The sequence below is a fragment of the Desulfovibrio sp. genome (assembly GCA_016208105.1).
GTDB lineage: Bacteria > Desulfobacterota > Desulfovibrionia > Desulfovibrionales > Desulfovibrionaceae > Fundidesulfovibrio.
Genome location: JACQYS010000019.1, coordinates 171678 through 228459 on the forward strand (window position 1 = coordinate 171678; position 56782 = coordinate 228459).

At 59.4% G+C, this 56782-nt stretch carries 55 protein-coding genes and 1 pseudogene (2 of these 56 only partly in view); 26 read left to right on the plus strand and 30 right to left on the minus strand.

Annotated features, from left to right (window positions below; genetic code table 11):
* The 5 genes and pseudogenes from HY795_10660 to mraZ form a co-directional block, all read right to left on the minus strand.
* Positions 1-1062: the 5' portion of a UDP-N-acetylmuramoyl-L-alanyl-D-glutamate--2,6-diaminopimelate ligase gene (locus tag HY795_10660; protein MBI4805682.1), read on the minus strand. It extends 387 nt beyond the left edge of the window; only the first 1062 of its 1449 coding nucleotides appear in the window; the start codon lies at positions 1060-1062; its stop codon lies off the left edge, out of view.
* An 11-nt stretch (positions 1063-1073) separates the two neighbouring features.
* A complete protein-coding gene (locus tag HY795_10665; protein MBI4805683.1) occupies positions 1074-3050 on the minus strand; it encodes a PASTA domain-containing protein in 1977 nt (658 codons plus the stop codon).
* A 197-nt stretch (positions 3051-3247) separates the two neighbouring features.
* A pseudogene (locus HY795_10670) lies at positions 3248-3517 on the minus strand (hypothetical protein).
* The gene (gene rsmH / locus HY795_10675; GenBank protein MBI4805684.1) at positions 3514-4476 is read right to left on the minus strand and encodes a 16S rRNA (cytosine(1402)-N(4))-methyltransferase RsmH; all 963 of its coding nucleotides are present in this window, start codon (positions 4474-4476) and stop codon (positions 3514-3516) included. The pseudogene HY795_10670 and the gene rsmH overlap by 4 nt, the downstream one beginning before the upstream one ends.
* A 9-nt stretch (positions 4477-4485) precedes the next feature.
* Positions 4486-4941 carry a division/cell wall cluster transcriptional repressor MraZ gene (mraZ, locus tag HY795_10680; protein ID MBI4805685.1) on the minus strand — a complete coding sequence of 152 codons (456 nt, stop codon included), beginning with the start codon at positions 4939-4941 and terminating at the stop codon, positions 4486-4488.
* Positions 4942-5260: 319 nt separating this feature from the next.
* Here mraZ and HY795_10685 point away from each other — a divergent pair, with 319 nt between their 5' ends.
* The gene (locus HY795_10685; GenBank protein MBI4805686.1) at positions 5261-6277 is read left to right on the plus strand and encodes an HD domain-containing protein; all 1017 of its coding nucleotides are present in this window, start codon (positions 5261-5263) and stop codon (positions 6275-6277) included.
* Positions 6278-6401: 124 nt separating this feature from the next.
* On the opposite strand, the gene HY795_10690 is transcribed toward HY795_10685, so the two are convergent.
* Complete coding sequence (locus HY795_10690) at positions 6402-6851, minus strand: CBS domain-containing protein (protein MBI4805687.1); 450 nt, start codon at positions 6849-6851, stop codon at positions 6402-6404.
* A 159-nt stretch (positions 6852-7010) separates the two neighbouring features.
* Here HY795_10690 and HY795_10695 point away from each other — a divergent pair, with 159 nt between their 5' ends.
* Positions 7011-7469, plus strand: a complete 459-nt coding sequence (locus HY795_10695) for a chemotaxis protein CheD (GenBank protein MBI4805688.1) — start codon at positions 7011-7013, stop codon at positions 7467-7469.
* Entirely contained in the window at positions 7448-8296 is an 849-nt protein-coding gene (locus tag HY795_10700) for an HDOD domain-containing protein (GenBank protein ID MBI4805689.1), read from the plus strand. Before HY795_10695 ends, HY795_10700 begins: the two co-directional genes overlap by 22 nt.
* A gap of 6 nt (positions 8297-8302) precedes the next feature.
* Here HY795_10700 and HY795_10705 read toward each other — a convergent pair whose 3' ends face one another.
* On the minus strand, positions 8303-9559 hold the full coding sequence (locus HY795_10705; GenBank protein ID MBI4805690.1) for an HD domain-containing protein: 1257 nt from the start codon (positions 9557-9559) through the stop codon (positions 8303-8305).
* A 123-nt stretch (positions 9560-9682) separates the two neighbouring features.
* Here HY795_10705 and rplM point away from each other — a divergent pair, with 123 nt between their 5' ends.
* The 3 genes from rplM (at position 9683) to HY795_10720 (ending at position 12118) form a co-directional block, all read left to right on the plus strand.
* On the plus strand, positions 9683-10108 hold the full coding sequence (gene rplM, locus HY795_10710; protein ID MBI4805691.1) for a 50S ribosomal protein L13: 426 nt from the start codon (positions 9683-9685) through the stop codon (positions 10106-10108).
* 15 nt (positions 10109-10123) lie between these two features.
* Positions 10124-10516 carry a 30S ribosomal protein S9 gene (gene rpsI / locus HY795_10715; protein ID MBI4805692.1) on the plus strand — a complete coding sequence of 131 codons (393 nt, stop codon included), beginning with the start codon at positions 10124-10126 and terminating at the stop codon, positions 10514-10516.
* Positions 10517-10837: 321 nt separating this feature from the next.
* Complete coding sequence (locus HY795_10720) at positions 10838-12118, plus strand: radical SAM protein (GenBank protein ID MBI4805693.1); 1281 nt, start codon at positions 10838-10840, stop codon at positions 12116-12118.
* Between the two features lie 13 nt (positions 12119-12131).
* On the opposite strand, the gene HY795_10725 is transcribed toward HY795_10720, so the two are convergent.
* From HY795_10725 to HY795_10735, 3 genes are all read right to left on the minus strand, one after another.
* Positions 12132-12422: a hypothetical protein gene (locus HY795_10725; protein ID MBI4805694.1), complete on the minus strand. Its 291-nt coding sequence runs from the start codon at positions 12420-12422 to the stop codon at positions 12132-12134.
* Between the two features lie 39 nt (positions 12423-12461).
* Positions 12462-13256, minus strand: coding sequence for a hypothetical protein (locus HY795_10730; protein MBI4805695.1), 795 nt, complete (start codon positions 13254-13256; stop codon positions 12462-12464).
* A 137-nt stretch (positions 13257-13393) separates the two neighbouring features.
* Positions 13394-14455 carry a phosphoribosylformylglycinamidine cyclo-ligase gene (locus tag HY795_10735; GenBank protein MBI4805696.1) on the minus strand — a complete coding sequence of 354 codons (1062 nt, stop codon included), beginning with the start codon at positions 14453-14455 and terminating at the stop codon, positions 13394-13396.
* Positions 14456-14530: 75 nt separating this feature from the next.
* Here HY795_10735 and HY795_10740 point away from each other — a divergent pair, with 75 nt between their 5' ends.
* The 5 genes from HY795_10740 (at position 14531) to HY795_10760 (ending at position 19071) form a co-directional block, all read left to right on the plus strand.
* Complete coding sequence (locus HY795_10740; protein ID MBI4805697.1) at positions 14531-14854, plus strand: hypothetical protein; 324 nt, start codon at positions 14531-14533, stop codon at positions 14852-14854.
* 34 nt (positions 14855-14888) lie between these two features.
* Entirely contained in the window at positions 14889-15905 is a 1017-nt protein-coding gene (gene amrS, locus HY795_10745) for an AmmeMemoRadiSam system radical SAM enzyme (GenBank protein ID MBI4805698.1), read from the plus strand.
* A 140-nt stretch (positions 15906-16045) separates the two neighbouring features.
* A complete protein-coding gene (locus HY795_10750; protein ID MBI4805699.1) occupies positions 16046-16567 on the plus strand; it encodes a 3D domain-containing protein in 522 nt (173 codons plus the stop codon).
* Positions 16568-16989: 422 nt separating this feature from the next.
* Positions 16990-18222: an HD-GYP domain-containing protein gene (locus HY795_10755; protein ID MBI4805700.1), complete on the plus strand. Its 1233-nt coding sequence runs from the start codon at positions 16990-16992 to the stop codon at positions 18220-18222.
* A 159-nt stretch (positions 18223-18381) separates the two neighbouring features.
* Entirely contained in the window at positions 18382-19071 is a 690-nt protein-coding gene (locus HY795_10760) for a hypothetical protein (GenBank protein ID MBI4805701.1), read from the plus strand.
* Positions 19072-19075: 4 nt separating this feature from the next.
* Here HY795_10760 and HY795_10765 read toward each other — a convergent pair whose 3' ends face one another.
* Complete coding sequence (locus HY795_10765; GenBank protein MBI4805702.1) at positions 19076-20299, minus strand: ABC transporter permease; 1224 nt, start codon at positions 20297-20299, stop codon at positions 19076-19078.
* Positions 20300-20614: 315 nt separating this feature from the next.
* Here HY795_10765 and HY795_10770 point away from each other — a divergent pair, with 315 nt between their 5' ends.
* Positions 20615-21235, plus strand: coding sequence for a transporter substrate-binding domain-containing protein (locus HY795_10770; protein MBI4805703.1), 621 nt, complete (start codon positions 20615-20617; stop codon positions 21233-21235).
* Between the two features lie 71 nt (positions 21236-21306).
* Here the strand turns inward: HY795_10770 and HY795_10775 are convergent, their stop codons facing one another.
* Both HY795_10775 and HY795_10780 read right to left on the minus strand, forming a co-directional pair.
* Positions 21307-22923, minus strand: coding sequence for a trehalose-binding protein (locus tag HY795_10775; protein MBI4805704.1), 1617 nt, complete (start codon positions 22921-22923; stop codon positions 21307-21309).
* Entirely contained in the window at positions 22898-23305 is a 408-nt protein-coding gene (locus HY795_10780) for a LysR family transcriptional regulator (GenBank protein ID MBI4805705.1), read from the minus strand. Before HY795_10780 ends, HY795_10775 begins: the two co-directional genes overlap by 26 nt.
* A 112-nt stretch (positions 23306-23417) precedes the next feature.
* On the opposite strand from HY795_10780, the gene HY795_10785 reads away from it, so the two are divergent.
* The 4 genes from HY795_10785 (at position 23418) to HY795_10800 (ending at position 27281) form a co-directional block, all read left to right on the plus strand.
* Positions 23418-24791: an MATE family efflux transporter gene (locus tag HY795_10785; GenBank protein ID MBI4805706.1), complete on the plus strand. Its 1374-nt coding sequence runs from the start codon at positions 23418-23420 to the stop codon at positions 24789-24791.
* The gene (locus HY795_10790; protein ID MBI4805707.1) at positions 24781-25659 is read left to right on the plus strand and encodes a DUF2156 domain-containing protein; all 879 of its coding nucleotides are present in this window, start codon (positions 24781-24783) and stop codon (positions 25657-25659) included. Before HY795_10785 ends, HY795_10790 begins: the two co-directional genes overlap by 11 nt.
* Positions 25660-25757: 98 nt before the next feature.
* Positions 25758-26237: a glycine zipper 2TM domain-containing protein gene (locus tag HY795_10795; protein MBI4805708.1), complete on the plus strand. Its 480-nt coding sequence runs from the start codon at positions 25758-25760 to the stop codon at positions 26235-26237.
* Between the two features lie 108 nt (positions 26238-26345).
* Positions 26346-27281, plus strand: coding sequence for a hypothetical protein (locus HY795_10800; protein ID MBI4805709.1), 936 nt, complete (start codon positions 26346-26348; stop codon positions 27279-27281).
* A 124-nt stretch (positions 27282-27405) separates the two neighbouring features.
* On the opposite strand, the gene HY795_10805 is transcribed toward HY795_10800, so the two are convergent.
* Positions 27406-27591: a hypothetical protein gene (locus tag HY795_10805; GenBank protein MBI4805710.1), complete on the minus strand. Its 186-nt coding sequence runs from the start codon at positions 27589-27591 to the stop codon at positions 27406-27408.
* A 144-nt stretch (positions 27592-27735) separates the two neighbouring features.
* Here HY795_10805 and HY795_10810 point away from each other — a divergent pair, with 144 nt between their 5' ends.
* Positions 27736-28380 (plus strand): PilZ domain-containing protein, encoded by a 645-nt coding sequence (locus HY795_10810; protein MBI4805711.1) that lies wholly within the window; start codon positions 27736-27738, stop codon positions 28378-28380.
* Between the two features lie 36 nt (positions 28381-28416).
* On the opposite strand, the gene HY795_10815 is transcribed toward HY795_10810, so the two are convergent.
* The 3 genes from HY795_10815 to HY795_10825 form a co-directional block, all read right to left on the minus strand.
* Entirely contained in the window at positions 28417-28632 is a 216-nt protein-coding gene (locus HY795_10815) for a hypothetical protein (protein ID MBI4805712.1), read from the minus strand.
* A 167-nt stretch (positions 28633-28799) separates the two neighbouring features.
* On the minus strand, positions 28800-30356 hold the full coding sequence (locus HY795_10820) for a sigma 54-interacting transcriptional regulator (protein ID MBI4805713.1): 1557 nt from the start codon (positions 30354-30356) through the stop codon (positions 28800-28802).
* Between the two features lie 201 nt (positions 30357-30557).
* Positions 30558-32381 (minus strand): lysophospholipid acyltransferase family protein, encoded by a 1824-nt coding sequence (locus HY795_10825; GenBank protein ID MBI4805714.1) that lies wholly within the window; start codon positions 32379-32381, stop codon positions 30558-30560.
* 167 nt (positions 32382-32548) lie between these two features.
* On the opposite strand from HY795_10825, the gene HY795_10830 reads away from it, so the two are divergent.
* Positions 32549-33163, plus strand: a complete 615-nt coding sequence (locus tag HY795_10830) for a MerR family transcriptional regulator (protein MBI4805715.1) — start codon at positions 32549-32551, stop codon at positions 33161-33163.
* 56 nt (positions 33164-33219) lie between these two features.
* Here the strand turns inward: HY795_10830 and HY795_10835 are convergent, their stop codons facing one another.
* The 12 genes from HY795_10835 to HY795_10890 form a co-directional block, all read right to left on the minus strand.
* On the minus strand, positions 33220-33546 hold the full coding sequence (locus tag HY795_10835) for a hypothetical protein (protein ID MBI4805716.1): 327 nt from the start codon (positions 33544-33546) through the stop codon (positions 33220-33222).
* Complete coding sequence (locus HY795_10840) at positions 33546-34031, minus strand: DoxX family membrane protein (GenBank protein MBI4805717.1); 486 nt, start codon at positions 34029-34031, stop codon at positions 33546-33548. The genes HY795_10835 and HY795_10840 overlap by 1 nt, the downstream gene beginning before the upstream one ends.
* Positions 34028-35713: a rhodanese-like domain-containing protein gene (locus HY795_10845; protein ID MBI4805718.1), complete on the minus strand. Its 1686-nt coding sequence runs from the start codon at positions 35711-35713 to the stop codon at positions 34028-34030. The genes HY795_10840 and HY795_10845 overlap by 4 nt, the downstream gene beginning before the upstream one ends.
* A 17-nt stretch (positions 35714-35730) precedes the next feature.
* The gene (locus HY795_10850) at positions 35731-36294 is read right to left on the minus strand and encodes a TlpA family protein disulfide reductase (GenBank protein MBI4805719.1); all 564 of its coding nucleotides are present in this window, start codon (positions 36292-36294) and stop codon (positions 35731-35733) included.
* 13 nt (positions 36295-36307) lie between these two features.
* Positions 36308-37033 carry a response regulator gene (locus tag HY795_10855; GenBank protein MBI4805720.1) on the minus strand — a complete coding sequence of 242 codons (726 nt, stop codon included), beginning with the start codon at positions 37031-37033 and terminating at the stop codon, positions 36308-36310.
* A 241-nt stretch (positions 37034-37274) separates the two neighbouring features.
* Positions 37275-38111, minus strand: coding sequence for a DUF4124 domain-containing protein (locus HY795_10860; protein MBI4805721.1), 837 nt, complete (start codon positions 38109-38111; stop codon positions 37275-37277).
* A 169-nt stretch (positions 38112-38280) separates the two neighbouring features.
* On the minus strand, positions 38281-38631 hold the full coding sequence (locus HY795_10865; GenBank protein ID MBI4805722.1) for a hypothetical protein: 351 nt from the start codon (positions 38629-38631) through the stop codon (positions 38281-38283).
* Positions 38632-38738: 107 nt separating this feature from the next.
* The gene (locus HY795_10870) at positions 38739-40163 is read right to left on the minus strand and encodes an N-acetylmuramoyl-L-alanine amidase (GenBank protein ID MBI4805723.1); all 1425 of its coding nucleotides are present in this window, start codon (positions 40161-40163) and stop codon (positions 38739-38741) included.
* Positions 40164-40169: 6 nt separating this feature from the next.
* Positions 40170-41993, minus strand: a complete 1824-nt coding sequence (glmS, locus tag HY795_10875) for a glutamine--fructose-6-phosphate transaminase (isomerizing) (protein ID MBI4805724.1) — start codon at positions 41991-41993, stop codon at positions 40170-40172.
* 151 nt (positions 41994-42144) lie between these two features.
* Positions 42145-43248, minus strand: coding sequence for an XTP/dITP diphosphatase (locus tag HY795_10880; GenBank protein MBI4805725.1), 1104 nt, complete (start codon positions 43246-43248; stop codon positions 42145-42147).
* Positions 43245-44441 (minus strand): PAS domain-containing protein, encoded by a 1197-nt coding sequence (locus HY795_10885; GenBank protein ID MBI4805726.1) that lies wholly within the window; start codon positions 44439-44441, stop codon positions 43245-43247. The genes HY795_10880 and HY795_10885 overlap by 4 nt, the downstream gene beginning before the upstream one ends.
* On the minus strand, positions 44438-46783 hold the full coding sequence (locus tag HY795_10890; GenBank protein ID MBI4805727.1) for a mechanosensitive ion channel: 2346 nt from the start codon (positions 46781-46783) through the stop codon (positions 44438-44440). Before HY795_10890 ends, HY795_10885 begins: the two co-directional genes overlap by 4 nt.
* A 57-nt stretch (positions 46784-46840) precedes the next feature.
* Here HY795_10890 and rimO point away from each other — a divergent pair, with 57 nt between their 5' ends.
* From rimO to HY795_10920, 6 genes are all read left to right on the plus strand, one after another.
* Positions 46841-48151 (plus strand): 30S ribosomal protein S12 methylthiotransferase RimO, encoded by a 1311-nt coding sequence (gene rimO / locus HY795_10895; protein MBI4805728.1) that lies wholly within the window; start codon positions 46841-46843, stop codon positions 48149-48151.
* Positions 48152-48379: 228 nt separating this feature from the next.
* Positions 48380-49084, plus strand: coding sequence for a bifunctional demethylmenaquinone methyltransferase/2-methoxy-6-polyprenyl-1,4-benzoquinol methylase UbiE (gene ubiE, locus HY795_10900; protein MBI4805729.1), 705 nt, complete (start codon positions 48380-48382; stop codon positions 49082-49084).
* Positions 49085-49219: 135 nt separating this feature from the next.
* Positions 49220-49813 carry a class I SAM-dependent methyltransferase gene (locus HY795_10905; protein ID MBI4805730.1) on the plus strand — a complete coding sequence of 198 codons (594 nt, stop codon included), beginning with the start codon at positions 49220-49222 and terminating at the stop codon, positions 49811-49813.
* Positions 49813-51192 (plus strand): cytochrome ubiquinol oxidase subunit I, encoded by a 1380-nt coding sequence (locus HY795_10910; GenBank protein ID MBI4805731.1) that lies wholly within the window; start codon positions 49813-49815, stop codon positions 51190-51192. Before HY795_10905 ends, HY795_10910 begins: the two co-directional genes overlap by 1 nt.
* A 2-nt stretch (positions 51193-51194) precedes the next feature.
* Positions 51195-52148, plus strand: coding sequence for a cytochrome d ubiquinol oxidase subunit II (locus tag HY795_10915; GenBank protein MBI4805732.1), 954 nt, complete (start codon positions 51195-51197; stop codon positions 52146-52148).
* Positions 52149-52164: 16 nt separating this feature from the next.
* A complete protein-coding gene (locus HY795_10920) occupies positions 52165-53103 on the plus strand; it encodes a UbiA family prenyltransferase (protein MBI4805733.1) in 939 nt (312 codons plus the stop codon).
* Between the two features lie 130 nt (positions 53104-53233).
* Here HY795_10920 and HY795_10925 read toward each other — a convergent pair whose 3' ends face one another.
* Positions 53234-53965 carry a cytochrome b5 gene (locus HY795_10925; GenBank protein MBI4805734.1) on the minus strand — a complete coding sequence of 244 codons (732 nt, stop codon included), beginning with the start codon at positions 53963-53965 and terminating at the stop codon, positions 53234-53236.
* Positions 53966-54118: 153 nt separating this feature from the next.
* Between HY795_10925 and HY795_10930 the strand changes: the two genes are divergently transcribed.
* Positions 54119-55420 (plus strand): HlyC/CorC family transporter, encoded by a 1302-nt coding sequence (locus HY795_10930; protein ID MBI4805735.1) that lies wholly within the window; start codon positions 54119-54121, stop codon positions 55418-55420.
* 93 nt (positions 55421-55513) lie between these two features.
* Positions 55514-56782, plus strand: partial view of a 30S ribosomal protein S1 gene (locus HY795_10935; protein MBI4805736.1) — the 5' portion only. Its footprint extends 459 nt past the window's final position; the window shows 1269 of its 1728 coding nt (coding positions 1-1269); its start codon is at positions 55514-55516; its stop codon lies beyond the right edge, outside the window.

Sequence of the window (56782 nt, forward strand, 5' to 3'; positions counted from 1 at the left end):
AGCGTCCGGGGTGTGGGCATAATCCACGAAAACATTGAGCCCGTGGTCGTTTTGAACCCTCTCCAGCCGGCCAGGCGCACCGTAGCAGTTCGACAGGCTTTGCAGGGCCTCGACCGGCAAACCCAGTCCGAGGCCTATGGCCTGGGCCGTGAGCAAATTCGCCGCATTGAATGTTCCGATGAGCGGAGAGCCCAGCGTCCACATCTTCCCGCCGTACTCCATCTCAAGCTGAAGACCCTTCCCCGAGCTCGAAATCACCCGCCCCTTGAGTGCCCTTGCCGGAACACCGGCCTCGCCCATGCCGTAGCCCAAGGCGTCCGGGTATTCCTCGAGCAGCCTGCGACCGTAAGGGTCGTCGTAATTGATGACCGCCACGCCTTTACTGGCAAGGTAGGTGGTGAAGAAGCGGCGCTTGGCCTGGAAATAGGTTTCCATCTGGCCGTGATAGTCCAGGTGGTCCTGGGTGACATTGGTGAGCGCGGCCACATCGAACAAAAGCCCTTCCACTCTGCCCTGGTCCAGGGCGTGGCTCGAGACTTCCATCATTGCAGCAGTGACACCGTCACGTTGCATCGCCCCCATGAGCGCATGCAGCTTGAGGCAGCCCGGGGTGGTGTGGCTGGCGTCTTCGCGATGTCCTGGCCAACGGTATTCCACGGTCCCGACCACAGCCGGCTTCCCGCCTGCGGCGGCGACGATGTGCTCCACCAGATACGTGATGGTGGTCTTGCCGTTGGTGCCCGTAACCCCGGCCAGCTTGAAGCCCAGGGACGCTGTGCCGTAGCGGGCCGCAGCCAATTCACCCAGCGCCTGGCGGGGGTTATCGTGAACATAGAGAGCAGCTTTGGCGTTTTGTGGCCATGCGGCACCATTGGCCGCCACAACGTGTGCCGCCCCGCGTTCCACAGCCATGGGGATGAATTCCGAGCCGTCGCGCGTGGCGCCTGGAACAGCCACGAACACCTCGCCGGGCTGCACCCTTCGGGAGTCGGTACGAACCTCGAGGCCCCTGGTAACAAGGGCTTTCAAGGCTATCCAGGCGTCCGGGTTTCTGCTCACCATCGTCTCCATGACTACGAGGCCTTCGACAACCACAAAATGAAGGTTTCCTTTTCCACCGCGTTCCAAGGGGTTCCGGGGGACGGGGTCTGCTTGCCCACAACAAGGCCGTTGCCCTTGAGCGACGGAACGACACCCTTGGTGGCCAGTATCTCCGCGGCTTTGCGCAGAGGCAGGCCCACCAGGTTCGGCACTTCGGAACCGTTCACCGCAAGATTCATGGGGGGGAAGGCTACTCCGAGAATTTCCGCAACATCCGGGGCATGGACGGGAGCCTGGGGTTTCTGGTCCTGCGCCAGCTTGACCGTCTCGGGCATGCGGCCCAGATAGGACAAGCTCTTCATGGCCACTTCGCGAACGGCCGGCGCGGCGACCACGCCGCCATAATGGTTGGGCTCGGGTTCGTCCACCATTACCAAAACCATATATTCGGGATCGACAGCCGGAATGAACCCCACGAAGTTCGCCAGGTATTTGTCTCCGTATCCGCCAGTGGCCTTGGCCTTCTGCGCGGTTCCCGTCTTACCGCCAACTTCAAGGCCGTCGATATGCGCCTTGACGCCTGTTCCCTTCTCTTCTTCCACCACTTCACGCATCATGAGCTGAACGGTTTTGGCGACCTGGGGATCGAACACTCTGACCTCAGGCCAGAACGCGCTGTCCTGCACGGGTTCCTGCACAAGCCGAAGAGGCTTCCTCACTCCATTGTTCGCGATTACATGGAAGGCCTGGGCCATCTGTACCGGGGTTACGCCGATACCCTGTCCGAAAGCGTTGGTAGCCAGATCCAGCTTGCTCCAGGCCGACAGCGGCCGCAAAAGCCCCTTGGCCTCGCCAGGAAGCGGCAGGCCCGTGGGCTGACCGAAGCCGACCTTCTCGAAATAGGCATGAAGCTTGTGCGCCCCGAGGTCCAACCCGATCTTGCCTGCCCCGATGTTCGAGGACCAGCGCAGGATCTTGTTCACCGGAAGAACATCGTATGGGTGGGTGTCGCGGATTGTTGCGATATTAAAAAAATTCCACTTTCCTTTTTCGCAGTTGTAAAGGGTATCCGGTCGTACCACCTTTTCCTGAAGCGCCGCAGCGATGAGGATGGGCTTCATGGTTGAGCCGGGTTCCAGCACGTCCAGGGCCAGGCGGTTCCTTCCCGCCTTGGGGTCCGAATCCGAGCCGCCGTTGGGGTTGAAGAAGGGATAGTTGGCCCAGGCCAGAATTTCGGCGGACTTGACGTGCACCACGATACAGATTCCCGCCTTGGCTTTGTTGTCCACAACGGCCTTGGCCAGCGCCTCCTCGGCGAAGAACTGGATCTGGGAGTCGATGGTGAGCCTGATGTCGGTACCGTCGGCGTTGGCCATCTCGCGCCCTTGGGCGTCCAGGTAGAGTTTGCGGCCTGACGCGTCGCGCTGGACGACATACTTGGCTTTCTTGCCTGCCAGAATGGGCTCGTAGAGTTTCTCGAGACCCTCCAGGCCCTGGTCGTCATAACCCACGAATCCCAAAAGCTGGCCGGCCATCTGCTTGTTGGGGTAGGAGCGGCCGTATTCAGCCGTCAGGGAAACCCCGGGGATGTTCAGGGCCTTCACCTGCGCCGCTGCCCGGTCGTTCACGCGGCGGGCCAGATAAACGAAATTGGCGTGGCTCTGAAGCTTGCGCTGTATGTCCTTCACCGGCAAGCCAAGCGCCTTGGACAACGCCTGGGCGGCCTCCTCGGGATTCTTGATCTCTTTGGGCTGGGCAGACACTGCCACGAACTCAATGGATTTGGCCAAAAGCTGGCCATTGCGGTCCAGAATTACTCCGCGCTTTCCCCGGTCATACTCCGAGGCCAGATGTTGGCGCATGGCCTGCTCGGCCAGCTGAGGGCCCTGAACGATCTGCAGGTAGGCGGCCCTGACCCAGAGACTGGCCCAGAAAAGGAAAAACAGCCCGCCCACGAGGATGAGGCGAAGGCGGCTGAAATCCCTGATCTGTTTCTGTCCCCGGCTCATAGGGTCTTTTTCCTGTCCTTGGCCGACTCACTCGAATCGCGGCCAACTTCCTTGGTTTTCTTGGTATCCGGGCTTTTCTTGGTTTTCTTTTCCGGCTTGGCTGCGACGTCCTTGTTCGTTTCCGTTTTCTTCGGCTTTTCCGGTGCTGGAGGGGCGGCCTTGATCACGGGCGAGGCGAGTTCGTCCCCTGTAAGGGAAAGCCTGCGGATCTGGCCGGGCCGGGCCTGGTTCAAACCGTATTGGGCTGCCAGCACGCGAAGACGCTCCGGGGTGAGCAGAGTGTTTCGTTCCACTTCCAGCTTGGAGATGAGCGCTTCCTGGGCGTCGATCTCGGTTTGGAGGCGTTTTAATTCGTAGGCCATGTCCACTCGCTCGATATTCACCCAGGTCAAACCCAGGCCCAACGCCAGAACGGTGAGCACGGAAAAGGCCAAAGTCAGAGCCCATTCCTTGGTCACGCCCTTCACGCGGCCTCCCCGGGCAGACGTTCCACCGCCCTCAACTTTGCGCTCCGCGCCCTGGGGTTTGCGGCAGCTTCTTCAGGAGAAGGGGTCATGGGCTTCTTGGTCAGGATGCGGACTCGTGGGGAGTGCCCGCAGGTGCAGTAGGGCTGCCGGGGTGGGCACAGACACCCGGAAGCCTCGCGCCTGAAGGCCCGCTTCACCAGCCGGTCCTCCAGGGAGTGGAAAGAGATGACGGCCACGCGGCCGCCGGGATGAAGGTAGTCCACGATCTTGTCCAAGAATTCCTGCAATTCCTCAAGCTCCTGATTCACAGCCATGCGCAGGGCTTGAAACGTTCTGGTGGCTGGATGGTTGCGCGCGGTAGCCCGCCACTTGGGCGGGTAAGCGCGCTCAACGAGCTTGGCCAGCTCCAGGGTCCCGGTTATGGGCTTTTTCTCGCGCTCATTCACTATTGCCCGGGCGATGCGCCCGGCCTGGGGTTCCTCGCCCAGTTCGCGGATAAGGTCCCGCAGGCGTTCGAAACTCCAGTAGTTGACGATGTTTTCGGCTGGTTCCACGCCGTCGGCCGAACCCATGCGCATGTCCAGGGGACCGTCGGCAACGAAGCTGAAGCCCCGGTCTGCTTCGTCGAGCTGGGGAGAAGATACACCGACATCAGCCAGGGCGGCGTCCACGCCGTCCCAGCCAAGCTCGGCCAGGGCATCGGGGAATTGCGAAAAACGCATGCGCATGGCGTGGAGCCTGCCGGGATAGCCGGCCAGATTCTCGCTTGCGCGGTAAATGGCGGTTTCGTCGCGGTCGAGGCCCAGGATGTCCACCTTGCCCTCCGCTTGGGCCAGCAAGGCCAGACTGTGGCCACCCAGGCCCAAGGTGGCGTCCAGCACTCTCATGCCGGACCTTACGGCCAACAACTCGCACACTTCCTTTGACATGACTGGAAGGTGCCGGGGGTCACTCAACACGTGGGCCCCCTAGAGTCTCAATTCGAAGCCGTCCGCTGAAAGGGCGGCCATGTTGGTGTCGAAGTTTTCTTCGTTCACCCTGCGGCGGGCCTCGAAGATGTCCTTGTTCCAGAGTTCGAATTTGGTGCCCACGCCGGCCAGGATGCAGTCCTTGTCCAGCTTGGCGTTTCCGCGCAGATACAGCGGAACAAGGATGCGCCCCTGCTTGTCCAGGACGACTTCCACCGCCCCTGAGATGATGAACCGCTGAAGATCGCGTAGTTTGGTGTTTAAGACATTGATCCGCTGGAAGCTCTCCTCGATCCGTTCCCACTCAGGCATGGGGTAGCCCACCACGCAATTGTCGAAATAGGTGAGCATGAGCTTGCCCTCGGGCGAATGCTTGAGCACCTCCTCCCGGAATTCGGGAGGCAGCATCAAACGCCCCTTGGGGTCGAGGTTTCGCTCGGAATGACCGCGGAACATGCCCTTACCTCACACAATCTACCACTCGTTACCACTCTTTCCCACATGCTCTCGAACAAACCCCCCTCGATGTCAAGCGGAAATGGGAAGGGCTTGACATGAAAAGGGAAAAAAAAGTGGGAGCAAGTGGGAGAAAATGTTGCCGGAAAAGCCCATTTCAACCGTGCATGTGGAAATGAGCTTTAATAACAACCAGTTGAAACTTAAGAGATGAGCACTGAAAAAAAGAGCCTAGGTCTTGTCAGTACGTCCTTGTCCAGGTAACACGCCAGTGAAGCCGGTTGTCCTCGCGGCGAGTCCTCAACCCACAAGCCGGAACATGAGCAAAAAAAGCCAGTCACAGACACTTGATGATCTTGAAGAGGAATACTACCAGATAAGCGCGGATATTCTTCAAAGCTTCAACAAGTTCCGGCCTCCCTTAAACATATTCAAACTCAAAGAAGACGTGGTGCGCCTTCTCCCATTTTATAAGGTAGGGGAGCGGCTCTCCAAGGAACAATCCGAGGAACTCGAACAGCTGGTGCGCGACGGGCTCATCTTCGTCTCGCGCGCGGACCATTCGGTCTACGTGAAGCACATCTCCTACCAGCTTGACTTGGTCCTCATGGACCGCCACCTCACCGAATCCGAAATCGCCGACATCTTCCAGACCGCCCTGACCCGGCGCATGGAGGAATTCCTGGATCAGCCCGTGAAAGCCGTGTCGGACAAATTCGTGTCCGACGTCTTGGTTTTCACCGAATATCTCTGGCAGGATGTCAACCGCGCCAAGGCCCTGTCCCGGCGCATCCACAAGCAGCATACCCTGGCCAACCACTCGGTGAATTGCGGCTTGGTGGGGATGCAGCTTTTCATCCAGACGATGCCCGAGGACTTCCGCGAAGGCCCAAAAAGCCGCCAGATATTCGACCGTACGGCCCTGGGGCTGTTCCTGCACGATGCGGGGATGAGCAAGATTCCTTCGTTCTTGAGGGAAAAAACTCAGACGTTAAGCTCCGAAGAGCGTCAGAAGATCCTCAAGCACCCGCTTCTGGGAATCGAGATGCTGGCCAAGCTGGACCTCAAATTCCCCGAGGTGGAACAGTGCATCCTCCAGCACCACGAACGCGTTGGGGGGCACGGCTACCCGCAGAAGCTCTCCGGATCGGATATCTCGGACCTTGGCCTTCTGGCCGGCATGGTGGACTCCTATTGCGCAATGCTTACGGACCGCCCCTATGCCAAGGCCATGGAACCAAAAAACGCCGCGGCGGCTCTGGGTTCCGACAACAAGTACGATACGCGCTACACCAAGCAGCTGGTGCAGTACCTGCTGGCCACCAAGCAGATGTAGGCGGCAAGCCTCTTTTGTTTGGATAACGCGGCGAACCAGAACCACCCGTGCAAAGACCATAAAAACAGCCTCCGGCGCGACACAACGCACCGGAGGCTGAACTACATTTGACAAATGAGGGGGTTTATTTTTCCAGCTCTTCCCAATCCAGCTGCATGTACAAATCCTCGGCAGCGATGACTCCCAGCACCTTCCCCCCTTCTATTACTACAGCCCAACGCCTGCGGGTGGTGAGCATGGCTTCCAGAACCTCAGAGAGAGTATCCTGGGGCTTTACCACGGGAACGTCCTTTTCCACCACCTCGCCGGCACTCCGGGAAAAGCACTTCCTGCAGACCGTTCGGAAACGGCCTTCGAAATCCTGATTCCCCTTGAGCTTGCGCGTATCATCCAAGGCGTTCTGCTCCATGTAGAGAAGCAGCCACCAGGCAGTCACCACGCCCTTGAAATCCCCCTCGTCCGTAAGCACCACCGCGCAGGCTTTGTCAGGCTGGCTCTTCATTGCCTGGCGCAGGGTAAGAGCCACTTCGCGCAGGCTGTTGGATTCCCGAACTGTGATCACATCCGTACGCATTACATCCCAGGCTCGTTCACGTAGCAGCATGACTGGTCCTTTTTTATGACGGCTGTTTACCGCCTTAATTTTTTTTTGTATTTGTAACGTTCTAACTCATTATTGAAAAGGGCCCAAGGCTAAACGGTGCTAAACCGCATCACAGTCGGCATCTCGGATATGAAAATCTCGCGCAAACCGCGCGAAATGATCATTACCCATTCACTTGGTTCCTGCCTTGGCCTGGCCGCCTGGGACCCGCAAGCCCGTGTCGGCGGCCTCATTCACTGCCTGCTCCCCAAATCCTCTGTCCGTGAGGTAACCAACCCCTTCATGTATGTGAACGTGGGAGTTCCCCAGATGATCCGGAAAATGGTTGCCCTGGGATGCACAAAATCATCGCTTATTTTCATGGCCGCCGGTTGCGGGCGCATGATCCACATACAGAATCAATTCGACACCGGAGCCCAGAACCTGGCGATGCTGGAAGCCCTCTTCGCCAAGAACGGAGTGGTCCTGGCGGCCAAAGACGTCGGGGGATCCATCCCCAGAACCATGGCCTTGCATATGGACACCGGCGTGGTCGTCATCAGCTCACAGGGAAAGGAGTGGGAATTATGTCGGTCCGCGACAGCCTGATCGCCCAAGCCAAGGGAATGCCCCAGATGCCGGCGCCGGTCATGCGCATCATGTCCTACATGAGTGACCCTGACGCGGATCTGAACGTCGTGGCAGCGCTCATCGAATACGATCCAGGACTGACTGTCAACGTGCTTCGGATGGCAAACTCGAGCTTCTTTGGCGGAGGCGGCAAGGTCACCTTGGTCAGAGATGCCCTCTTCAGACTCGGCACACGCAGGATCGTCCAGCTGGTCATCGCCTCTGGAGTAGCCCCCAACACCAGGGGGGCGGTGTCCGGATACGGCCTGGCCCAGGGGGAGTTGCTGCGCCTTTCCATTTCGGTTGGGATCGCTGCCGAGCTCATCGCGGCTGAAGTGGGCATGAAAGCCCCTGACCACACCTTCACCTCAGGACTTCTAAGCAACATCGGCAAGGTGGTCATGGGCAGATTCCTCGAGCTGGATGCCGAACCAGTGATCAGCCTGGCCGCCCGGGAAGGCCTCTCCTTCGAACAGGCGGAACGCCAGATGTTCGATATCGACCACGCCGAATTGGGCGCCACGCTGCTCGCCCACTGGGAACTGCCCGAACCCATAGTGAACTGCGTACGCTGGCACCTGAATCCGAACGCCGCGCCCGAGCGGGATCCGGCGCTCGATTTGGTACATGTGGGGCACGTTCTCTCAACCATGGCCGGCATCGGCCAAGGCGTGGACGGGCTCCAATACGAAGTCTGCCAGGAGAGCTTCGATCGCCTGGGCCTCACTCCCCAGGTTATGACCGTGAGCCTTGAGAATCTTGTCCAGAATATCGAAGAGATCGAGGAGATATTGTCCCAGGTGTGAGGCGGCCTAGTCGAAATCGGCCAACAACGCGCCCACGTGCACCTTGCCCAGAAGCACCGAAGACGAATACTTGCTCCGAATCCTCCAAAGCCCCTGCTGCAGTTGGTCAGAAGCGATACCGTTGCGGATCGCTGTGTAGGCTTCCAGGAAAGCCGCCAGGGAATCGCACATTTTAAGAAGTTCCCCGTCTTTGGGATCGAATTCGTCGCTGTTGTACTTTTCCTGCAGCTCCCAGGCCTCCACAGGACGCACCGCTCCATCCACCTTGGCGCAGGCCTGAAACTCCGATCCTATGGAAAGTCCAAGGAAAAACGAAAGTCTATCCACCAATTCGCCGTAGCCGCCCCGCCGCAGCGGGTCCAGGATAACCCGCTCCAGCTCCTTTTCTTCGTATTCCTTAATGAGGTCTCCGATCTGCTCCACGGACTTCTTCACCGGAGAGATGATGTCGCGGGTGAGAAGTTCCGGCAGGTCGTGAAAAAGCCCGCCGAAAAAGTTGTTCTGGGCCCTCACCGGACATGCGCCCACGGACAGCGAAAAGAAATACCCGTAGCAGGACACGATGAACATGTGCCCGAGCACGCTGGTCTCGGGAATCCGCGGGATCTGGGACCAGCGTTTCTGGAACCTGAGCTGCCCGCACACCTGGGCGAAGTGGCCTATGGGCGTGCGTGATTGCCCGAACAATCCTTCCTTGAGTTCCGGCACACCCGCCAGTTCCTGATAGCGCTCCAGGCCGTTGCGGAAGGAATCCTCTATATCCATGAGTTCCGTGTCATGGCGATTCATGGACTTGATGAGATTGAATTCCCAGCCGCTGGCATACAGGTGGGCGGCATTCAGGATGCGCCGGTCCAGCCCGTCGGCTTCCGGTTCAAAGAGATACGCCTTGAGCCGCTCCCAGAAGTCCTCGCCCATGCCGCGCACCCGGGGCTCAAGCTCAGTCAGAACCCAGTCGGTGAGTTGGCGGTAGTGGGCCGGATTTTCCTTGATGCGGTAGAAGATAGGGGGTTTTATGTCGGTAATCACCAGCCTGTAGAGGTAGTCGAAGATGCCCCCCTCCACTATCCGCCCGCAGAGGTCGGTCCGCTCCTGCGGGGAGAGTCCTCTGGCATTGAGCAGAAAGAGCACCCAGGCCACCATCATCTTGTGGGCCTGCTTGTCCACTTCCATGAGTTCGGCCGGGCGGAGCTTGTCGTTCCAGCGTTTCATGGACGATCCGGAAAAAATAAGCTGCAGAAGACTCTTGCGTACGCTTGTCATTCTCTGTAACTACTCTCGCCCCGGACAAAGCTCAAGACGTGAAAAATACGCGAAGGGTGTTGACACGGGAGGCTCAAGTCCGTAAAGGACTCCTCTTCCCAGTCGCATGGAGGATATTTCGTGATGAAGACATATAGCCCGAGCAGCAAGGAAATCACCCGTGATTGGGTGATCGTGGACGCCTCGGACAAGGTTCTCGGCCGCCTGGCCAGCCTTATCGCACAGCGCCTGCGCGGCAAGCACAAGCCCGAATTTGCCCCCCATATGGATGCCGGCGATTTCGTGGTGGTGGTCAATGCCGAGAAAGTCCAGGTCACCGGCCGCAAGCTCGACCAGAAGATGTACTACCGCCACAGCGGCTGGATCGGAGGCCTGAAAGAGACCGTCCTCAGGGACATGATGGCCACCAAACCCGACCAGGTGCTGATCAAGGCCGTGAAGGGCATGCTTCCCAAGAACCGCCTGGGCCGCCAGATGCTCAAGAAGCTCAAGGTCTATTCCGGGACCGAGCATCCCCACGCCGCCCAGCAGCCCAAGCCCCTGGCCTAATTAACGGAGCAGAACATGAGCACCGATCATTTCTACGGAACTGGACGCCGCAAGACCGCTGTTGCCCGCACCCGCCTGGTGCCCGGCACCGGACAGATTCTTATCAACGGCCGTCCCGTCGACGAGTACTTTCCCCGGCACGCCCTTCAGGGCATTGTCCGCCAGCCCTTCAACCTGACCAGGACCCAGGGCCGTTTCGACGTGAACGCCACCCTGGACGGCGGCGGCATTTCCGGACAGGCCGAGGCTCTGCGCCACGGCATCTCCCGCGCCCTGCTGCAGGCTGACCCCGAGTTCAGGCCCGTTCTCAAAAAGGCCGGCCTGCTTACCCGCGACGCCCGCGCCAAGGAACGCAAAAAGTACGGCCAGCGCGGCGCCCGCGCCAGGTTCCAGTACTCCAAGCGTTAATCGCCGGATTACTTACGGACTCCAAGGGCCGTCCCGCAAGGGATGGCCCTTTTTGCGTTGGTGTCTGGGGGGGAGAGGAGAAGAGCCTCCGGCGGCCAAAGGGCCCAGGCCCTTTGGAATCCCTTTTCGCTTTGCGCTGGTCGATGCGAATCAGGCTGCCCGCTCGAGAACGGATTATTTCGCCCACCTTGCTAGCTACTCCCGAATCCCGCGAAGCTACTTGAGGGTCCAGGGAGACGAACGTCTCCCTGGCGGGTGCAGGGCAGCGCCCTGCTTCTCATCCCACTCCATTCGCGTTACTAATCCCGGGCAGGAGGCCTCATGTCATCCGAAAAGCTCCATCCCATGCTGGTGTTCGCCGACGCGGCGGGCAATATCTACGACCATCCTGAGTTGGAGATGCTCGTGCGCCGCGGCGACCAGCTGGGCACACCGCGCCCGGACGAGTTGATCCCTCTCCCCCCGGAGAGTGAGCTGTTCCTTCTTCCCGGCCGCTCGGCCCTGGGGTTCGACCCGGAGTCCGGAGAAGTGGAGGAGATGGAAGAGCTGGCGGTTGCGGCCTTCGTCTCGCCTGGCCACACCCTGTCCGCAACCACGGCCTACACAGTGCGGCCCGGCGCGCCCATCCTGCCGCTTTTCGCGTACGGAGCCGTGGGCATGGTGGGAGACAGGTTCTATGTCTGCGCCAAGCGTGTGGACCAGGACCAGCGCCAGGTGTTCTCCGGCATACAGAAAAAGAAGATCACGTCCGGGGCCAAGTCCTTACTGGCCCGTTTTCCAAAAAATCGGCTGGTGAACCATCTGGCTGGCTGCGCCCTGACATACTGCTGCCCTGCGGCGCGTAATTTTGCTCTTGGCCGTTTCGAGGCCCCGCTTCCAACTTCGCGCGCCTGCAATGCCAGCTGCGTGGGATGCTTGAGCCTCCAGGCCCCTGACAGCGGTTTCCCGTCGACCCAGAACCGCATCGCTTTCAAGCCTACCCCCGAAGAGGTATGCGAAGTAATGCTGGCGCACTCCGAACGCGAATCGCGTCCCATCTTGAGCTTCGGGCAGGGGTGCGAGGGAGAACCACTCACGGAATCAGCCCTCTTGGCTGAATCGACACGGCTGTACAGGCAACGCGGCGGCAAGGGCACCGTGAACGTGAACACCAACGGGGGCCTGCCGGATACGGTGCAGGGCCTTGCGGAAGCAGGGTTCGACTCCATGCGAGTGAGCATGGTCAGCGCGCGCGCCAAGCTCTACGAAGCCTACACCCGCCCCAAAGGCTTCGGATTCGACGAGGTTGCGCAGACTGTCGCCAATGCCAAGAATGCCGGACTCTTCGTGAGTCTCAATTTTCTCTACCACCCGGGAGTGAGCGACACAGAGGAGGAGCTTGAGGCCCTTGGGTCGCTTATCGAAAGCACCAAGGCCGATTTCGTGCAGCTTCGGAACCTGAATCTCGATCCGGAACTCTACGCCAAGGTGGTTGTGGGATCGGGCGTGGGTTTCGGGGCCAGCATGGGTCTGGCCAACTTCATGAAGCGGCTTCGCAAGCGTTGCCCGTGGCTCAAGTACGGATATTTCAACCCCTGGCTGGATCTCGACGGCCGCAGCTGAAGGCCGCCGTTTTCTAGTCCAGTAGGTGTTTCTCCTCAACCCGGGAAAAGGCCGTCACCAGAACCATGGCCGCTCCCATGCCTGCCAGGGCGACGGTGAGGGAGCGATCCGCCACCAAACCTATGAACGGGTTGGCCACTACGATGGACAACGTCCGGACCATTGATGCGAAGGATAGGACCGTGGCCCGCTTGTCCGAGGGGATGTGCTTGTTCATGTAGGCGCTGAACAGCGCGGTCCTGGGCAGGCCCAAGGTGAAAGCGGCAACTATGCCCGGAACTGCGGCCCAGGCCGAACCGGCCACGGCCAGAACGGCGAAGGACGCGCCCGAGCCGTAGGCGGTTCAGGTGAGCAACCGCCGTTTGGAACCTAGCAATTCCTCAACCAGCTCCACCCGCGAAAGAAACAGTATCTGCCCCACGCAGGCGGCTGCCTGGACCGCTCCGTACCAGGCCAACGGCACTCCAGACTTCTCAAGCACCGGCTGGAACAGCCAGATTATGCCCCAGGCCACGGCATTGGTCAGGGCCGACTCCACGGCAAGAACCATGAGGGTCCGGTGCCCCAGGAAGTACCGCCCCCCCTCCCGTAGGATGGCGCCGTAGGTCCGCCTAGCGGTTTGGGGCGCAGCGAGTGGTGGCTCCCGCAAGGTCAAGGCCAGCAGGAAAGCCACTCCGGCCGGCACGGCATAGGCGGCCATGGGCGCGGTGAAACCGAACCAAGCGGCCATGGGGCCGCCAATGGTCGTCCCGAGCAGGATGCCCGCCAGCTTGTACGATTCCAGGGAAGCCAGAACCGACTTGGAGTGCGACTCCCTGCCCATGGCCTTCATGCTGTCGTAAGCCAGGGCCTCGTCCGCTCCGGAATGGAGGGTGTAGGAGACCGCGAACACAACCTCGGCGGCCATGAAGACCAGTATGTCCGGTTTGCTTACGTATACAAGCGCGGCCGACGCTCCGAAGAGGCTCCCTAAGGCCAAGGAAACCTTGCGCCCGAGAAAGTCGGCCACCGTGCCAGTGGGTATTTCCAGCAGCACGTTCCAGAGCATGAACCAGGAGTTCAGCATCATGGCCTGGGACAGGCTCAGTCCGCCCCACTGAGTGTAGAAGGGTATGAGCACCGCACCGAAAAAATGCATCCATCCCAATGCGCGGATTGCCCTGAGTACGGGTATGTTGCGGCTGTAAGAGCCGCCTGGAGGTACGCCCATAAAAACGGGAAGCCCCCCATGGCGGGGGGCCGGACAGGTTTACAAATCGGGTATTAGGCCTTCCGCTACAATCCCGGAGGTATGTCCACGATCACGCGTTCGGCGTCCTTGCTGGGAAGCTTCACTATCTCGCCGATGTTCCAGGCACATTCGTGCATGGCGTTCAAGCGGTTCAGCACATCGTCGCACACCTCAGAGTCCACCACCAGCACGAACCCTATTCCGCAGTTGAACGTCTGGAGCATCTCGGGCCAGGAGAGATTCCCGGCCTGCTTGAGCCAGTTGAACACGGGCTGCATCTGCCACTTGTCCAGGGACAGGTGGGCGGCAACTCCCCTGGGCAGAACGCGTGGGATGTTTTCGTAGAACCCGCCCCCGGTAACATGCACCATCCCCTTGATCTTGAAGTCGCGTAGGACATTAAGCACGGTCTTCACGTAAATGTGGGTGGGAGCCAGCAGGGCCTCGGCCACTGTCTGGGAGGACCCGGGCATCAACTGGTCAGGTTTTAAGCCGGACTCGGTCAGAATCTTGCGTATGAGCGAGTACCCGTTGGAATGGGGCCCCGAAGACTTGATGCCGATGACGCTGTCGCCTATGCCGATGGAGGACCCATCCACAATCTTGGCGTTGTCCGCGATTCCCACGCAGAACCCGGCCAGATCGTAATGACCCGGCGGATAGAAATCAGGCATTTCCGCTGTTTCTCCGCCCAAGAGCGCGCATCCGGCCTCGGTGCAGCCCTGGGCCACTCCCTTGATGACCCGCTCGGCCACGTCCACATCAAGTTTGCCCGTGGCGAAGTAGTCCAAGAAGAACAGCGGCTTGGCTCCTTGGACCAGGATATCGTTGACGCTCATGGCCACCAGGTCGATGCCCACGGTCGAGTGTCCGTCCAGTTCGAAAGCCAGCAGGAGCTTGGTCCCGACACCGTCGGTGGAAGAAACAAGAACGGGTTCTTCGAAATCCTGCAGATCGGGTTTGAAAAGGCCGCCGAAACCGCCTATATCGGTAATGACACCCTTGTGGAAAGTTGCCTGAGCCAGAGGCTTGATTCGGTTCACCAGGTCACTGGCTGCTGCGATGTCAACGCCAGCACGGCGATAGGCTTCGGCGCGATCGTTCATATCGGGAATGCTCCTGCGTAACTAATTCGTTGTTCTTAAGCCTTCCAGGCCCGGAACTCAAGGAGATGGAGCCACATGACAAAACTTAAACTCAGCGTGACCATCTTCCTGCTGGCGGCAGCCCTCAGTGCCCCTGCCCTGGCTCAATCCGGAGAAGACGATGACCGGCGGGACGTGACCATCGGGACCACGGACCGGATGCGCTCGGGCACCAACGAGCGAGGCGACAACGAAATGGTCATCGAGAAAAAGCCCAAGCGAAAACAGGAAGTTCCAAACATGGGGCCAATCTACGTGGTGCCCCAAGTGAACACCGGGCGCGGCCCAGCACCGGTGATTATACCGGGCACGCCGCCTCAACAGCAACCACATGGCCAACCAGCTCCTCCACGGGAGTAGCTGCCCGGCAAACCAGGACAAACGAGGCAGACCCATGCACCCTGCAAGGCTTTGGAAAGCACTGAAGGACGAGTCCCTGCAATGCCGGCTGTGCTCCCACTTCTGCGTCATCCACGCCGGGGACAGGGGTAAATGCGGAGTCCGCGTGAACAAGGAAGGAAAACTTTTCACGCTTGTTTACGACCGGGCCGCGGCCATCAACATCGACCCGGTTGAAAAAAAACCCCTCTACCATTTCCTGCCTGGCAGCAAGACGTTTTCGTTTGGCACCATGGGCTGCAACCTGGGATGTTCCTTCTGCCAAAACTATTCTTTGTCTCAACCCCCCAGGCAGGGAAAACCCATCCAGGGCCAGGAGGTCACCCCTTCCCTGCTGGTGGCTGCAGCGCTTGATGCGGGATGCAGTTCCATTTCCTACACCTATTCTGAACCCACAATCTTCTTCGAGCTCCTCCAGGACACTGCCAAGCTCGCCAAAAAGGAAGGGCTGGCCAACATCATCGTTTCCAACGGGTTCATGAGCCCGGAGTGTCTGGACGAACTCGGTCCCCTCGTGGACGCGGCCAACATCGACCTCAAGGCCTTCACCCCGCAATTCTACGAGAACGTTTGCCAGGCGAAGCTCGATCCTGTGAAAAAAAACCTGGTGCGCATGCGCGAACTTGGCTGGTGGATCGAGGTGACGACCCTGGTCATCCCAGGGCTCAACGATTCCGAAGCGGAACTCATCGGCATGGCGGGCTTCATTGCCACAGAACTGGGCCCCAAAACCCCCTGGCACCTTTCCCGCTTCCACCCGGACTTCAACCTCCAAGACCGGCCTCCCACCCCAGCCGCGACCTTGGAAAAAGGTTGGGAAATCGGGAAAATGGCCGGACTGCGCTACGTCTACGTGGGGAACGTTCCCGGCAACGCGCATAATTCGACGCACTGTCCGGGCTGCGGCAAGCTTGCGGTGGAACGGTCGGGATTTACAGTCCTGGGGGGGACTCTCTCGGATGGACGATGCTCGGACTGCGATGCGGAGATTGACGGACGTTTCACCTTATAGAGCCGTGCCCTTACGATTTCCCCGCTTTCTCGTGTGGACCACGTCCCTGACCGCACCGGGCGATCGGGGAACATGAAATGTTGTCCATCTTCTCACGGCCAGCCTTGCCGCAAGCATTGGTGGATGGTAAAGATCGGAGCATGATCAACAAGACAGGTTACTCTAAGTTTCACAACGTATCCAGAAAAAAAACGAGTTCCCGGCCCATTTCCTTGGCCCCTTTGGCCCTGCTTCTTGGCATCGCCTTCCTTCCGGGCTGCGCCAAGAAGTCGGCTTGCTTGGTGGAGCAAGACGCCGCCACCCTGTCTTGCTCCCCTGCCAAGCTCTTCGCCCAGCCAAAGCGCGACAAGAACTCCTTGACCGTAACGGCCATGGCCTACACGGCCAAGAGTGTCGGCAAGTCGAGCAAGTCCCTGCCCAAGGCGGCCAACGGGCAAGTTCTCACCCCGGATGTTAGCGCCATTGCGGTTTCCCCCGACCTCATCGAAAAGCACGGCCTGAGCCTGGACCAATCCGTACGCATCTCCGGCCTTGACGGTGAATACAAGGTCATGGACCTCATGAGTGCCCGTCATTCCCAATCCATCGACATCTATTTCGGGAACGACAACGCCGGGGCTCGTCAATGGGGCAGGCGTACCTTGACCATTTCCTGGGAATAAGTCCGTCGCGTGGGGCGCATGCCCCATAGAGCCACTCACGGAGCTGGAGGTTCCTCCCCTCCAGCTCCCCCTTCGGGGACCTCTTCTTGATCGCCTGTGCAGGCCTGCCCCCTCAATCACTCAAGTCCCCCGTTTTCCCTTTTCAATGACCGGTCCCTCGCCTACTGCATTTCCGATTGTCACCCATGTGATACTCCATTGAGAATACTGTACCGCAAGACAGCCATCGTAGACAGTGAGAACGCATCTTCCCCAATGGCGCTTGCTTGCTTTTGGCATGGGGAGATGTATAGTGAAGGCTCACTGTATGCGGTGAGGATGGAGTCGGATATTTTAAGCGATAGCCGCTGCCGACCGTTCTGCAACCCGACTCCCAAACGACGTTTGACGCTTTCGTCCGCACCCCAAAACTGTTGACGTTTATGCTTAAAAAAGTCCGTATTTTCGACATGCAGGTTGGCATGTACGTGGTGGACACGGGCCTTTCCTGGCTGGACCACCCCTATCTCTACTGCACTGAGGGCCCAATAGAGTCCGAAGAACAAATCAAGGCCATCCGCGCCGACGGCTATGCTGAAGCTTTCATAGAGACTGACAAAGACAGCCTGCATCGCAACACCCAGCGCGTGTACGACAAGGATGATGTGGAACGGGCGTTGTCAAACGCGCTGCGCGACGGCTTCAACCTGTGCAAGAACAACAAAAATACTGCTTTGGCCGACGAATTCCCCGTTGCGGTGGAGATTCATGCCAAGGCCATGGCATCCCTGGCTACGGTCATGCGGGAGGTGTCCGAAGGCAAAAAGCTGGATGTTTCGGCCTGCCTGGAATCCTCAGAGGAAATCGCCGCAAGCGTTTCCCGTAACCGGGACGCCCTCATTGGGCTGTCAATCCTGCACGACCCAGGCACCTACCTCATTCGGCACGGTGCCAGTGTCTCAATCCTGGCCTCGTCCTTTGGAAACTACCTGGGCTTAAGCCGCCCGCAAGTGGTCGAACTGGCCATCGCTGGTCTCCTGCATGATTTGGGCAAGGCGAAACTCCCCACCGAACTGCTGGAAAAACCCGGCAAGCTGACCCAGGAGGAGCATCAGGAAATGACCCTCCACCCGGCCCACGGCGCCGCTTTGCTCAGCACAGTCATGCCAGACGCCGGCAATATTCACCGCGCCGTGGCCGAACACCACGAGCGTCAGGACGGCTCGGGCTATCCCCGAGGCCTCAGGGGGAGCGAACAGAGTCTATACGGCCGCATCCTGGCCATTGCCGACGTGTTCGGCGCCATCACGCAGGCAAGGCCCTACCGGGGACGGCTCCTCCCGGACAAGGCCATGAGCACCATCTATTCCCAGCGCAAGAAAGACTTCGACCCCGGCTTGTTGGAGCGATTCATCAAATGCCTTGGCGTGTATCCGGCCGGGAGCCTGGTTCGTCTGACATCAGGCGAATGCGCCGTGGTCAGCCAGTCCAATCCGGCAACCCCATTGCGCCCGAAAGTGGGCATCATCTTTGATCAAGAAATGACTCCCATCCATCCGGTGCAGATGGACCTCTCCGGCCGGGAAGGCCCCGCCCCGGCCAAGTCCATGGACGTACAGGAGATAGTCGACCACAGGCTTCACTCCATTCGGATGCAGGATTTTTTCCTGCTCTAAGCCCACGGCAATTTTCACATTGCAACCACGCGATGCGGCATTATTGTAATTCTTGCACGGCGTCTTGAGGGTTGGCCGAGTTCAGGTTGCTTTAACTGGACCCTCCACCATACATACTCATCGACCCCGTTTGCCCGATTTTTTGAGGAGGAGAGAGTCGTGCCTGCGCCACTGCCCGCCACCCCCGAAGAACAGAAACAAATGGTGGACGCTCTTCTGGCGTGCTTTTCCTGGCCCGTGGAAGAAGAGTACATGCGCGACAGCTTTGAAGTGGTAACCGACCATTTCCGCAAAAAGCACACCGTTCTCTGGCCCAGGCAGTCCTCCCATCTCGAGCCGTCCTTCGGTCGCTACCTCCACGAAATGGGCCACGCCCTTCTGGCCGAACAGATCCACCCGCAGTTCTCCCGCCCGTATTTTACTAAAGGCGTCGACCCTACCTTAAAAAACACCTACCTCCCGCTTTTCGACGCCTCCCTGGACTGGTTCGTCCAGGCCCGGCTAATGGAACTCACTCCCGGCCCGCAAGGGGACGACATCGATGCCCGTTTCAAGCAGACAGCGCACATGCTGCGCCAGGGAGGCGCTTTACCGAGCGTGGAATTCGTGGTGGATTCGGGAATGGCCCTGGCGTCCTTCAGGAAGTATCGCGGGCTCGAGATAGAAGTGCAGGGGAAGCTGGCGGACGTGGTGGAGGCTTTTTTTCGAACCGCACCCGAAAAGCCCACTCTCTTCGGGCTGCACGGCCTGGTGCGCAGGTTAATGGCCATTTTCGAGATGCACTCGGCCAATCTGGCCTGCGAACTCGGTTTCGAGCGCTGGCGTATCGATCCGGTGAAGCGGGGTTAGCTCCTCATTCCTTGCTGCGCAGCACCTGGAGGACCTCCACGTTGGCCGCCTGCCAGGCCGGATAAGCCCCGGCCACAAAACCCAGCAAGGCGGAACCGGCCAAGGCCTGGAGGATGAGCCAACCATCGTAGACATAGGGGAAATTCCCCACCGCGTAGACAATGGTGAGAAGCCCCAATGCGGCAAGAACGCCCGCTCCGCCTCCTGCCGCGCTCATCATGCCTGATTCCAGCAGGAACTGGCGTATGATGTCGCGCTTTTTTGCCCCCATGGCCCGCCGCACCCCTATCTCCAGCCTCCTGGCGCGCACCAAAAGGATCATGATGGACAATATCCCCAGGCCCCCCACAGCAAACGATAGCGTGGAGCTGATAAGCCCCAGCACGTCCACCAGGTCCAGCGCCTGCTGCTTGAGCTGCATGGTGTCTTCGGCAGTGAGCACCGAGAAATCGTCCCGCTTGCCTCCCACGATGTTGTGGCGGGCGCGCATGAGCGCGGTCGCGGCCTGCTTCACCCTGGCGAAGTCGGTGTTGTCGGCCATTTGAACGAACACCCCCGTCACCCAGGTCTGGTTGGCCATCCGCCGCATATAGGTGGAGAGCGGCACGAAGACCTGTTCGTCCTGATCTGTGCCTGAAATATCCGACCCCTTCTCCTCCATCACGCCAACCACCATCAGCCCGGCCCTGTAAACATAGACTACCTGACCCACGGCTTTTTTCGGATCCCCGAAAAGCCGCTGGGCAATTTTAAGTCCCAGAACCACGACCTTGGCCCTCTCGCGTTCCTCCTCCCAGGTGAAGAACCGGCCGATATCGGGCTGAAAGTTCCGGACTCCCGTGTAGTCGGGCCAGCAGGCCACCATCTGGCACTGGACCTTGGTGTTGCCGCGCCGCACGGGCATGGTCCGCAGAACGACCGGCACCGCCTTGACCACCCCGGGCAGAGAGCGGATCACGGCCTGGGCATCCTCGAGTTGGAAGGTGTTGGCGCCGCCGGCGGACCGGGCTTCGCCGCCGCGGCTGAATCGGACCTGCCCGGCCAGCACCGCGAACAGGTTGGGACCAAGTTTTTCCACCTCGATCTCGGCCTGGCGCACCATGGCCTTTGAGACGTGCCGAACGCCAGTCAGGGCCAAGGCGCCGAGAAACACCCCGAGCATGGCCAGCACGGTACGCAGTTTGTGGGTGGCGAGTGCCTGAAGGGCAATCTTGAGACTTAAGAACACCGGGAGTGCATACCTCTTCGCCACGCAAGGAGCAATCCGTCCGCAACAAGTGGCCTGGAACTGGACCCGCGTGAGAATTGCTAGGCATTGTCAGCGAAGGGATTTATGTGGCATCAAATCCATATGAACTCATTTCACAGCAGGCGCAGCTGAGGACCACACGACCTTGGGACACTCCTTACAAGTATGTTCATGAAAGGAAACTCCACACCTTTCGCTTCCATGCTGCTGGCAGTCGTGCTGAGCCTCTTTATTGCGTTTGCGTTCCCTGGCACAGCCTACTCCCAGCCAAGCCTCAGGATCGGAAAGAATTCCATGCCCCCACTGAGTATGGAAGATGACACCGGGCTTCTTGACCGCATGCTTCTAGAAGTGTTCCGCCGAGTCAACCGGCGTGTCGAGTTCGTCATTCTTCCGAGCGAAAGGGCGCTCTCGGAAGCCAACGCGGGTCTCTTGGATGGCGACCACGGCCGGGTCGCTGGTTTGGAAAAAAACTATCCCAATCTTCTCCGGGTTCCTGAAGCCAACATGGAGTGGGAGTTCGTGGCATTCGCCGTCAAGCCTGGGATTGTCTTAAAGGGCTGGGAGAGCCTTCGCTCCTACCATGTGGGATACATCGTGGGATGGAAGATTCTTGAAGAGAACGTCAAGGCCGCCAGTCTGACGAAAGTAACCACTCCCCAGCAACTCTTCGCCTTGCTGAAAAATGGCCGCGTCGACCTCGTCATTTTCGAACGCAACGGAGGCGGCTATCAGTCACGCGAACAAAGCATCTCAGGGGCATATGCCGTGGAACCTCCCCTTACGCGCCAAGACATGTTTCTCTACCTCAACAAGAAACACGCGGATCTAGTACCCGCCTTGGCCCAGGCCATACGGGACATGAAAACCGACGGCACGTACGACGCGTTCTTTCCCCGCTCCGGCCCGCAGTAGCCCTCTTGGATCTGCGCCGGACTTGCGCGTGCAAGTCCGGCTTTCATTCTCGTGAGTGAACCACTCTTCGTTTACTTCCCAAACGGGCAATGCGGGAAGGTGCAACGGGCGCAGTTCATGCAGAACCCTCCATGCCCCATCCGGGCCAAGTCCGCCCGGGTGATGGGAATACCCGCCAGCACCCTTGGCAGCAGAAGGTCCAGGCTCGTCACCTCGTGGAAGAGCGCGCAGGCCGGGACGCCCATGACCGGAACAGTCCCGATGCGGCCCACAAGGGTCATGTTGCCGGGCAGGACCGGCATTCCGAATATGGCGTCCTGAAGTCCCGCGTCCAGAAGCCCCTGCATGGTCACATCCCCAGGGTCCACGCTCATGCCGGCGGTTGTCAGGATCAGCCCGCACCCGGCATCGGCGAGTTCCTTCACACCAGCGGCGATGGCTGCGGCATCGTCCGGAGCGAAACGGGTTTCGGTCAACTCCGAGCCCAGGGAAGCCAACTTCTTGGCCAGCACAGGAGCGAACTTGTCCTCGATGAGACCTGTGAACACCTCGGTGCCGGTGATGAGCGCACCGGCCTTCACAGCGCGTAGAGGAAGGACATCCACCAACGGGGCAGTTCCAGCCAGGCGCAGGGCGGTATTGAAAACGTCACTGGAGAGAAAAAGCGGAATGGCCCGCACTCCCCCCACGGCCTCTCCTTGGCGCACCAGCGTGGCATGGTGGCGAACGGAGAGGGCCACGTCAGCCAAGGCGTTGAGCGCGGCCAGACGGTCCACATCCACCGTGAAAAGTCCGTCCCGGGCTGCCAGGAGGGTGATCTTTCCCTCACGAGGCGGCCCCGCCTTCTTAAGTCCGCCCGAAGCGCACAGCAGATCCGCCAGAGCCACGGCGGCATCGTCTTCATGAACGAACCCATCGCCCGGCCCTTCATCGTCTCCTGCCACATACACATGCATGCGCCCCATCTTCTGAAGCCGGCAGAGGTCTCCCACCCCGAAGGTCTGGCCGCGCGTGAAGGCGGCACCCTTGGATTTTCCAGGATCGACCTGGGTCATGTCATGCAAGGCCTTGCGCCCCACGGCCTCTTCCACGGGAACGGACCGAAGCTGCGGACGGGCCGTAGCGCGAATGAAGGGGGTGTCTCCCTTGCAGGCAAGGCACACGCACCCGTGCTTGGCAGGATAGGCCTCGCCGCAGGTCGGGCATATGGCGATGGGTCCTTTGGAATTCTTGCCCAGATAGGCTGGAGCCACCTGGACTTCGCTTATCGTCAGAATGGATTCGCCGGCCTCGAAAATCTCCTCTCGAAGCCTGTCGGAGTCCTGCTCGTTCTTTGGAGTGCGTTTCAGGAACCAGCCCGCGATCTCCGGGAAAGGACCAAACTTGGCCGGGTCCAGAATGGTCCGCACTCCCTGGCCGGTGTATTTATCATAGAGCGTTAGCGCATAGCGCCCGAGATCCTTGATACGCAGCCACCCGTTGCCTACCGTACAAGGCGTAAACAGTTGTACGGCGTCAGGCAAGCAGGCACCCGTTTCGCATAAGGCCTCGAAAAGCGTGCCCTCTGGCAGCCTTTGCCTGCACGCGTCCACCATGAAACCGCCCACTATGAGTCCGGGAGCGGCGTAGTTGTGAAACGCGATTATCCGCTCAAGATATTCCTCACGCGTCAGACCGCAGACCATCATTTCCATCAGCATGCATGCCCCCCGGCGCATCGAATGGTTTCACCGGCCAGGGGAATGCCGCCCCGGCCTTTTTCAGGGCGTATGACTCCACATCGGCGTGCCAATCCCGAAACGATTGAGCCAACCGCTCGCCAAGCGGGGTGAGCACAAACCCTCGATGCCCCCTGGATTTTTCCACCAGCGCTTCGCCAGCCATTGCCTCACTGGCCTTCAACCTTCCCCAGGCAGCCCGGTAGGACATGTTCATGGCCTTGGCCGCCTGGTTCAAGGAGCCTGACTCCTGGATCCGCAGTAACAGTTCCGCCCGCCCGAGCCCCATGAGCATGCCGCCAGGAGTTTCGAGCCACAGGTGGATGCGTAGCGTGGGACTGACTGTTTCCATTTCTCCCTCTCTATGCCATTTCTAACATATCTGTGCTTAGACTAACATAAATGTAGCCTCTTGCACAATCCCCGTTGACCCGGAGCACGGCCTTACGTACCCCTGGACCGCCATGAACCTCGACATGTCGAGCCCCTACCGTTCCATCTGGCGCCTGACCTGGCCGCAGATACTTATGATGGTCTTCCAGTTCCTCATCGGGGTGGCGGACGTGTACGTCTGCGGCCGCATCGGCCGCGAGGCCCAGGCCGCAATGGGGCTGGTGAGCCAGGCTCTCTTTTTTTTCCTGACAGTGGCCATTGCTGTGGCCAACGGGTCGGTGGCCGCGCTCAGCCAGTCGCTTGGTGCTGGCAAGACGCTCCGGGCAACGCGCTTCGGGGGCCTATGCCTGCTCTCCGGAGTGGTCCTGTCCGGCGTAATCCTTGTGGGCGGCCTTTTGTCCAGGGACGTATTTCTAACGCTCCTAAACGTGCCGGCGGATGTTTACGGACCAGCCAGAGACATTCTCAATCTTTTTTTGTGGCTTTTGCCCATCAACTATCTGTTCCTCATCACCAATGCGGTGCTGCGCTCCCACAAGCTGGTGATGGCCCCCCTCTACGCTTTGGCGTTCTCTTGCGCCTTGAACGCCTGGCTTGATTTCGGGCTCGGGCTTGGCTGGTGGGGGATGCCAAACCTCGGTTACATGGGGGTGGCTTGGTCCACGTTCTGGGCCATGACCGGCGGGCTCCTCTTGAACCTGGCGCTACTGGCCAGGGCCCGGCTGATCACGCGAGCCATGATCCCTGCCTGGCGATGGGCCAGGGTGGCCTGGCGATACATCTTCAGGGTGGCCTGGCCTTCGGGCTTCATGCAGGTGGTCTGGCACACGGGATACCTGGTGCTCCTGGCCATCACGGGGGGCCTTCCCGCAGGAGGCGTGGAGGCTTTGGCCGGCTTCGCCGGGGGTTCTAGGATCGAATCGGTCATTTTTCTCCCCGCATTCGCTTTCAACCTGACTGCTTCGATCCTGGTGGGACATGCTCTCGGCATGGGCGACGCGGCCGAGGCCAAACGCATGGGATACCGGGTTTGGGGCCTGGGCATGGTCAGCATGAGCATCATGTCCGTGTGCCTCTGGCCTTTTCTGCCAGAGCTCTCATGGTCATTCACGTCCGACCCCGCCGTTGCTGCCCAGTCCGAGAGCTACCTTCGCTACAACCTGCTGGCAGTGCCCTTCACGTGCACCAGCATGATCCTGGCGGGAGCTTTGACCGGGGCCGGGGCCACGGTATACAATTTGATCGTCTTCGGGGTGTCCATATGGGGGGTGCGTTTGCCCGTGGCCTGGTGGCTCGGCTGGAAGGTCTGGGGCACAGCCGACGGAGTGTGGCTTTCCATGCTGGTTTCCCAGATGTTTCAGGCAACGGTCCTGCTTGGGGTGTATCAACTCAAGAACTGGGCCCGTTTTTCCATGATACGAATCAGGACTGAACGTGAACAATAGAGCTTACATTCCTCTCTCCCTGGATGGCAGGGACGAATACCTGGTCCGGCTGGCCGCCTGCCCGCAGAAGGTATCGGATTATTCCTTCGCCAACCTCTGGGGATGGTGCGAGGAATACGGCCTGGAGTGGTCATTCGGGGATTCCCATGTCTGGCTGCGTCAGACGAAACCCTCGGTAGTCTACTGGGCTCCGGTAGGACCTTGGGAAACCGTGGATTGGAGCCGCTGCCCGACACTGGCCAAGGGCGGTGACTTCATCCGCGTCCCTGAACGTCTGACCGAGATCTGGGAGGCGGCATTGCCAGGGCGCGTTATGGCCAAAGAAGCCAGGGAGCACTGGGATTACGTCTATTCCGTACAGGAATTGGTGAAGCTCTCAGGCAACCGGTTCCACAAGAAAAAGAACCTGTTGGCCCAGTTTTCCCGGGGGTACGACTTTGAGTATCATCCCCTCACCGCGGACTGCATCGAGGAAGTACTCCAGATGCAGCTCGAATGGTGCCAATGGCGCGAAGCTGAATGCGACGCCACCCTCAAGGCGGAGAACCGGGCTATCGCCCGCGTGGTAAAGGACTGGGACCGCCTCACCAACCTGCTGGGTGGGGCAATCCGGGTGGATGGCCGGATGATTGCGTACACCGTGGCCGAAGCCCTGGATGACTCCATGCTAGTCATACACTTCGAGAAGGGCCACACCGGCTTCAAGGGGGTCTACCAGGCAATCAACCAGATGTTTCTGGAGACCCAGGGACAGGGGTTCGAATACGTCAACCGTGAGCAGGACCTCGGCGACGAAGGTCTGCGCAAGGCGAAAACAAGTTATAATCCGACGCTTTTTTTAAAGAAAAACGCGGTACAAATAGCATAACTGGGAACGCAGCTATTATAATAGATGAACTATCTTTTAGTAGCCAGCTGCCTAACCTCGCGTTATACGCCCCCCAATCTCACTCGAGGAGGACGGTCGTGAAACACATGGCCAGATTGATACTTCTAGTTTTTTGCCTGCAATTGCTCGCGGCCTGCGCTGATGACGGAACCATCCGCAAGCGTGATGTGGGAATGGTTGTTGGAGGTGCCGGCGGAGCCGTAGCCGGACAGGCCATCGGAGGCAACGATCCAGCGGGCCGGGTCATGGGAACGATCCTGGGTGTAATCGTGGGAGCGGCCGTCGGCGGTTACATAGGCAGCCTCTGGGATGACTACGACCGCAAGCAGGCGGCCTATACCCTGGAAAACGCCCGGGACAACAGGCCTGTTTCCTGGCGCAACCCCAACACCAACAGCGAAAACACCATGACCCCCGTTCGCACCTACTATGAACCCGCTGGCACACCCTGCCGCGAGTTCACCCAAACCATCTACATCGACGGGAAAAAGGAAGTTGGGCGGGGCACCGCTTGTCGCCAGCCGGACGGAACCTGGCGCATCACCAACATGCAGTAATCTTCAGCGCTCGCCGCATGCACGGAGTATGTGGCGAGCGCTCCCACTCCCCCTTGTTTTCGGAGCCGACTGACGGTATTATTTTAAAAATTTCCCAGGGCGGCACACATGAGTCGTACGCTGTCGCGCTTGCTCACTTTCCTGGGTATCCGCCAGGAACCAATCGGCCCTTCGGTCACTCGGTCCCTCGAACTGGCCGCTTCCCAACAGGCGCTTTTCCAACTGGAAATTCAGCATGGCAAGACCCAGTGCCACCACTATTTGAATTTCTCAAAGCTCACACAGGACGGATTGGAACTGATACCCTCAGACCTGTCCTTTTCTGTGCCACAAAATTGGCTGAACAAGACCTTTCTCTTCAAATACCTCGTCGAAACTGACCAGACCAAGCCTCCTCTGCTTCATAAATTTCAGAGCGCCATTCTTGGAGTTTCCAAGAATCAACGCATCACCATTGCCCTGCCGCACGACATTATCGTCCTTGAGCAGCGCAGGAATGTCCGCATTCGACTCCACCGCAGACACATGCCCCATATGGCCATTTGGGGGGTTCACAAGAATTTCGGAGAAACCAAAGGGCTCACCCTCAAGCACCACCTCATACTGGACCTTTCCCCTGCCATCGAGGAAACCGCGCAAACGCTTAAAAACATTTCCGCCGGCGGTATGCGCTTGAGCATATGCCCGGAGGTGCTTTCAAAAAACAAGGAGCGGTTTGAAGAGGGCCGTAAACTTATTGTGCAACTTGTTTTCTCAGGCTCACCCTCCCCAAATGCTAAACACCTGCTGCTTTCCAAAATCTGCAACGTTCGCATTAAACCAGGCGAGAGACCTGAGTTTGGAATTCAATTCCTGGCATCGAGGGTCCACACGCCGCACGCCCATTGGCAGGAATTGGGAAATGACGGCTGTGAACGCCTTGCCCGCGTAGTCCACTCTCTCCAAATGCAATACTACGCTGAAATCAAACAACGTCTTGCAATACAGGAAGGAACAATTTCTGTCGCTCTGCGGCAGGGGCTTCGTCCAAGAGGAAGAACGTAATGGATCCCACCCCTAGGCATAAAATATTACACCCGTATTCTTAGCACCTTGTAACGATTCTTCAAATTGACTCAAGCGGGTGCTTGACATGCATATCTCCGAGTCGTAGTTTTTAAGAACAATTTCACGTTCCGATATTCTCCGGGCGGCACATATGCGTAGTTCGATGTCGCGCTTTTTCAGGAATTTCGGTCTGCACTTTGCAAACCCAAGTACCTCCGTCACTCCAGCGCTTGAAATAGCGCTTGAGCAACGGGCTCTTTTCCAATTGGAAGTCCCCCTGGAAAAGGATCGCAACCTTTTCCAGCATCTAAACATCCAGGCTCTTGCATCCGAAGAAGTCATCCTCATGTCTCCGAGTCCTTTCTTCACGGCTCCGGAGAACTGGGAGGGCAAGACCTTTCGGTTCAGATTCCTCACTCGGCCCCATCCGTCAGAGCCGCCACAACTGCACATGTTCAAGGGGAAAATCACCCGCGTGGGCAAAGATGCCCAAACCATCAGCGTAACACTTCCCAAGGACATCCTGATCATTGAGCAGAGGCGGAACGTCCGGATAAAACCCGTCCGCAAACACCTTCCGCAGATGGTCATCTGGGGTGTTCACAAGGACCATGACGCCACCGACGGTGTGAGGCTGAACCACAGGGTCATCTTGGAATTGAATTCCAACGACGATGAAACCGCCAAATCCGTGAAGAACATCTCAGCAGGAGGGATACGCCTGACTGTCCCCTCGCAGATTCTGTCGCGCAACAAAGAATGGCTGGGCGAGGGGCGCAAGCTCATTGTGCAGCTTGTCTTCCAATCGTCTGACCGGGCAAAAGCTTCGCGACACATGTATGTGGCTAAAATAGTCAATGCTCGCACCGAAGGGACCACCCGGCCGGAATTTGGCATTCAGTTCCTGGCCTCCAGGGTGAGTGATCCAAATCCGAGGTGGAAAAAACTCGAGGAATCCGGGTGTGAAGACCTGGCGCGGCTCATCCAGGCCATGCAGGTGCAGTATCACACCGAAGCGAAGCAGATTCCCACCCCCAGGGGAGGGGGGCTTTCGACAAAAACTCCAGTCCCGCCTCGGCAACGCGGCAACGCATAAGCTGAGGCAGACCGGAAGCCTCCTTTTAGACCGGGGTTATTTTTTAACTGGCCCTTCTTGTCCTGTCAGGTGGTTCATTGCGTACCCTCCCTGGTAGACAACGCCTGTCGAGGTATCCAACACAAACTCCAGATCACCGTCCCGGAAGTAGGCATACCTTCCGACGCTGCGCCCTTCCAGGTACGCCCACAAAAAGAGGGCCAGCAAGACAAGTATCGCTCCCTTGAAATACACATCGAATTTGCTGTTCATGATGTCCTCCCAGGCGTGGGATGAACTTGTCCGGGCATGCGGTCAAGAGCCGTCCCCTGCTTGCTGTTGCCCACCAGCTCCATCCTTGCCCGGAATACATCAACTTTGTGCAATAAAGAATTCGAGCAGAGCCCTCATCGTCAACTCTCTCGCCTACCCCGGCATGGCTATTCCATTCCCAGGGAGGGCTCCCGGCCCTTCTTCTCGTCGATCATGCGTTCAAGCCCGAATTTCTTGATGCGATACCCCATCTGACGAAGCGTCAAGCCAAGCTCCCTGGCTGCCCGGGACTGGATCCAGCCGTGCCGTTCAAGGGCCGCTACCACCTCGCGTTTTTCCATGTCCTTCAAGCTGCCAAGGCCCTCCTGGTGGACAGGAACCACGGGTTTTCCTGTCGTGAAAAAATAAGGAGGGATATCCCCCAGATCGATGCGCTCGTCCTCCACCATGATGGAAAGCCTCTCCACCAGGTTCTCCATTTCGCGAACGTTCCCCGGCCAATCGTACCTGACCAGGGCATCCAATGCGCGGGGTGAAAAGGAGAGCCTGCGCCCATATTCGCGGGAGAGCTTGTCCAGAAAATGGTTGAGCAGAGCCGGAATGTCTTCCCTGCGTTCTCTAAGCGACGGCACGAGCACGGGAAAGACGTTCAGGCGGTAGAAGAGGTCCTCCCGGAACTCGCCCAGGGTTACTGCCTCGGCCAGATCGCGGTTGGTGGCCGCAATGATGCGCACGTCCACCTTCCGGGTTTTGGAGCCACCCAGACGTTCAAATTCGCGTTCCTGCAGGAACCGCAGCAGTTTGGACTGGATGCCAGGGGAAAGCTCCCCAATTTCATCCAAGAAGATTGTTCCCTTATCAGCCTCCTCGAACCGGCCGGGCTTGGGAGCCGCCGCTCCGGTGAAGGCCCCCTTTTCGTAGCCGAAAAGCTCCGACTCCAGCAGATTCTCTGGAATGGCCGCGCAGTTGACCTTGATGAAGGAGTACTTGGCCCGGTCCGACAGTTCGTGGATCATGCGCGCGGTAAGCGTCTTGCCGGTGCCGGATTCGCCGAGCAAGAGCACCGTTGCCCTGGTAGGCGCCACCTTTTCAATCATCTGGTGCACGCGGGTCATGGGCTGGCTCTGACCGACGATGAAGAACCTCTGGTAGGTCTTGGAAAGTTTGACGCGAAGCGACAGATTCTCCCGCCTGAGGTGCTCTTCTCTGGCTCGCACCTGCTTGCCCAGTTGCACGAACTGGCTGATGAGCGCGGTGACTATCGAGAGGAAGCGCACATCCTCCTCGTAGGACACATCCTCCCCGAACAGACGGTCCACGGTAAGCACGCCCACGGTTTGACCCTTGAGCGAGATGGGAACGCCCAGAAATGCGATGCGTCCACGCTCAAGACGCCTGGCCCCGGTACGATCCAGAAACAGCGGCTCCTTGGAGATGTCCGGCACCACAAAGGGTTTCCCTGTCTGGAAGATGCGCCCGGTAACGCCCTCGTCGAGTTTGTAGACTCCCCGCTTCTTCTCCTCGGCCGTGAGCCCGTGGGAAGCGCGGATGGAGAGCAGGTTCGTCTCCTCGTCCAGGAGCGTGAGCGTGGCCCGCTTCATCTCCAAGGTGTCCGAGAGTATGCGCAGAATATCTCCCAAAGTCTGGTCCAGATCCAGGGCCTGACCGATTATTTGCGAGATCTCGTAAAGGACCTTCAATTCAAGCTGGCTGACAGTGTTCATGACTTTCCCGGGCGAGTATTTGCGGGCCACGTTCATTATCGCAGCCTTTTTGCCCGAGGAAAGAGTAACTACAAAATTGTTAACTGGCAATCACGAAATAGCTGAAAGCTTCATTTTTCGAGATTTGACGCCGTAAAGCACATGCCAATGCCAGTCTTTAGAAGCGCTTTGCGACTCAAAAAAATTTTACGAAAACGTTAATCACGCGCTATGTCTGTATCCTCCCTGGTGATATTCCAGGAAGGCTTCCGCGCCCTCCTTGCCCAAATAGCGCTCAAGCTGTCGGCGCTCCGTATTGAGCAAGTCCACCACTATGAGTCCGTCCAGGGCGTCGCTGAACTCCCGGTCAACGTTGAAAGCCAGGAGCTTTCCGCCGAGCTTCAGGTATTGGCGCAACAGGACGGGAATGCCTTTTTGATCGCCCTCCACGGCTCTCACCAGCTCCGACAGCTGTTCCACGTCGGACACCAAGGCTTTGGCTGCCCTTTTCAGCCAGGAGGAACCCTTCAACGGAGACCGTGGCTTCACCAGTTTTGCAAGCTGAGGCATTTCCCTTTTGGACTCGAAGTACCCGGCGATCAGTTGCCTTGAAGCGGCCTGGTACTCATTGGTGATGCTTACAGGGCCGAAAAGTTTGCGGTATTTGGGCTCGCGGGCAACCAGCGTACCAATGCCCTTCCAGAGCAGGAGCAGGGCATTGTAACTTTTCTGATACTCAGGACACACGAAGGAACGGCCCATCTCAAGAGCAGGGCCGAGTTCGAGCATGAAGCCCGTTTTGAGCTTGAACAAAGTGGAGACATAAAGCCCTTTCCCGCCATTTCCACTGAGAATCTCATCCGTTCTTCCCAAACGATAAGCACCCGCCACTTCCAGCTTTTTGTTGTTCCAAATGAACACGTGGCTGTAGTGCTTGTCGAAGGCGTCCAGATCGCAAGATTTGCCCGTTCCCTCTCCCACCTTCCGGAAAGTGAGCTCTCTTAATCGACCTATCTCCCTGAGCACCAAGGGGATAGAGCTGGCTTTGGCCTCGTACACCGAAAACTCGCCGCTGGTGAGCAGAAGGCCGCGCTCAGGAAGCCTGCCAACTTCGTTGGCCATGAGTCCCGGATCCACTGGAGCTATCAGGGCCTCCTGGCGGCTGATGGTACGGAGGGGGAAGCGGCTGAATGTGATCTTGGGCTTCGCGGCTGCTTTGCCCATGATTTCCGTGCGAAGGCGCAAATAGTCGGCAGCCTGCTTGTCGCCCATTTCTTCAAGTTGAGAGGGGGGGATTGGGGCCCCGATACGGACCTCTACGGTCTTGTGGGCTTTGTTCACGAACTCGCGCCCAAGCAGCATGGTGCGAAGCCTCGGGTGCACCAAACCGGCCAGATGAAACATGGGGCCATTGGCTCCGGAAAAATGCACGGGGACCACCGTGGCCCCGCAGGCCCTTATGATGCGTGCGATGGAAGGGCTCCAGACGGGTTCCGCCACTCGGCCCTCGCGCATGGTGAAATGAGCGACTTCTCCGGCCGGGAACACCCCGAGGCAGGCCCCATCGCGCAGCCAGGCGATGCTCTCTCGCAGCGGGGCGATGTTTCGGCCCAGAGCTTTTTCAGTGCCGAACGGATCCACCAGGATGAACATGTCCCGAAGCTCCCGGATGTGCCCGAGCAGGTAGTTGGCCATTATCTTCACGTCCGGGCGTGCCTGGTGGAGCATCTCGGCCAGCAAAAGCCCCTCCATCCCTCCGAAGGGATGATTGGCCACAACCACCAGTGGCCCTTGCTTGGGTATGCGCTCAATATCCTCAGGGGTTACGGTGCAGGTAAACCCAAAAGCCCGAATGACTTCGCGCAAGTAGTCCCGCCCTGTGGCACCTGCGGGGATGTTTCTGGAAAGCCGCGAGATCATGTCCAACGCCAAGACCCTGCCGAGAGGCTTCCCCACGGCTCTGAGCACCGTTCTGGCCAGAGGGTTCTTGACTTTGGATTCCAGTGTGAAAAGGTCGATTGTTTTCGGTTCTGTCACTTGGTTCATGGAGGCCTCCGGTGGTTGTGGAGAACTTTCCTTGCCGTCTAGCCGCTCCATGTTGCGAGTAGATGAAGGTTGCGTGAAGGTTGATTCCTGGAGGATTTTGCAGGCAGCGAAGTTGACTCTCCCTCCCGGGCGCACTACTCACGAACAAACACCCCAAGGAAGAGTCCGTGTCACACGCCAAGCTTTATTCCATCTCCGCCATTGCCAAGCTCCTGGACTTGCCCGAGTCCACCCTGCACTATTGGAAGAACCGCTTCGACCAGCTCCTCCCCAGTGTGGGTCAAGGCCGGCACAGACGGTTTCGAGCCGAAGCGGTGGACATCTTCCGGTCCATTGGCAACCTCCTGGGGTCAGGACTGTCCGTTGCCGATGCCAAGGCCGAGCTCTCCAAAACCCTGCCGGTGAACATCACCCCCGACGAAACCGCCGTGGTTACTCCCGTGCAGTTCCGAGGGATGGGCCAAGTTGATCAGGGCTGCGGCGAGGAGCTTGCCATGCGTATCGGCACGGCAATGGCCGAGGCTATCGGAGAGAAGCTTCAAGGGCTTCTCACACAGGCTGGTGGGCAGCCGGGACAGATGGCACTGCCGGACGAAACGGTGGACGCCCTCAAGGCTGAGTTAGCACGTGCCCGCTCCGAAATCGAGGAACTCAGGCTGTCCAAGGATGAAATGCAGGGCAAGCTCACAGTACTCGAGGCTGAGTTGATCCGGCTGCGCAAGGACGGACGTGAGATGGAAAAACACTTGTTGGGGAAGATAAAGGCCGCCCAGCAGGCATAGCGCCCACAAATGAACGCCCTCAGTGACCAGAGGGCACTTGGTTGGCCAGCGAACGGCTACCCGCCTGATTTGGCTCCCGGCCTGACAAACACCAATTCGCCCTCTCCGGGCAGGGCAATCCGCAATGCCCCGTCCGACCACACCCCACGCAACACACCGCCTCCTTTGGAGTGCAGCCAGATTTCCGACCCCCTCGCCTCCCATCGTACTGAGACTGCGTCGGTATGGGTTTCCCACTCTCCGGTGAAACCGGCCTTGAGTGTCAACGTGACGATTTTCCCATCCGCCCCTTGAGCAACATACTTTCCCTCCGCGCCAGAGGAGCCGCTGCATGAGGCGGCCATTGCGGCCAGGGCAAAAAGCAGGGCTATGATCTTTCTCATTACAGCTCCTTAACCCTTGCCAGGAAAAGGTTCTCCATGTGCAGCCTGCGGTCGTACAGGTATACGTGAACCGTTATGGCCAACCAGGCGATGTCCCTAAAAAACGTTCTCCAGCTGATCTGATCCTCCAAAGAGTGAAAACAGCCGCATCCAATGGGAACCCCTCTGGCCAGCGTGATGACGATGGCCACGGTGAACAGGACCATAAGCCCCATCAGAACCAGGATGGCTGCCTTGGGGCGTATGCCCGCGATGACCAGCACGCCGCAAATGAGTTCTGTCCATGGCATTATGACGGTCATCATTCCCACCGCCCAGTAGGGAACAAGCTCGTAGCTGGCGATGGAGTCGGCGAATTCCGCGGGATAATTGATCTTGTAGACACTGGCGTAGATAAAGATTCCCCCGATGTATAGCCTGAACGCCACGGCCAGCCATGGATGCGTCAGAACGAACCGGATATGTTCGAAAATCCTTGAGCTCATGGTCGCAACGTTCCTCCCGCCAACTTCCAGGCTTCCATGCCTCCCCGCAGAATCCGTACGTCTTTGTGCCCCCGTTTTTTCAGAAGATCGGCCACAGTTTCATCGTAGAGCCTGCTCACCGTGCGCCCGTAGACCAGCACCGGCTTTTCAGGAGGAAGCTTGGCCAGCCGCATGCCGTACATGAAATCAAACAGCGCCGAGGGCACATTCGTCGCCCCGTCGATATGCTTCACTTTAAATGACTCTTGGGGTCTGGCATCAATGAGAACGGCTTGCCCACTCTCCAAAAGCCTCCTGGACGTCCCCGCCTCTACCGTCACCGCCTCGGGGCGGGACCAGATGGATGGAAGCGGATCGACCCCCGAAGGGTTTGCCCAGTTGAACAGGAACCCTATTGCTGCCGCCACGGCCAGTATCAGACCGAAATCCATCCAGGTCGCTCTGGATACCCGATTCAATTCCTGGGCTACCAGATCTTTGATTCTTGCCTTGGCCCTTTGAAGTCCGTCAATCTCACCCTTCGCCGAGGTAAGCTCTTCAATGAGCCGGGCCAATTCGTTGTTGCTGGCCGCAAGCTCCTCGTTCCGCAGACGCTGGGCTTCAAGGAGCCTCACCATGCGCAGGCTGGTAAGAAAAGCGCCTGTCACGGCCAGCAGGGTTTCGCGTCTGCCTTGATCCAAAGGGGAACCGTCCAGGCGGGGGCCCAGGCCAACAAACCCAAAAGCATCCTCGCCAGCCACGAACCATATCCCAGGGCTGTCTTCCGGCAGACCGCATTCCGCCAAGTCATGCGGGGCTTCCAGCCAATCCGACTTGCGCCCGCCAGCGGTGAACAGCCCGCTGGTCACCACTTGCCGGAATCGGACCGGATCAAAACCTGAGATTTTGGCGCGCCCCCCTCCCCTGCCGACGAAAGACCGGATGGTACCAGAGCGATCGGCCAAAAAGACATAGGCGCTCCCTGCCCCCGCTGTCCCTGCCATGGAAAGCAGGTAACTCTCCAAGAGCTGCTCGGGGGAGGTCATGGCGCTCATTTCGGTGAGAGATTGGATCAGGGTGTCCTGTTGAAAGACCCGATTGTTGAGAAGCGCGTTGCGCAAGGCGAGATCCTGTCCCATGGCGGCGAGGCGCTGTGTGAGGAATGCTCTGGACAGGGCGCCGAGAAGCGTGTCGGTCAGGCTCAGAAGGAAATCCCTGTCCTCAGGTCCGTATTCGGAATTGCCAAGTCTGGGGCCCAGCATCAGGAGCCCTCCCAACCCGCCGTTTTGACTCCAGCGTGCCAGAAGCTTGGCCCCCTTCGGAAAGAGAGCGCTCTCACGGCTGGCTTCAGCGATGATGACTCGAGGTTTGCCGGGCAGACAGTCCCCGCCCCCCTTGGCCAGCCACTGCCGCCAGACCTGGCCGGAGTCCTGTTCCAGCTTTCGTGCTTCCCCAGAAGGAATGCCACGGTGCATGACCAAATCTTCCCCAACAGATTGTTCATTCGCTCCAGCGAGCACGAAAAATGCCGATGACGCGCCGAGCCCCCCCATGGCGGTCAAGAGAAAAGCCTTACCTATCTGGCGGGGAGTCGTCAGGGTGGAGAGCTCGCGAGCCGCATCATGCAGAATTCTGAGATGAAACGTGTCCGCGCATGGGGCGTCCGCTCTGCCCACATTGTCTTGCGAGTCTGCGCCAGGCATTGCCAACCCGCTCTGAGCTAACGCACCAGTTTGGAAACTTGATCGTAAAAGGCGTTCACATCCTCGATGATGCCCATATGGGCGAAAAGCACCTTGCCTTTGGAATCGACCACCATTGTGAACGGCGTTTTGGGTTCCCCCAACTGCTTATGAACAGCGAAGTTTGGGTCCCAGGCCACGGGATATTTGTACACACCCGAATCCCGCAAATATTCCATTTCCTCTTTGGTTGCTCCCGCTGCCAGCCCAAGCATCTTCACCTTGCCACCAAGTTCGCTATCCTTGGTCAGCCTGGCGTAGAACTTATCGAAAAGCGGCGCCTGGATATGGCACTGCGGGCAATACACACCCACGACTTCAATGATGACAAAGTCAGCTTTGACCGCCGAGAGTTTGAACGTGCCTCCATCCCCGCAGCCAAGATAGTTCCTCTCTTCCGCGCCAAGCGGCGCTGACAGCTGGAGCCCTTGCGGCAGCACCGCCCCAACCTTGGGCGGCTCAGCCCGGAGTATCGTTACAGTAGTGGCAACAAACGTAAGAATGGCAAACGCTGCCAGGGTTGCAGTCTTTAGCGTGGTCATGTCGTCCTCCCGGTCAGACTGTTTGTTCAGCAGTGCTTGCCAGCGCCTCGGCTTCAGAAGGAAAAATCTTGCCCGCATGTGCAACGCCGGCGTCCTGCAGCAATTGCCGCTGCTCTTCGGTGGCAGCGGCCACAACCGCCAAAGAGCCCGCATCGCGGCAGGCAAGAAGCAACTGTGTGATAAGGGCGATCCCCGCTCCCGTTAGCCGCGCTGACTCGTCCAGACTCACCACCACCTTTTGACCCAGCTCCGCCGCCTTGTCCCTTGCCGCGTCGAATGCGGTTTCGGAAGCAGCCGACAGCCTGCCACCAACCTCGACCACCAGCACACCAGTCTCCCGCCGGACCTGGACATGCTCGACTGCCAGACCTTTGGAATCCAGACGTTCACGAGCCCTGGCCAGTTCCCGTTGCAGCACATCCTGCCGGATGGGCTTGTCAATAAAACCCGTGGCGTCCAAGCTCAGCGAATCCAGCGCCAGCTCCACGTCTCCATGCCCGGTGACGACGATGACCTGCGTCTCTGCATCCAATGCCTTGATGCGGGAAAGGACTTCCAGGCCGTCCATGTCGGGCATTTTGATATCGGTTAACACAATTTTTGGCCGTTTGGATTCAAACAGCTCAAGCCCCTCCGCACCGCTTTCCGCAGTGAGGACCTCGTAGCCCATCGCCTCGAGCAACAAGCAGAACATCGAAAGCGTGGGTTTCTCGTCGTCAATGACAAGGACGGTCTTCATGTTCAGCCTCGTCTGCGCTGGGAGGATGAAGAGAAAATCCCGATACAAACTGTAAGATTGAACCAGTATGATAGCGGCTGGAAATGAATCTGTCCACCGGCCTGGATATCAAACCAGCTCTTCGTCGGAACGCTAGAATCGCGTCCTGGTCTTGCAACAAACGTTCACCAGAACCTCAGGCCCGCTGTTGAGGGGGGGGCATCCGAATCAGAACAGGGATGGCAGCCAGACCTCCCACGCCTCAGTAGAGGGTACGGTACTGTTTTTTGACGAGCTCTTCGTATTGTTTCTGGGCCTCGGTGCATTCCGCGACTTTGGCGTCCACCCACCCCTTGGTTTGAACCATGCGCTGATCGGCGGCCCTGCCGGCGTAGTTGGCGTTCCAATCCTCCACTATATTCACTGCCTTGCCGCAGCTCTCGTTTCGCTTGCGCATCAGGACGTCGGTCTCCTTGGCCTGACGGGGATTCGAGAAGATCAGGCCCTGATAGTAGTATTCAAAATTCTTGGTCTTCTCATTGACCACGACCCCCCCGGTACCCTCCAGTGCCGCATGGACACCCGGAGAAAGCTCCACCACCACCCAGGCGTGGTCGAAGGTCCTAGCTCTTTTGGCCGGATCCATTCCCGCGACATCTGTTTTGACGTTTCCGGCCATAACTTTGGGGGAATATTGCTTGGTCTTGAGAATATTGAAGAGCTCCAAGGCCATATCAATGCAGACAAAGTAGTCCACCATGGAATAGGTATGGCTGCGCCGATACTCGTCGACGATCTTGTGCAGTTCAGCAAACTTGGGATCGTTCCTGGCTTGAGCCATCACATTGAGAATGATTTCCTTCCGGCTTCCCGAGCCCACGGGGAGGCTTGGGTTGCCTATTTCCGTTACATTCTTGCTCGGATCCTCGACCTTGCGGTCGGTCATGTGCACCACGCCCTTCTCGTCCGTCCATGTGTAGACGGCAGCGTGCAAAGGGCTGGCGACGTCTGGTCCGAACGTTATTGCCAATATTGCGAACAAGAACGCGATGAGAAAATATGGAAGGTTGGAGCGCAGCCCACAGACATAAGCAAGCATGGTTTTTTGCTTACGGATGCTCCACAGAGCAGTCAAGCGGACACAATGAAGAACCTGCCTCGCACCGAGCGCGAGCAGGCATCCTTCCTGGCGCCAGCGGCCAAGTCATACTGGCACTCTCCCTCAGGCTTGGAGCCTCCCGGAAGATTCGAGGAGGCACTTTTGACCGTTACTGCGTGGTCGTTGTACCACCGACAGGCACGAAGGCCTGATTGCCTGTGGTGATGGCGAAAGGTCCCCTGGCCAGGATGGACTTTTCGAAAGATGTAAGCACATCCCCGTTCTGGAGCTTCTTTTCAGCTTGGCTGTATGCGGCGGCTGTAACCACTTGCGTGGAGTAGTTCATATACAGCTGAATGGCATTGTAGGTGTTCTGTTGCTGGGCCGTCATTCCAGAGTAAAGCACGCCCTCCAGACCTGGGTAAGCAAAGGTGCTCGTCGTGGTTGTCGTTGTCGTTTGAGCCATTGCGCTGGCGGCGAAAACAAAAATGCAAGCGGTGACAAGCAGGCTTCTTTTCATGGCAGTACCCCCTGATTTGGCATTAATCTACCATGAATCGGAAAAGATGCAAGGAAACTTAAGGGTTGGGCACAATTATCCCGGAAAACCGATTTCTTGCCCGACGCTCAATTCTTGTCCGCAAAGCGTTCGATGCGTTCCTTGTAGCCTTTCACACCTTCGGCAATACCTTTGGCCAACCCGTCGAGATACTTCTCGTCCTTTAACTTGGCGCCTTCGGAGGGATTGGTGATGTAGCCGATCTCAACAAGGATGGCAGGCATCTTGGCACCGAGCAGAACATAGAATGGTGCCTCGTGCACGCCTCTATCCCGGAGATTAAGACTTTTGCGGGCCTGGGAAAGGGTTGTCTGATGGGCGGACTTGGCGAACTCCCGGGACTCGGTGAGCTTGGAGGCGTGCATGAGCTCGTCCAATATCTTCTGCATGTCCGAAATGCGCCTGGGATCCACGGCGTTTTCCCGGGCCGCCACGCGCACCTCGTCAGGGGTGGAGGCCAGGTTCAAAGAATAGGTCTCCATGCCGGACGAGTTCGGGTTGCCGTGGGCATTGCAGTGGACCGACACGAACAGGTCAGCCTTGCGGGCATTGGCCATGGCCGTGCGCATTTCCAGGGGGACGTACTTGTCCGTAGTGCGGGTGTAGAGCACCTCGAAGCCCATCTTCTCCAGGTGCTTGCCCAAAAGTTTGGCCACCTCGAGGGTCACGTTCTTCTCGTAGAGTCCGCCCACACCGCGCGCCCCGGAATCGCGCCCCCCGTGCCCGGCGTCAACCATCACGGTCCGCACCGTGAGCCCCAGCTGTTCCACCAGCTGTTTGGCCATTTTCTTGCGCTCTGGCGTGGCTAGATTCACGCCTGGCGAACCGGGTTTCTCTCCCTGAACGACGGGAGAGGAGCCTTTTTTTCCGGATTTTTCCAGAGGGATGCCAGCCTTGCCGGCCTGAGCCTTGGGTTGGTCTTTAGGTGATTCCTTGCCCGGTTCCTTCCTGGAGGCTTCACCCTGCACGTCCACGATCACCCGATAGGGATTTTCCATCACGAACACATTCTGGTTTTTGAGGTTCTCCACCTCCACCACCAGACGGGTGACTCCGGGCTTGAACGGGGCCAGGCGCACCTTCCGGGCCACATCGCCGCGCACATCGAAGCGACTGGGCACCCCGGCCCTGACCACGGTTTCGTCCATGTCCACGTAGAGGCGGCGCACTCCCCCGTCCTTGGGGTCCGGCGGCAGGAGCTGCCAGCGCCGTCCGGCTTCTCCGGAGAGAACCACCACGATGCGCGAGTAGTCACGGCCGGAATAGACCTGCACGTCCGTGACCACGGCTTTCTTCTGTGAGGAAGAAGGCTTGGCCGGAGTCTTAGCCTGCTGGCCGGCCTTGAGGTTTGTATCCGTTCCAGCTTTCTTGGCATCCGGCTTGGCTGTGGCGTCCTTGTCCCCGCTTGCATCCGCGGCCTGGGCGGAACCAGCCAGAGGCAGGCACGCCACGAAGAAAGCCAAAAAAACCGCCAAAGACAGCCGACGTGTCACGCCGGGCTACTCCACGGTCACGGATTTGGCTAGGTTGCGCGGCTGGTCCACGTCCTTGCCCAGGTAGTCGGCCATTTCGTAAGCAAAGAGCTGCAATGCGGGCAGAAGCATGAAGGCCTTCATGGGGCCCCAGACGTCCGGCACCTCCCAGGTGTGGTCCACTTTCAGATCGAGTCCGGCCCGGGTCAGGGCGATCACCTTGCCGCCGCGGGCCTGAACCTCCTCCAGGTTGGATTTCACCTTGGGATAGAGCTCATCACCCGGAGCCAAGGCGAATGTCGGGAACTTGGGATCTATGAGCGCAATGGGCCCGTGCTTCATCTCGCCCGAGGCGTAGCCCTCGGCGTGGATGTAGCTGATCTCCTTGAGCTTGAGCGCCCCTTCCAGGGCCAGTGGGAAGCAGGTCCCGCGCCCCAGGAAGAGAAAACTGCGGGCTTCCGAATAGGCCCGGGCCAATTCAGTGGCCCGGGAGCGCATGCGAGGCAATTCAGAGGTTAAAATTTCCGGCAAATGCTCCAGGGCTTTGAGGCAGTTGGAACGGACATCCTGGGGGAGTACGCCCTTTTCCTGCCCCCAGTGCAGGGCCAGAAGAGTGAGCAGGGTCAGCTGGGAACACATGGCCTTGGTGGAAGCCACGGACATCTCCGGCCCGGCCTGGGTGTAGATCACATGGTCCGCCTCGCGCGAGACCGTGGAACCAACCACGTTGCACAGGCCGATGACCTTGGCTCCGCGCTCGCGCGCCAGGCGCATGCCGGCCAGGGTGTCCGCGGTCTCACCGGACTGCGAGATGGCGAGCACCGTGTCGCCTGGGCCCAGTATGGGGTCGCGGTAGCGGAACTCGGAGGCTATCTCCACCCTGGTGGGAATCTTGGCCCAGGTTTCGAGCAGGTACAGTCCCCACAGACCGGCATGATAGCTGGTGCCGCAGGCCACTATGAACAGGCGCTCCGGAGCGGGAACGACTTCCAGGTCGGGCAACACTGCCTTGCCTGCCTTATGGTCGATGCGCCCGGCCAGGCAGTCGGTAATCACCCGGGGTTGCTCAAATATTTCCTTGAGCATGAAGTGCTTGTACCCGCCCTTCTGGGCCGCTTGAACGTCCCAGGCGATGTGCTGCGGGGCCTTCTCCACCGTCTCCAGGGTGGAGGCGTCCAGCACCTTCCAGGAGTTGGAGTCGATGCGCACCATCTCCCCGTCCTCCAGAAAGACCACCTCGCGGGTGTAGGGCAAAAAGGCAGGGATGTCCGAAGCCACGAAGTTCTCGCCAACGCCAACGCCCAGCACGAGCGGCGAGGACTTGCGTGCGGCGTAGAGGATGCCGGGGTGCTCGAGCGACACCACACAGATGGCGTAGGAGCCCTCCACCCTGGCCAGAGCCTTGGAAACGGCCTGGTCGAGCTTCTTGCTCTCGGCCAAGTAGAGCCCCACCAGCTGCGCCAGGATCTCGGTATCGGTCTCAGAGGCGAAGCTCACCCCTTTCGCCTTCAATTCCTCCCGCAGTTCCTGGTAATTCTCGATGATGCCGTTGTGCACCAGGGCTATCTTGCCGGATGCGTCGCGGTGCGGGTGGGCATTGCGCTCCACGGGCAGGCCGTGGGTGGCCCAGCGGGTATGCCCCATGCCCGAGGTGGCGGTATGCACCGGAAGCTCGGCCAGCTTGTTTTCCAAGTTGACGAGCTTGCCCTCGGCCCGGATCACGGTCAGCTCGTGGTGCTGTATGAAGGCCACGCCCGCTGAATCGTATCCCCTGTACTCCAGGCGCTTAAGCCCCTCTATGATGACTGGCACTGCGGGACGGTGCCCGCTATAGCCGATTATGCCGCACATGAATGGTCCTTTGTCGGAGTTTGTAAAAATCAGCTGGCGTCAGTTTGCGAAAAGCCGGGCGGCTGTCAAGACGCACGAAACCACGGCCGAACCAACCGGAGCGAAGAGACCGGAATATCCGCAAAAGGCTGGCCGTCCGAAAGTTTCCGCTCTACTCGTAGGTGATCTTCACCCGCCTTGAGAATGTCAGATAGGTCACGCACGCGGACGCTGCCATGAGCCCTGGCAAGGCGTTCGCCGTGATCTCTGTTTCGGCCATCTTCAGGATGTCCGGAGGATACGCCAGAAACTGGGCCACCACGTATTGGACCGCGCTAGCCACCGGGACGGCCAGCCAAGCAATCTTGGCCAGAAGCACTGCGCCCTTCCGGCGACGGTACAGCCGAAGCCCAGCAATAAATATGGAGACACCCAGTACCGAGGCCAGCACGATTTTCAGCATAAGGGCTTTCGCCACCTCGGCTACAATCTCCGCGGGGGGCCCGCCAGGGGCGTTCAGGGCCTTAATGAATGTCAGGTTTTGCGAGACGGTGAAAGCAGCGACCACCGGCACCAGTATGAGCATCACCATACACAAGACCTTGAGCAACCCCTTGACCCCGGTAAGCCTGGCACGAATCTCGCGCTCCTCAGGAGAAAAGGCGGCCTCGCGGGCCACGGTTTCCAGAAATCCTGGGAGATATTTGGTAAGTTCGCGCATGGCCCTCCCACGATGGCTGCGCTCGTTTTTCTGCTCCGGGCTCATTTCGGCAGCGGTAAGCTTAAGCTCGGGATCCAAAAATAGCGGATCATAGCCGAAACCGTTCTCGCCCTTGGGCTCGTTGGCCAGGCGGCCGAACCAGACCCCGTGGAAGACCAGTTCATAACCGTCCGGAGCGTGCGCAACGATGCACGATATGAACTTGCACCCGCGTTTGTCCGCCGGAACGTCCTTCATCTGCTCCAGGAGCTTTTCGTTGTTGGAGGCGTCCGTGGCGTTGTCGCCCGAATACCGCGCGGACAAGACTCCCGGAGCGCCGTCAAGAGCGTCCACTGCCAGTCCGGAGTCGTCGGCCAGGGCTATGAGCCCGGTTGCCTCGCTTACCGCCTTGGCCTTGATGCGCGCGTTCTCCTCGAACGTTGTTCCTGTCTCCTCGATTTCTCCGATCTGGGGGAACTGGTCCAGCCCCACCACCTCGACATCCTTGCCTTCCAGCATGGCCTGCAGTTCACGCACCTTGCCAAGATTTCGCGTTGCCAATACAACCCGCGTCACTCTCCACCTTCCTTCCCGTTCTTGCCGGCTATCCACTTTGAATCGTGGCGCGGCGAGGTCTGACCGGATACATCGGTTTCATCAGCCGCAATAAGGGGGGGCATAACCAGCCGCACTGCGGTTCCCTTGCCCACCTCACTCTCAAGCTCCACCGAGCCGCCGATCTCGTCCAATATTTTCTTGGTCATGGCCAAGCCCAAGCCCGACCCCTTGTCCTTGGTTGAAAAGAACGGGTTGAACACCTGATCCAGATTTTCCGGCGCGATGCCCCGGCCGGTGTCCTCGAGCTCAATGACCACGTGGTCTGCGCGCAGAAAACAGCGCATGACCAAGCTGCCGCCCTCGGGCATGGCCTCCATGGAATTCTTCACCATATTGATGATGCACTGCTTCACCAATTCCGGATCGCCCTTGGCCAGGGGCAGGCCGGGGCTTACCTCGACCTTCACTTCAATTTCCTGCTTCTGGCAAGCCAGGCCCATGAGCTCCATGGTCTGCATTGCCACTTGGGCAACGTCCACCTGCCCTTCCATTCCCTGGGTGGGCCGGGAGAAGTTGAGCAGGCTCTTGAGAATCTTGTCCAACCGGTTGGATTCTTCCAAAATAATGGACACCTTGGCCCGAACCTTGTCGTCAAGGGTATTCGAGCGCAGCAGGGAATTGGCGAAACCGGCTATGGCGAAAAGCGGATTCCTGATCTCGTGCGCCACATACGTGGAGAGTTCACCAACCGCCGCAAGCTTCTCCGACTGCTGCAAGCGCCTCTCCATGTAGGTTCCCTGGGTGATGTCCCTGCGCAGCACCATCACGTGGGTCACTTCGCCACCCTCGTCCAGAACAGGGTACATGTAGACTCTGAAATACTGCATGCGACCCTTGGCATCCACGGTGGTGAAGACTTCCTCGTGTTTTCCTCCCTTGCGAACGGTTTCCCAGCGTCTCACGTCCCCTTCCGGCTCGCAGATGCCTTTGAAACCGGTCAGGGCCTCCCAACACTGCTTGCCCAAAAAATCCTCACGATGTCCGCCAAGGCGGTCCATGGCCGCACGGTTGATGTCCACCACGCACGACGACGCATCCAGAATCACGATGTCGTCCGGAATCTGGTCGATCACCGAGGAAAGCAGGTTGCGCTCCTGTATAAGCGTGAGGGCGCAGGCTTTGTCCTTGTAGGAGGCGGAGTTGTCGTTCATCGAGTTTTTGTACCTTCTTCACCAGCCGAATCAAAGTCATTTTGCCCCTTGCCGTTCTGGGAAGCCTGCAGATTCGGGTCGCGCTGGGGAAATGGTATGGCTATGCCTTTTTGCTTGAACAGCCTGTCCACAGTCATGTGAATGTCCGACGAAGCGCGGGCTGCATTGTCCAGGTCGTCCACCCAGAAGAGCAGCTTGAACTTCAGGGCGGAATCCCCGAAGGCCACGAACTGGACTGAAGGCTTGGGGTCGGACAGAACTTTCGGGTGTCCGGAAGCGGCTTCCAAAAGCAGCTCCTGCACCTTGACAGTGTCCGTGCCCGGAGCCACGCCCACCTCCAGGGAACGCCGTATGCGGCGGTCCTTGTGGGACCAGTTGATGATCTTCTGGGCGATGAGGTCCGAATTGGGCACGAACAGGGTGGCGTTGTCGGACGTCTGAACGATGGTGTTGCGGATGTTCACCCGCTGCACCACTCCCCAGGTGTCGCCTATCTGGAGGGTGTCCCCGGCCTGAACGGAGCGGCCGAAAAGCAGTATGAGCCCGGAAATGAAATTGTTGATGATGTTCTGCATGCCAAAGCCGATGCCAACGGACAGGCCGCCGGCAACCACCGCCAGACTGGTGAAGCTGGCTCCGGCCAGACGCATGGCGATGAGCACATAGATTCCCCAGATCAGATAGGTGGACATGGTCTCCAGCAGGTTGAGTACGCCGCGCTCCAGGTCCGGACGACGGGAAGGCAGTTCCAAGATGATGCGGTCCGCCACGCGAGTGGCCGCGCGAGCCAGGTAGAAGCCTATGAAGATCATGGCCAGGCGGCTCAGGTCCAGGTTGAGGTCGCCCTCTCCCACGTCGGCGTTGACCAGGGACCAGAACACGCTGCGCCCCCCCATGGCCAGAGACAGCCAGAACAGGAAGCACCCGGCCATGCCAATAGCGGTTAAGGGCAGGGCAAGCCCGCCGACCACGCTTTTGACCGCTTCCGAGGTGAGGTCGCCCGAGGGCCGGGCAATCATCTGCCCCACCAGGCCATACAGAGCCAGCCCGGCCTGAAAAAACACCAACAGAAGGAACCAGCCCGCAGCGGCCAGCATGGTCATGTTCATCCACCCGAACAAAGCCGGGAGACACAGCAGAGGATAGAGCCAGCCTCCGGCAGCGGCCAGGCGGGACACGACATCAGGTGACTCCTGAGATTGCATTCTCCGGATCATCCAGCCAGCCAGGAACATGAGCGCCACCCAGACGCCACCCCGAAGCGCGTCCGGCAGCCAGGGCATCTGCATAAGAAGTGCGCAGGCGAACATCCACCAGGACAGACCGGCCGGGTTCTTGGCGGGTGCGGTGCCGCCCAGTTGGAGGGTGCGTAAAAACCAGGACAGCCCGAGTACGCCCCTGGCCAGGAGAATCTCCGCCACGGCGCTGGTCTCCGCGTGCACCAGCACGAAGGCCGGGCCAGATGTTGCCCAGAGCACGCCCGCTCCGGCGATCATCCAGGCCAGGCTCCCCAAGGGACGAGTCACGGAAAAGCCAGGGAAGACCTTCTCCAGCCGTTTGAGCCCCACGGCCGAAGCCACGACCAGAACCGCAATCAACCCCAGCAGTTTGACCAGAACGTCCTTGGCCTTGACCTCGCCGCTGTCGAAAAACGCCGCGTACATGGACACGAACTTGGACAGATCGCCCATGCGCTGCACGGCTTCCTGCCAGGCTCCCACTGAGAGGAGGGACTTGCCGGGAGCCAGGTAATAATCTTTCCAGGCGCGGGGGATGCGGTCGGTGACGGTTTTTGCCGAGCGGTCGATGCCGGCCTGAAGGTCCCGGGTTGGGTTTAACCCCTGGTCGAGCACTGTCTTCACCCGGCCGAGCTTGCTTTTAAGCTTGCGAAGGTCACCAAGAAAATCTCCCAGGGCCTTGTTTATGTCCTGTGAGGGGCCTTCGGCGGCCTGACGGGCGAATTCAACCTCAAGCTCCGCCAGCCGTTCCTGGAATTTCCTCAGATCCGTGTCGGCCTTCTGAAACGGCTGGGTCACCACCTCAACCCGGGTCTGAAGCATCTCCAGTCCGGCCAATACAGCCCGAAGCTCCATGGGGTTTCCCCCGGTGGTCCGGCCAAGCACCATGAGCTCATCAAGCTTCTTGCGGAGCGCGGCCAAATCCTGGCGAGTCTGCTTGACCATGCCCGGCAGGTTCTGGGAAACCCCGTCCACGTAGTCGATCTGGTATTGCAGCTCTTCGTAGTTGCGCTGGAGCATAAGCTTCCAGCTCTCGCCCTCTTCAGCCCGGGCGGGAAGACCAGCCGCCAGGATCATGGCGGCGAAAAGGACCCATCGTTTCATGCTTTGCCCTCACGGGGGATTTGTCTTTCAGGCGATTCCTGATACCGTGCGGGCCTCATGACGGCAAGAAGCACGGACATCCCCATTTTCACCATCTCGCTCGGCTGCCCCAAAAACCTGGTGGACTCCGAGTACCTGCTGGGCGGCCTGCCCGGGCGGGCGCGTCCTGTTGACCGGCCCGAGGACGCGGCCGTGGTGCTCATCAATACCTGCGGTTTCATCCGCCCGGCCGTGGAGGAATCCCTCTCGGAAATCCTTGGCGCGGCTGAAGCGGTTCGCGAGCTCACCCCCAAGCCGCTCCTGGTGGTTGCCGGGTGTCTGGTAAGCCGCTACGGCGACGACCTGAAAGCCGACCTGCCCGAGGTGGATCTGTGGCTTACCACCCACGAACTGCCGGACTGGCCCGCCAAAATCGCCCTGGCCCTGGACAGAAAGTCGTCCCCAGGGCCCAGAAGGCTGTTCTCCAGCCCGCCGAGCTACGCCTACTTGAAAATCAGCGAAGGCTGCCGCCACGCCTGCCGCTTCTGCACCATCCCCTCCATACGTGGCAGACTGAGCAGCCGTCCAATCGCTGATCTGGTGCATGAGGCCTCGTCGATTTTGGATACCGGGCGCAAGGAGGTCATCCTGGTTGCCCAGGACCTTACGGCCTATGGCCAGGACCTGGCTCCGGCCACAGACCTCCGCTCGCTCCTGGAAAAGCTGCTCCCACTGTCTGGGCTTGAGCGACTGCGCCTGCTCTACCTCTATCCGGCCGGGCTCACTGCCGGACTTCTTGATTTCTTGAAGGACGCTGGGCCGCCCTTTGTCCCGTATTTCGACATTCCCCTTCAGCACGCCCACCCGGACGTGTTAAAATCCATGGGCCGGCCATTCGCCAAGGATCCGCGTCGGGTGATCGACCTGGTGCGCTCGCGCTTTCCCGAAGCGGCCATGCGCACCAGCATCATCGTTGGCTACCCGGGAGAGACCAGGGCCCATTTCAACTATCTTCTGGATTTCGTGCGCCAGGTCCGGTTCCAGCACCTGGGTGTTTTCGCCTACCAGGCAGAGGACTCAACCCCTGCGGCCAGGATGCCCGGGCAGGTGGGCATGAAGACCCGTCAGGCAAGACGAGAGACCATCATGGCCGCCCAGGCTGAAATATCCGAAGAATGGCTGTCCGGCTTCGAGGGAAGTGAGCTGAACGTGCTGGTGGACGCGCCGCATCCGGAATGGCCCGGGCTGCACGTGGGGCGCACGTGGTTCCAGTCGCCCGAGATCGATGGAGTGACCTACATCTCCGGCCCTGGCGTCAAGCCCGGAGCCTTGGTGAAAGCCACCATCGAAGAGGCCAAGACCTACGACCTGGTGGCTCTGGCCGGATGAGGCGCGCTACGGAGTCGCGGAGTTTCACGCCTCCGGCGGCCTGAGAGGGCGCCGCCCTCTCAGGACTCTCCCGCCAGGGGGATGATCCCCCTGGACCCACAGTTTATTTCGCATCAGCCATCGGCATCCGCTGATGGACGCGAAGCTCGTTGAAAGTTTTTGAAGGAGGGTCCAGGGAGGAAACTTTTATAAAAAGTTTCCTCCCTGGCCGCCGGAGGCCTCCCCGCCATGCGCGACTTCGAAGTGAAGCGGATGTTCGACACCATCGCCGAGGGCTACGACATGCAAAACAGCATGTTGTCGCTTCGCATCGACGTGCTCTGGCGCAAAAAGCTCGCCCGCCTCATAGCGGCGGACCGCCCGGTGACTGTGGTGGACGTAGCCGTGGGCACGGCAGAGGTGGCCATGGAGATCGCCCGGCAGCGCCCAAAAGCGCGCCTGGTCGGCGTGGACTTCACCCCGGCCATGCTTCTCGTAGGCAAACGAAAGCTCGCCAAACGCGGCCTGTCCGAGCGCATCCGCATGCTAGCCGGAGACGCCAGGCGCTTGCCCCTGCCTGACGCCTGCGCCGACTACGTAACCATCTCGTTCGGCATCCGAAACGTCGAGGAACGCGACCAGGCCCTGGCCGAGTTTTATCGCGTCCTGAAACCGGGCGGCACGCTCTTCGTGATGGAATTCTCCCTGCCGGACAATCCCGCGCTGCGTTTCCTCTACCGTCTCTATTTCGACCACATTCTGCCGCCCTTCGGGAACTGGCTTTCCCGCACCGACTACGCCTATTCCTACCTTATGGAATCGGTGTATGCGTTCCCAGACCCCGAAAAGTTCAGCGGGGAAATCAAACAGGCTGGTTTCGAACAGGGAGCACAGGTGCCGTTAAGCGGCGGCATCGCCAGGATCCATTCTGGAATAAAACCCGCTCATTCGTGAAGCCTTCCCCTAATCCTTCCACTGTACATCACCACCCGTTGCGCGCGAACCATCCTTCCACCTTGACACTCGCCCCTGGGCGGGTCATGAATATATAGTAATGGAAAGACGCGCCTTTAGCCCCGGATTGCCCCTATGTTAGTCAACTGGCCGGAACGCTTCTTCTGCAATTCCGTGGTCCGGCGCCTCATCCAGCGCCGCCAGGCGGGACAGCTGCGTTCCATGCGGCCCATGGCCCCGGGAGGAGATATCCTGGAAATCGGTTGCGGCAATGGAGCCGGGGCGCGCATCATTCTGGAATACTTTTCGCCTAAGTCGCTTCACGCTCTGGACCCCGACCCTGCCATGCTGCGCCTGGCGCGCAAACGTCTGGCCGGAACCCCGGCCGTGGTGGTGGAAGGCGACGCCCAAAGTCTCCCCTTCGAGTCCTCCCGGTTCGATGCCGTGTTCAACTTCGGCATCATCCACCACCTGGAGGACTGGCGAAAAGGTATCGCGGAGGTGGCGCGCGTCCTCAAGCCCGGTGGAGCCTTTTACACCGAGGAGATCTTCGCGGGCCTCTACGCCAACGCCTTCTGGCGCCACATCGTGGCCCACCCCGAACACGACCGGTTCCAGGGCCCGGAATTCAGGGCGGCACTTGAGAACAACGGCCTGAAGCTTCTGCCGGGATACCACGAGTCGCGCCTGACCATGCTCGGCGTGGCCGTAAAAAGGGAGGACGCATGATCCAGGTTCTTTCCGACCCGGTCTTCCTTTCGCGCCTGCAGTTTGCCGCCACCACCATGTTCCACATCATCTGGCCGCTGACCACCATAGGGCTTTCGGTGTTTCTGGTGGCCCTCGAAGCCCTGTGGCTCAAAACGGGCGACCCGGACTATTACCTTCACTTCCGGTTCTGGGCCAGAATCTTCGCTGTGGGCTTTGCCATTGGCGTGGTCAGCGGCATACCCCTGGAATTCCAGTTCGGCACCAACTGGGCCCCCTTCTCCGTGGCCGCAGGCAACTTCTTCGGCCAAGTGCTCTCTTTCGAAGGAGCCATGGCCTTCATGCTGGAATCGGCCTTTCTATCCATCATGCTGTTCGGCTGGAAGCGCGTGGGCCCAAAGGCGCACTTCGTTTCCACCATCCTGGTGTGTTTTGCCGCCTCGCTTTCGGCCTTCTGGATCATGGCCGCGAACTCCTGGATGCAAACCCCGGCTGGTGGGCATTTCGCAGGCGGGATCTTCCATCTCGACGATTTTTGGGGCGCCGTCTTCAATCCGGACACCGTGATCTCCTTCACCCACATGTGGCTGGCCTGCCTGGAGACCAGCCTGTTTCTGGTCGGAGGCATAAGCGCCTTCTACATCTGGCGCCAAACCCAGACCGCCTTTTTCCTGCGCTCCTTCAAGCTGGCCCTGGTCATGGCCGTGGTTGTCGCTCCCCTGCAGGCGCTCATAGGCGACACCTCTGGCGTGCATATAGGCAAGCTCCAGCCAGCAAAGGTAGCGGCCATCGAATCCCATTGGGAGACCAACAAGCCCGGAACCGGGGCACCCTGGAACATGCTGGCCTGGCCGGACACTGAAAACGAAAGGAACTCCTTCGAAATTCCCATCCCCTACGTGCTTTCCCTGCTCATCACCCACACTCCCACCGGCAAGGTCCCCGGACTCAAGGACTTCCCCAAGGACCAGCGCCCGCCCATCGTCATTCCCTTTTACTCCTTCCGGGTAATGGTGGGCATCGGCTTCGTGATGATCGCGGTGATGCTTGGCACCCTCTACGCCTGGAAAAAGGGGATGCTCTGCCCCGAGCAGGTGTCCAGACACACGCTTCTCATGGGAATCTGGATGGCCATGGCCCCAATGGGGTACCTGGCCACGGAAATGGGCTGGGTGACACGCGAGGTGGGCCGCCAGCCCTGGATCATCTACGGGTGGCTGCGCACCCAGGAAGGGGCTTCGATTCTTCCCCCCGCTGCCGTGGGCTCAACCCTGGCCATGTATTTCGCGGTGTACACCCTGCTTCCCCTGGCCGCTGGCTGGTTCTACTACAAAATACTCGCCAAGGGACCCGACCTGACTCTCGCCCCGCCAGCCTCCCACCCAGGCCAAGGAGGATAGCCATGGACCACGGCATGCTCGCTGAAATCTGGCTCTGGATCCTGGCCATGGTTCTGGCCGCCACCGTCATCCTGGACGGTTTCGACCTGGGTGTGGGCATCTTGTGCCTGATCGAGAAGGATGAATCCAAGCGCCAGTCCATGGTGGCCAGTATCGAGGGCGTCTGGCACGCCAACCAGACATGGCTGGTTGTGGCCGGAGGCGTGCTGTTCGGGGCGTTCCCCAGGGCTTACGGCATGCTCCTGTCGAGCCTCTACATTCCTAGCGGGATTTTGCTCCTTGGGCTCATGGCTCGCGGAGTGGGGTTGGAATACTATGAACAGTCCGAATCAAAACGCGCCTGGTCCACCCTGTTCGGACTGGGCAGCTTGGTGGTAGCGCTGGCCCAGGGAGCCATGCTTGGCGCGGTGATGCAGGGGCTGCCCATGGCAGGGCATCAGCAGTTTCTGACCCCGTTCGCCTGGGTCACCCCCGGGGCGTTCCTGGGAGCCATGGCAATGGTCTGCGTGGTCGCCACGTTGGGAGCCGGCTGGTTAGCGGCCACCGTACAGGACTTCGGACTTCGCAAGGCGGCCATCCTATTTTCCTTGGCTGGCCTTCTCTTCCAGGCAGGACTCGCCATCTGCGTTCCGGCCACCGGGATCGTGGCCCTGGCTTTTGGAGCCGTGTCAGCAGCATACCTGGCCTGGGCCGTGACAGCCATGGCCTCCGGAGCCGTTTTTTTCCTGCCGGCCTGCCTGCATGTACTGTTCGGGCTGGTGGCGTGGCTCATCGCCCTGCGCCCGGGCTTTGTGGAACCCGGCCTGACTCCTCTCAACGCATCCGCGGCCTTCGGTTCGCTTAAGATCATGCTCTGGGGCTTCGGCCTCACCCTGCCGGTAATCATTGGCTACACAATTTATCAGTATCGGGTGTTCATGGGCCAAGGCGCCTACTCGCCCGGGCACGACCACTGAGCTGCAAGGAGTTTTCATGCCTTTGACCGCGGCCCTTCCCGCAGGGGCTTTGAGCCGAATGAAGCTTTTTCTGGCCTTGTCCCGCACTCCCCATGGTGTCCTGGACATGGCCATGCCCGTGGCCGCAGCCCTTCTCTGGTTGGGGAATGCTCCCTCGCTGGGAGTGATGTTCCTTGGCCTGCTCACGGTTTTCGCGGGTTACACCGCAGTGTATGCGGTCAACGACCTGGCCGACTACAAGACCGACCGCGCCAACTACCTGGACGGCCCAAGCGACAATACCGGCTACCTGGACGCTGTGTATGCCCGCCACCCCATGGCCATGGGCCTTCTGACCCCGCGCCAAGGCATTGTCTGGGCCTGCTGCTGGGCAGTGGCCTCGCTTCTGGGAGCGTACATTCTCAATCCTGTGTGCGCCCTTCTTCTGTTGGCCGGTTGCGCCCTGGAGGTGATCTACTGCCTGCTGCTCAAGGTCAGCCACTTGCGGGCCCTGGTCAACGGAGTGGTGAAATCGCTCGGGGGAGTGGCGGCCGTGCTCGCGGTGGATCCGAACGCGCCGTTCTGGTTTCCGGCGCTTCTGTTTGCCATGACCTTCTGCTGGGAGATTGGTGGCCAGAACATACCGGCCGACTGGTTCGACCTGGAGCTGGACCGCAAGCAGGGGGCCAAGACCATGTGCGTGGTGCTGGGGCTTGAACGCGCTGCGCGAGTGAGCGTGTGGACGCTAAGCGCCTCCACCGCGCTGGCGGGGCTGCTGCTGGCGCTCTCGCCAGCCAAGCTGCCCACCGTTCTGGTGCTGGCCGCCACGGCGCTTACCGCCTGGATAATGCCCTGGCCAGCAAGCAGGCTTCTCACCGAGCCGTCCAGGCAGAACGCCTCGCGGCTGTTCACCAGGGCCAGCTATTTTCCGGTGGTGATGCTGGTGACGGTGGTTGCCTGGTTGGTTTTTCGCTGAGGAAGACGAGGTGCCCACCCCTGGACCCTCAATAAATATTGCGCCCGCCACCGGCATGCCGATGGCGAGCGCATACTCTATTTGGGATTCCAAAGGGCCTAGGCCCTTTGGCCGCCGGAGGCCCTTCCCTCTACTCGTGCATGGGAAACGTGAGCCCCGCCCCGAACCAGCCGATAACTCCCATAACGGGCATCATGGAAAGCACCAGAAGAGAGAACAGGGCTCCGCTCGTTCCGCCACCCGCAAGCACTCCCGGGCACATCCCCCACCACACCACACATGCCATGAACTGACCAAGAAGAATCGGAGAGAGGATCAGCTTGATGCGCACAGGCATGATGGAACTCGCCCCGTAATTGTACTTCCAGGTGGCTAGCCCGGTGAGAATAGCCACCGGCGTGAACAAAACCCCGACAATGTTCATGGCGTGCACGGCCGATTCGAACAGGGGATGGCCAGAAATCAGGTAGAGAAAAAGGCACAGCACCGCTCCGGTGGCGAAGGCTATGGGAAAATGCACCGTCATGGGATGCGGATGGCGGCGGAAAAACGGACTCTTTCGCAAGAGCCAGGGAAGCTCCTGGTCGTGTCCGTCTGCCCTTCTTTCCACGGTGCAGGTCTCGGCCACCACGCCCACCTGGGGGTAGCGTTCAAGCCTGTCTTCACCATGTGGAGCCTGGCAGAGATCCACGGAAAGATCCAGGCCGGCGTTGTGGCGGTTCATATGGCGCCCGGCCTTCCAGAGCTTGCTGCCCGAAACGTCGTAGACCTTGCCTTTGTAGGCCACGTAGACCGGTTGTCCATCCTTGCCGTCAAACGCGGCCAGTTCATCCAAAGTGAAGGTTATGAGTTCATCTGGCATTGATGCTCCTTTCATGAGGCTGTTTAGATGGTTACACGACACAACGCCTGGATGTCCAGAGAACGCGCTTCACACTGGCACGATGCAGCCTTGCCCTTGTCCTTGTCCTGCCGTAAATTGTCTTGAAATCCACTTACAGAAGTCCCCTGCACCATGCTCGCATTCATCCTGCAATCCTTGACTGTGTTCGCACTCATCCTGCTCAACGGTTTTTTTGCCGCCGCGGAGATGGCTGTGCTCACCTCACGCAAGCCTCGCCTGTCCCAGATGGCTGCCAAGGGGCATCCTGGAGCGCGCACGGCCCTCCAACTGGCCGAGAAACCCGAAGGATTCTTGGCGGCCCTCCAGATCGGCATCACCCTTCTCACCATCCTCTCCGGCGCCTATGGAGAAGCGTCGCTGGCCAGCTATGTCCAATCCGCGCTGGAGCGAATCCCACTATTGGCCGCCTATGCCAAGCCTGTGGGCTTTGGCTTGGTGGTGGCAGGCATCACCTTGGTTTCGCTCATCGCAGGAGAACTGGTCCCCAAGCGCCTGGCCATCGCCCGGCCCGAGGCCATCGCAGTGAGAGTGTCCCGGCCCATGGCTCTTCTGCTAAGGCTTTCCGCTCCGATCGTGTGGCTGCTCTCGGTATCCACCAGGCTGGTGATGCGGCTCCTGCGGGTGTCGGAGCAATCCGGCTCTCATGTAAGCGAGGAGGAAATAAAACTTCTGGTTCGCCAGGCCGCAACGGCCGGGGTGCTGGAAGAGGCAGAGCGGGATATGATGGAACGGGTGATGACCCTGGGCGACCGTCCCGTGGGCACGCTTATGACCCACCGTTCCAAAATCGTGTGCCTGGATCTGGAGCACCCGGACAGCATTCCGGAGATCATCCGGGCCATGCCCTTCAACCGTTTTCCTGTGGTGCGCGGCGGACTGGAGAACCTGATCGGCGTGGCCGAGGCCAAGGATCTCCTGGCGGTCAACGTCTGTTTGAATGCCCTGGATGTCCTCCCCGTTCTTCTCCAGCCGCCCCATGTGCTGGAGACCACCACCACCTTCAAATTGATGGAACAGCTCAAGCTCTCGGGCCAGACCCTTGCCGTGGTGGTGGACGAATTCGGTGCGGTGCAAGGCTTGGTGACCTTCACCGACATACTGCGGGCCATCGTGGGGGATCTGGTTCTGCCCGACGACACCCATGAGCCGCGCATAGCGGAACGCAAGGACGGCTCGCTGCTCATCGACGGCATGACCCCTGTATCCGAGGTGTTCGAACGTTTGGACCAGGAGGCCCCGGAAGGAGACTTTCAGACCCTGGCCGGGTTTGTTCTGCACCGGCTGGGGCGCATTCCCGCCGTGGCGGAGGGATTCGATCACGGATGCTGCCATTTCGAGGTGGTGGACATGGACGGCCGGCGTGTGGACCGGGTGCTTGTTCGAAAACTCTCAAGCGCCCCGGAAAAGGCTTGAAATGGGCGTTTTACCGGTTGTCAGCACCAGTCTTTTCGGGTAGGGGTCTGAATCCTTTTGCGAGGGAATATCCTGTTGGAGGTCAACCAAGTCATGGTCAACAACGAACAATTTGAATCTTCTACCCCCACGGACATGGAGGTCAACTTCGAGGACGCGCTCGAGAACTACCTGAACGAAGATTTCGGGGATCTCGAGGAAGGCGTCATCACCAAAGGCGTGGTGGTGCGCGTCGGCAAGGAACACATCCTGGTGGATGTGAACTTCAAGTCCGAGGGCCAGATCCCTGTTTCGGAATTCACCGATCCCGAGGGCAATGTCACCGTCAACGTGGGCGAGGAAATCGACGTCTACGTGGTGGGCAAGAACGAGTCCGAGGGAACCATCCACCTTTCGCGCGATCGCGCCAAGCGGATGCAGCTCTTCGACAAGCTTGAAGACCTCCAAGACAAAGACGACATCATCACCGGCCGCATCCAGCGGCGCATCAAGGGCGGTTACACCGTGGACCTGGGCGGCGTCGAAGCCTTCCTGCCCGGCTCCCACGTGGACCTGCGCCCCGTGCCCGACATGGACGCCCTGGTGGGCAAGGAATTCGAATTCCGCGTATTGAAGATCAACCGCCGCCGCTCCAACGTCATCGTTTCGCGCCGCGTGCTGCTCGAAGAGCGCCGCGAGTCCCTGCGCAGCGAACTGCTCACCACGCTCGACGAAGGCCAGACTGTTGTCGGCCGCGTCAAGAACATCACCGAATACGGTGTTTTCGTGGACCTGGGGGGCCTGGACGGCCTTATGCATATAACCGACATGTCCTGGAAGCGCGTGAAGCACCCCAAGGAGATGGTCGGTCTTGGCGATGAGCTGGAACTGAAGGTTCTGTCCTTTGACAAGGACAAGCAGAAGGTTTCGCTCGGCATGAAGCAGCTCACTCCCGATCCCTGGCAGAACATCGCCGACAAGTACCCCGTGGACCGCCGCATGTCCGGAAAGGTCACCAACCTGGTGGACTACGGTGCGTTCGTGGAACTCGAGGCCGGCGTCGAAGGTCTGGTGCACATCTCCGAGATGAGCTGGACCCGCAAGCTTCGTCATCCGTCCCAGATGGTCCACCTTGGCGACGAGGTCGAAGTGGTGGTTCTGGGCGTGGATCCCGACAAGAAGCGTATCAGCCTCGGCATGAAGCAGGTGAAGCCCAACCCGTGGGACCTGGTAGCCGACCGCTATCCCGAAGGCGCGGTGCTCGAAGGCACTGTGAAGAACATCACCGAGTTCGGCATCTTCATCGGCATCGAGGACGGCATCGACGGCCTGATCCACGTTTCCGACATCTCCTGGACCAAGAAAGTCCGCCACCCCGGCGAG

What these genes read in the sequence shown, in the direction of transcription:
- HY795_10860 (MBI4805721.1), bottom strand. Translation starts at nt 38,111, where the DNA reads ATGCTTGCTTATGTCTGTGGGCTGCGCTCCAACCTTCCATATTTTCTC.
- HY795_10735 (MBI4805696.1), bottom strand. Translation starts at nt 14,455, where the DNA reads ATGAACGATCGCGCCGAAGCCTATCGCCGTGCTGGCGTTGACATCGCA.
- rpsI (MBI4805692.1), top strand. Translation starts at nt 10,124, where the DNA reads ATGAGCACCGATCATTTCTACGGAACTGGACGCCGCAAGACCGCTGTT.
- HY795_10890 (MBI4805727.1), bottom strand. Translation starts at nt 46,783, where the DNA reads ATGAAACGATGGGTCCTTTTCGCCGCCATGATCCTGGCGGCTGGTCTT.
- HY795_10750 (MBI4805699.1), top strand. Translation starts at nt 16,046, where the DNA reads ATGATCAACAAGACAGGTTACTCTAAGTTTCACAACGTATCCAGAAAA.
- HY795_10685 (MBI4805686.1), top strand. Translation starts at nt 5,261, where the DNA reads ATGAGCAAAAAAAGCCAGTCACAGACACTTGATGATCTTGAAGAGGAA.
- HY795_10850 (MBI4805719.1), bottom strand. Translation starts at nt 36,294, where the DNA reads ATGACCACGCTAAAGACTGCAACCCTGGCAGCGTTTGCCATTCTTACG.
- HY795_10825 (MBI4805714.1), bottom strand. Translation starts at nt 32,381, where the DNA reads ATGAACCAAGTGACAGAACCGAAAACAATCGACCTTTTCACACTGGAA.
- HY795_10835 (MBI4805716.1), bottom strand. Translation starts at nt 33,546, where the DNA reads ATGAGAAAGATCATAGCCCTGCTTTTTGCCCTGGCCGCAATGGCCGCC.
- mraZ (MBI4805685.1), bottom strand. Translation starts at nt 4,941, where the DNA reads ATGTTCCGCGGTCATTCCGAGCGAAACCTCGACCCCAAGGGGCGTTTG.
- HY795_10805 (MBI4805710.1), bottom strand. Translation starts at nt 27,591, where the DNA reads ATGCTGGAAAAGGTTGCGATCCTTTTCCAGGGGGACTTCCAATTGGAA.
- glmS (MBI4805724.1), bottom strand. Translation starts at nt 41,993, where the DNA reads ATGTGCGGCATAATCGGCTATAGCGGGCACCGTCCCGCAGTGCCAGTC.
- HY795_10695 (MBI4805688.1), top strand. Translation starts at nt 7,011, where the DNA reads ATGAAAATCTCGCGCAAACCGCGCGAAATGATCATTACCCATTCACTT.
- HY795_10775 (MBI4805704.1), bottom strand. Translation starts at nt 22,923, where the DNA reads ATGATGGTCTGCGGTCTGACGCGTGAGGAATATCTTGAGCGGATAATC.
- HY795_10810 (MBI4805711.1), top strand. Translation starts at nt 27,736, where the DNA reads ATGTTCAAGGGGAAAATCACCCGCGTGGGCAAAGATGCCCAAACCATC.
- HY795_10700 (MBI4805689.1), top strand. Translation starts at nt 7,448, where the DNA reads ATGTCGGTCCGCGACAGCCTGATCGCCCAAGCCAAGGGAATGCCCCAG.
- HY795_10755 (MBI4805700.1), top strand. Translation starts at nt 16,990, where the DNA reads ATGCTTAAAAAAGTCCGTATTTTCGACATGCAGGTTGGCATGTACGTG.
- HY795_10815 (MBI4805712.1), bottom strand. Translation starts at nt 28,632, where the DNA reads ATGAACAGCAAATTCGATGTGTATTTCAAGGGAGCGATACTTGTCTTG.
- HY795_10730 (MBI4805695.1), bottom strand. Translation starts at nt 13,256, where the DNA reads ATGCATTTTTTCGGTGCGGTGCTCATACCCTTCTACACTCAGTGGGGC.
- HY795_10885 (MBI4805726.1), bottom strand. Translation starts at nt 44,441, where the DNA reads ATGAACGACAACTCCGCCTCCTACAAGGACAAAGCCTGCGCCCTCACG.
- HY795_10720 (MBI4805693.1), top strand. Translation starts at nt 10,838, where the DNA reads ATGTCATCCGAAAAGCTCCATCCCATGCTGGTGTTCGCCGACGCGGCG.
- HY795_10820 (MBI4805713.1), bottom strand. Translation starts at nt 30,356, where the DNA reads ATGAACACTGTCAGCCAGCTTGAATTGAAGGTCCTTTACGAGATCTCG.
- HY795_10855 (MBI4805720.1), bottom strand. Translation starts at nt 37,033, where the DNA reads ATGAAGACCGTCCTTGTCATTGACGACGAGAAACCCACGCTTTCGATG.
- rplM (MBI4805691.1), top strand. Translation starts at nt 9,683, where the DNA reads ATGAAGACATATAGCCCGAGCAGCAAGGAAATCACCCGTGATTGGGTG.
- HY795_10800 (MBI4805709.1), top strand. Translation starts at nt 26,346, where the DNA reads ATGAGTCGTACGCTGTCGCGCTTGCTCACTTTCCTGGGTATCCGCCAG.
- HY795_10915 (MBI4805732.1), top strand. Translation starts at nt 51,195, where the DNA reads ATGGACCACGGCATGCTCGCTGAAATCTGGCTCTGGATCCTGGCCATG.
- HY795_10665 (MBI4805683.1), bottom strand. Translation starts at nt 3,050, where the DNA reads ATGAGCCGGGGACAGAAACAGATCAGGGATTTCAGCCGCCTTCGCCTC.
- HY795_10930 (MBI4805735.1), top strand. Translation starts at nt 54,119, where the DNA reads ATGCTCGCATTCATCCTGCAATCCTTGACTGTGTTCGCACTCATCCTG.
- ubiE (MBI4805729.1), top strand. Translation starts at nt 48,380, where the DNA reads ATGCGCGACTTCGAAGTGAAGCGGATGTTCGACACCATCGCCGAGGGC.
- HY795_10705 (MBI4805690.1), bottom strand. Translation starts at nt 9,559, where the DNA reads ATGACAAGCGTACGCAAGAGTCTTCTGCAGCTTATTTTTTCCGGATCG.
- HY795_10690 (MBI4805687.1), bottom strand. Translation starts at nt 6,851, where the DNA reads ATGCGTACGGATGTGATCACAGTTCGGGAATCCAACAGCCTGCGCGAA.
- HY795_10780 (MBI4805705.1), bottom strand. Translation starts at nt 23,305, where the DNA reads ATGGAAACAGTCAGTCCCACGCTACGCATCCACCTGTGGCTCGAAACT.
- HY795_10925 (MBI4805734.1), bottom strand. Translation starts at nt 53,965, where the DNA reads ATGCCAGATGAACTCATAACCTTCACTTTGGATGAACTGGCCGCGTTT.
- HY795_10740 (MBI4805697.1), top strand. Translation starts at nt 14,531, where the DNA reads ATGACAAAACTTAAACTCAGCGTGACCATCTTCCTGCTGGCGGCAGCC.
- HY795_10770 (MBI4805703.1), top strand. Translation starts at nt 20,615, where the DNA reads ATGCCCCCACTGAGTATGGAAGATGACACCGGGCTTCTTGACCGCATG.
- rimO (MBI4805728.1), top strand. Translation starts at nt 46,841, where the DNA reads ATGACGGCAAGAAGCACGGACATCCCCATTTTCACCATCTCGCTCGGC.
- HY795_10845 (MBI4805718.1), bottom strand. Translation starts at nt 35,713, where the DNA reads ATGCCTGGCGCAGACTCGCAAGACAATGTGGGCAGAGCGGACGCCCCA.
- HY795_10785 (MBI4805706.1), top strand. Translation starts at nt 23,418, where the DNA reads ATGAACCTCGACATGTCGAGCCCCTACCGTTCCATCTGGCGCCTGACC.
- HY795_10840 (MBI4805717.1), bottom strand. Translation starts at nt 34,031, where the DNA reads ATGAGCTCAAGGATTTTCGAACATATCCGGTTCGTTCTGACGCATCCA.
- HY795_10865 (MBI4805722.1), bottom strand. Translation starts at nt 38,631, where the DNA reads ATGAAAAGAAGCCTGCTTGTCACCGCTTGCATTTTTGTTTTCGCCGCC.
- HY795_10920 (MBI4805733.1), top strand. Translation starts at nt 52,165, where the DNA reads ATGCCTTTGACCGCGGCCCTTCCCGCAGGGGCTTTGAGCCGAATGAAG.
- amrS (MBI4805698.1), top strand. Translation starts at nt 14,889, where the DNA reads ATGCACCCTGCAAGGCTTTGGAAAGCACTGAAGGACGAGTCCCTGCAA.
- HY795_10905 (MBI4805730.1), top strand. Translation starts at nt 49,220, where the DNA reads ATGTTAGTCAACTGGCCGGAACGCTTCTTCTGCAATTCCGTGGTCCGG.